Annotated in this window: 35 protein-coding genes and 1 pseudogene; 4 read left to right on the top strand and 32 right to left on the bottom strand. The window is 51.0% G+C overall.

Annotated elements, in window-relative coordinates; all coding sequences use genetic code 11:
- Window positions 1-50: 50 nt before the first annotated feature.
- The 7 genes from H6507_12395 to H6507_12365 form a co-directional block, all read right to left on the bottom strand.
- On the bottom strand, window positions 51-311 hold the full coding sequence (locus H6507_12395) for a hypothetical protein (GenBank protein ID MCB9369902.1): 261 nt from the start codon (window positions 309-311) through the stop codon (window positions 51-53).
- Between the two features lie 415 nt (window positions 312-726).
- Window positions 727-1287 (bottom strand): tetratricopeptide repeat protein, encoded by a 561-nt coding sequence (locus H6507_12390; protein ID MCB9369901.1) that lies wholly within the window; start codon window positions 1285-1287, stop codon window positions 727-729.
- Between the two features lie 66 nt (window positions 1288-1353).
- Window positions 1354-5574, bottom strand: a complete 4221-nt coding sequence (locus tag H6507_12385) for a hypothetical protein (protein ID MCB9369900.1) — start codon at window positions 5572-5574, stop codon at window positions 1354-1356.
- 750 nt (window positions 5575-6324) lie between these two features.
- Window positions 6325-9429: a hypothetical protein gene (locus H6507_12380; protein ID MCB9369899.1), complete on the bottom strand. Its 3105-nt coding sequence runs from the start codon at window positions 9427-9429 to the stop codon at window positions 6325-6327.
- A 30-nt stretch (window positions 9430-9459) separates the two neighbouring features.
- Window positions 9460-10254 (bottom strand): hypothetical protein, encoded by a 795-nt coding sequence (locus H6507_12375; protein ID MCB9369898.1) that lies wholly within the window; start codon window positions 10252-10254, stop codon window positions 9460-9462.
- A 144-nt stretch (window positions 10255-10398) separates the two neighbouring features.
- The gene (locus H6507_12370; GenBank protein ID MCB9369897.1) at window positions 10399-10956 is read right to left on the bottom strand and encodes a hypothetical protein; all 558 of its coding nucleotides are present in this window, start codon (window positions 10954-10956) and stop codon (window positions 10399-10401) included.
- A 122-nt stretch (window positions 10957-11078) separates the two neighbouring features.
- Window positions 11079-11927 (bottom strand): hypothetical protein, encoded by an 849-nt coding sequence (locus H6507_12365; GenBank protein ID MCB9369896.1) that lies wholly within the window; start codon window positions 11925-11927, stop codon window positions 11079-11081.
- A gap of 740 nt (window positions 11928-12667) precedes the next feature.
- Here H6507_12365 and H6507_12360 point away from each other — a divergent pair.
- From H6507_12360 to H6507_12350, 3 genes are all read left to right on the top strand, one after another.
- Window positions 12668-13369 (top strand): hypothetical protein, encoded by a 702-nt coding sequence (locus H6507_12360; protein MCB9369895.1) that lies wholly within the window; start codon window positions 12668-12670, stop codon window positions 13367-13369.
- Window positions 13362-14486: a hypothetical protein gene (locus H6507_12355; GenBank protein ID MCB9369894.1), complete on the top strand. Its 1125-nt coding sequence runs from the start codon at window positions 13362-13364 to the stop codon at window positions 14484-14486. Before H6507_12360 ends, H6507_12355 begins: the two co-directional genes overlap by 8 nt.
- 304 nt (window positions 14487-14790) lie before the next feature.
- Entirely contained in the window at window positions 14791-17991 is a 3201-nt protein-coding gene (locus H6507_12350) for a VWA domain-containing protein (protein ID MCB9369893.1), read from the top strand.
- A gap of 308 nt (window positions 17992-18299) precedes the next feature.
- On the opposite strand, the gene H6507_12345 is transcribed toward H6507_12350, so the two are convergent.
- From H6507_12345 to H6507_12320, 6 genes are all read right to left on the bottom strand, one after another.
- Window positions 18300-18770, bottom strand: coding sequence for a hypothetical protein (locus H6507_12345; GenBank protein ID MCB9369892.1), 471 nt, complete (start codon window positions 18768-18770; stop codon window positions 18300-18302).
- Window positions 18771-18780: 10 nt separating this feature from the next.
- Window positions 18781-20820, bottom strand: a complete 2040-nt coding sequence (locus tag H6507_12340; GenBank protein MCB9369891.1) for a tail fiber domain-containing protein — start codon at window positions 20818-20820, stop codon at window positions 18781-18783.
- 7 nt (window positions 20821-20827) lie between these two features.
- A complete protein-coding gene (locus H6507_12335) occupies window positions 20828-22645 on the bottom strand; it encodes a hypothetical protein (protein MCB9369890.1) in 1818 nt (605 codons plus the stop codon).
- A gap of 218 nt (window positions 22646-22863) precedes the next feature.
- A complete protein-coding gene (locus tag H6507_12330; protein ID MCB9369889.1) occupies window positions 22864-23052 on the bottom strand; it encodes a hypothetical protein in 189 nt (62 codons plus the stop codon).
- 285 nt (window positions 23053-23337) lie between these two features.
- The gene (locus tag H6507_12325) at window positions 23338-25323 is read right to left on the bottom strand and encodes a T9SS type A sorting domain-containing protein (GenBank protein ID MCB9369888.1); all 1986 of its coding nucleotides are present in this window, start codon (window positions 25321-25323) and stop codon (window positions 23338-23340) included.
- Window positions 25324-25518: 195 nt separating this feature from the next.
- Complete coding sequence (locus H6507_12320) at window positions 25519-28416, bottom strand: hypothetical protein (GenBank protein ID MCB9369887.1); 2898 nt, start codon at window positions 28414-28416, stop codon at window positions 25519-25521.
- Window positions 28417-28794: 378 nt separating this feature from the next.
- On the opposite strand from H6507_12320, the pseudogene H6507_12315 reads away from it, so the two are divergent.
- Window positions 28795-28944, top strand: a pseudogene (locus H6507_12315) (transposase).
- Window positions 28945-29071: 127 nt separating this feature from the next.
- Here H6507_12315 and H6507_12310 read toward each other — a convergent pair.
- From H6507_12310 to H6507_12220, 19 genes are all read right to left on the bottom strand, one after another.
- A complete protein-coding gene (locus H6507_12310; GenBank protein ID MCB9369886.1) occupies window positions 29072-33292 on the bottom strand; it encodes a hypothetical protein in 4221 nt (1406 codons plus the stop codon).
- Window positions 33293-34250: 958 nt separating this feature from the next.
- Entirely contained in the window at window positions 34251-37262 is a 3012-nt protein-coding gene (locus H6507_12305) for a hypothetical protein (GenBank protein MCB9369885.1), read from the bottom strand.
- A 127-nt stretch (window positions 37263-37389) separates the two neighbouring features.
- Window positions 37390-38934: an IPT/TIG domain-containing protein gene (locus H6507_12300; GenBank protein ID MCB9369884.1), complete on the bottom strand. Its 1545-nt coding sequence runs from the start codon at window positions 38932-38934 to the stop codon at window positions 37390-37392.
- A 105-nt stretch (window positions 38935-39039) separates the two neighbouring features.
- Complete coding sequence (locus tag H6507_12295) at window positions 39040-39603, bottom strand: hypothetical protein (GenBank protein MCB9369883.1); 564 nt, start codon at window positions 39601-39603, stop codon at window positions 39040-39042.
- 88 nt (window positions 39604-39691) lie between these two features.
- Window positions 39692-40327, bottom strand: coding sequence for a rubrerythrin (locus H6507_12290; GenBank protein ID MCB9369882.1), 636 nt, complete (start codon window positions 40325-40327; stop codon window positions 39692-39694).
- Between the two features lie 204 nt (window positions 40328-40531).
- The gene (locus tag H6507_12285; GenBank protein ID MCB9369881.1) at window positions 40532-41926 is read right to left on the bottom strand and encodes a sigma-54-dependent Fis family transcriptional regulator; all 1395 of its coding nucleotides are present in this window, start codon (window positions 41924-41926) and stop codon (window positions 40532-40534) included.
- 27 nt (window positions 41927-41953) lie between these two features.
- Window positions 41954-43258, bottom strand: coding sequence for a hypothetical protein (locus tag H6507_12280; GenBank protein ID MCB9369880.1), 1305 nt, complete (start codon window positions 43256-43258; stop codon window positions 41954-41956).
- A 792-nt stretch (window positions 43259-44050) separates the two neighbouring features.
- On the bottom strand, window positions 44051-44884 hold the full coding sequence (locus tag H6507_12275; protein ID MCB9369879.1) for a phosphatase PAP2 family protein: 834 nt from the start codon (window positions 44882-44884) through the stop codon (window positions 44051-44053).
- A gap of 38 nt (window positions 44885-44922) precedes the next feature.
- Window positions 44923-45570, bottom strand: a complete 648-nt coding sequence (locus H6507_12270) for a hypothetical protein (GenBank protein MCB9369878.1) — start codon at window positions 45568-45570, stop codon at window positions 44923-44925.
- A gap of 138 nt (window positions 45571-45708) precedes the next feature.
- Window positions 45709-46740 (bottom strand): phosphatase PAP2 family protein, encoded by a 1032-nt coding sequence (locus tag H6507_12265; protein MCB9369877.1) that lies wholly within the window; start codon window positions 46738-46740, stop codon window positions 45709-45711.
- 125 nt (window positions 46741-46865) lie between these two features.
- Window positions 46866-47813 (bottom strand): hypothetical protein, encoded by a 948-nt coding sequence (locus H6507_12260; protein ID MCB9369876.1) that lies wholly within the window; start codon window positions 47811-47813, stop codon window positions 46866-46868.
- A gap of 100 nt (window positions 47814-47913) precedes the next feature.
- Window positions 47914-50964, bottom strand: a complete 3051-nt coding sequence (locus H6507_12255) for an efflux RND transporter permease subunit (protein MCB9369875.1) — start codon at window positions 50962-50964, stop codon at window positions 47914-47916.
- Entirely contained in the window at window positions 50961-51956 is a 996-nt protein-coding gene (locus H6507_12250) for an efflux RND transporter periplasmic adaptor subunit (GenBank protein ID MCB9369874.1), read from the bottom strand. The genes H6507_12255 and H6507_12250 overlap by 4 nt, the downstream gene beginning before the upstream one ends.
- A complete protein-coding gene (locus H6507_12245; GenBank protein MCB9369873.1) occupies window positions 51953-53278 on the bottom strand; it encodes a TolC family protein in 1326 nt (441 codons plus the stop codon). The genes H6507_12250 and H6507_12245 overlap by 4 nt, the downstream gene beginning before the upstream one ends.
- A gap of 19 nt (window positions 53279-53297) precedes the next feature.
- Window positions 53298-54134 (bottom strand): transporter, encoded by an 837-nt coding sequence (locus tag H6507_12240; protein MCB9369872.1) that lies wholly within the window; start codon window positions 54132-54134, stop codon window positions 53298-53300.
- A complete protein-coding gene (locus H6507_12235; protein ID MCB9369871.1) occupies window positions 54124-54654 on the bottom strand; it encodes a PepSY-like domain-containing protein in 531 nt (176 codons plus the stop codon). The genes H6507_12240 and H6507_12235 overlap by 11 nt, the downstream gene beginning before the upstream one ends.
- 139 nt (window positions 54655-54793) lie before the next feature.
- A complete protein-coding gene (locus H6507_12230; protein ID MCB9369870.1) occupies window positions 54794-56200 on the bottom strand; it encodes a HAMP domain-containing histidine kinase in 1407 nt (468 codons plus the stop codon).
- Window positions 56197-56874, bottom strand: a complete 678-nt coding sequence (locus tag H6507_12225) for a response regulator transcription factor (GenBank protein ID MCB9369869.1) — start codon at window positions 56872-56874, stop codon at window positions 56197-56199. The genes H6507_12230 and H6507_12225 overlap by 4 nt, the downstream gene beginning before the upstream one ends.
- A 522-nt stretch (window positions 56875-57396) precedes the next feature.
- Window positions 57397-57671, bottom strand: a 275-nt coding sequence (locus tag H6507_12220; protein ID MCB9369868.1) for an efflux RND transporter permease subunit, incomplete at its 5' end; no start/stop codon positions are given.

The following is a 57671-nucleotide window of genomic DNA, read 5'->3' as shown; positions in this document are numbered from 1 at the left end:
TTTAGGTAAACGGAAAACGCCGTCCCGATATCAGGACGGTTATGATTGCCTTAAGACAAGTGCGATTTAGGAGGTCGTTCGAAAGGAAAGAGAGGCGGGAGGGGAAATCTGTGTGTGAAGTTTGTCGTTACAAATTCTGTCAAAAGGGCAGGACCCAAAATTTCGACGTGCGCGGTCATTCCTAATGCCTGACAATGGCAGTGACCGTCCATGGTCACACCCATTTCAGTGTGCATCTCGCCCTCATGGTCATCGTGGTGCGGGAATTCGGAGACGATTCCCAGCCCACCAACGAGCAGAATGAGGGTCACTGCTATGATCCGCGAAAACAGCATATAGGTTTAACAAACTACGCGGAACATGGTTCCACTGGGCACTCGAAAATTGATGTTGACTATTTTAATATGCTGATTTTTTTGTCCATTTTCAATATTCAAGGCAAATGGATTAGTCTTCGATGCAAGGCGAATGAGGTCCGAAAGGAGTTTTTATTCAGAGTTTCAACGTAAGATATTTATAATCAACAGGAAAGCCCCGTTTGGGGCTTTTCTCGTTTTGGAACTTTGGTTGTTTTTCGCTTCCCGGAATCCGCTCTCGATTGGAGAGACGGAGACGGGAGATTGTTGGGATTTGGGCAAAGAGGGTCTCTGCAGGTGGCCAACTGGATAACGAACTTACCCACAATGTCGTGTGACTCTACACGCTGCGCAGAGTGGGTAAACAGTTTCAGTGTGCCGAAGGATCGAAATCGTTTTTCAATTTGTGAAGAAGCTCTCTGGATTCCGTTGAATACACCTTGCCGTTGGCTGCTAACCCGTCAAGGAGTTTAACTGCTTCGGCCAAGTTTCCTTGCATCAGATAGCACTGTGACTCGAACCACTTCGCACTGCTCTTGGCAGGCTCTTCAGACAATTGTTCCGCAGACTGCAACGATGTAAGCGCGAGATCGGGCTTTCTCAGGAGGGCTTGAGACACGCCAAGAATCAGCCACCAATCACCTTTGTTCGGAGAAACGGAGACGGCTGTTTGGAAGTAGGTCTCGGCGGCACGATAGTTCGCTTTTGAGTATTCGTTAACCCCCTTGACATAGTCGCTAAGGCCAGCGATTGAAGAATCACTCCTCAAAATACTAACTTTGGGAGTTTCGATCGGCCTAATGCTTATGTACGGTCCAAAGGGATTGGCCGCCGACCCTATTCGGTTGCCGAAAGAATAGAAGAGTGAAATTGCGATCGCAAGGATCGACACAGCCCACACAATCGTCTTGATCCTTGATTCACCGATCATAATTCCATTTCAAAATTTGTGCTATTGGATTACAACAAAAATGGACTTTGACAAATGTCGGAACACCTACCGCCCAACCACACGGAAGAACGAACGATTGCCGCTCGCACCGATGAAATGGAAATAGGTTGGGGAGAAAACAGTTGCGATTCTCGTAAACTGCGCAATATTTTCATATGGCTCACTGGCCTGAAACACATCGTACTCTCCGCTCGCCGGAACCGGCGTCCATCTCAAGCGAATAAGGTCTTGGCTGTAGAGCTCTATCGTAAGGTCTCGTATTGTAAAGAAGATTTGTCCGCCAGCCTGTATTGACCCTCCCGGCAATTCTTGATACGAACTCGGCAATTGCAGAGTGGCTCCGGAGAAGATATCGAACAAGCCAGCATTTTGAACAATTGAATTCGTCATGGCAAGGGTATCCACCTCAATTGCCAGATAGCCTGTTGATTGGTTCACAAACTCCGTCGAGATGTTACTTAGGCCCGTGGTCCGCAGCAAGCCGTTTTGTCTGTAAATGTTTCCGTCATTCAACAGGATACCCGTTCCTGTAATCCCCGCATCACCAACAAGATAAAGTGTTCCGCTGAATTGATTGGTCAACGTATCGTGAATTGCAAGTGATGTACCTTCAGCCAAGTTAATGACTCCGAAATTTACAGAACTAATTGTCGATTCGAAATGTGTGTTTACGTTGGTGGAAATAGTCCCGTTGTTCCGCACTTTCTTGACTTTCGTTCGGCCCGATATGATGTCAATCGTGCCCGGTGTTCTCCCAAGAGGGTTGTTCCAAAGAAATAGATCGAGCTTGCACGTATCGGTCGGGGAATCAATTGTAATTTCGCCGTGATTATTAAGTGTGTCATTCGGAGCGCTAATCCATACGGAATCCCCCAACGACAACTGTCCAGTTGGTTGAATATTCATGGAAGCGCCGCTTGAAAGAGAAAATTGGCCGCTTCCATTAATAGACGCGGTTCCCGCGATGCTCAAATCTCGTGATATGAGGTTCTTTGAACCTGATCCGGACATGAGCAGAGCTGCACTGCTTCCAATATCAATGGTCGATCCTTGCTGACCTGAGTAGGTTCCATTTGTCCAAACAAAACTGTTTAGTATTGTCAAATCTGACTGCGTCGCCCCGCTATTCAAGATGAACGTATTGCAACTTATATCCGCATCTGAATTCAATGTTCCTGAAAGTTCTACTTCGACCGTATCGAACAGTGTCAACGCAGCGGGGCTAAACAAGAGATTGGCGCCCGAAACATTCAAGTTGCCAAAGAAGCCTAAACTGGCTTCGCATATTGAGGCTCCGCCGGTAAACTGCAGATTGCCTTCACCCGTAACGAGACTGGTTGACTGCAACATGGAGTTCTCCAAAACAAGGGTGCCGCCAACTTCAAGTATGATAACGGAACGAAGACCAGCGGAATCCGGGGCATGGATCGCCAGCGATCCGCCGTTGATCCAGATTGAAGTATCCGCGGAAGAACCTGTCTCGCGGTAATTCCCTGTGACGGTAGTGAGACCGCTGCCTTGCCGTACAATGCGGCCCGCGTTCACTAATGTACCGCCGTTCACATTCGTGTTATCCCTCAAATCGAGCAGACCCGAATTCACTTCAAGCGAGTTACTTGTCCCTTGTTGAACGGCCGCCGAGTTTTGAAGCCTGACCTGACCGCTGTCCGTGAGTACGATTCCAGTTCCTGCAAGCGCCAATGTCGCGCTGCTTCGCACACTCAAGTCTCCCTGCTCACGTACTACGCTGTTGCCGTAGACGGAAAGTTGACAACCCGTGCAATTGACATCGAGCGTTTGCGTCGTCGTGTCGCCCGGAATTCCGCTGCCGAGAATCAACTGACTCACTTCAGCGTCGGCCGGCACTGTTGCCGTATAGTTCCCCGTGTGCGTGATGAACACGGTGTCGTCTGCTGTAGGCACCTGTGCCGGATCCCAGTTGTTCCAGTCAAACCACGAACCACCTGTGGTATCAATCCACGATATTCGATAGGGCGATACTTCGGTTTGTGTTTTGATCAGCCAGAAATCCCGACCGCCATGGCCGGACGAGAGAGTGTAACCAGACATCACGTAACTGCCATCTGCTGCGCGAGCAATGCCATACAGTTCATCGGACGAGCCGCCGCCGTAGACTTGACTCCACAGGCTGTCGCCAGCAGCACTAATCCTGATTTGGATGCCGTTTTCGCTGCCCGAGGCTCCTTGAACCCCTGACAGCATGTATCCGCCGTACGGGTCGCAAGTGAGTCCCCAGCAGAAATCTTCTGTCCCACTATCGATCGATCTGCTCCACTGAGAAGTCCCGAGGCTGTCCGTCTTCACTAACCAGATGTTTCTGTTTACGCCGCCAGTGCCCGCCGCATGACCCGCAAGGAGATATCCTCCATCGGGTGTCATCACAACCTGACGAGCGTTTTCATAGTTGATCCCGCCGTAAGTTTGGCTCCACAAGCTGTCGCCTGATGCATTTGTCTTGACCATCCAGAAGTCCCGCCATCCGGCCCCAAATGAATCTGTGACGCCTGCCAAAATGTATCCACCGTCAGGGGTTTGAACAATCTGACCGATATCGTCTGCGGCAGCACCTCCGTATCTGCGGCTCCAAAGGCTGTCGCCGTTTGCGTTGGTCTTGACGACCCAGAAATCGGCATCGCCCGCGCCAAACGAGTAGGTGAATCCGGCCAAGGCGAAACCACCGTCACTGGTCTGGATTAAAGAGACACAATCGTCGTTATTCAGCCCTCCGAACCTTCTGGTCCAAAGTGTGTCCCCGGTTGAGTTGGTCTTGACCAGCCACATGTCGGTCCCGCCCGCAGTAAACGAAGACGTATTGCCACCGAGTGCGAAACCACCATCATCGGTTTCAATGGCGGAATTACACCAATCGCTGTTGCCTCCACCGTAGCTGTGACTCCATAAGCTATCGCCGTTCACATTTGTCTTCACGAGCCAGAAGTCGTTACCACCAGCACCAAAAGAAGCTGTCACTCCGGCTACGGCGACGCCACCATCGCTGGTCGAAACAACCGCCACTGCGGTTTCATCGCCGCCACCACCGTAAGTATGAATCCAGTCTGTGCCGGGCGGGACTTGAGGCGGGGTTGGCGCAATCTCGGGCCCGGTCTTTATCAGCCAGATGTTTGGAGTGCCGCTTCCGAATGAGTTGGTATACCCAAGCAGGGCAAATCCCCGGTCCGTTGTTTGGAGCCCGCATTGTGCCGCATCTGCGGCTCCGCCACCAAACGTTTTACTCCACAAGAACGTCCCTTGCTCGCTGAATTTTGCCAGCAAGAAGTCGTAGGTACCCGCACCGAAAGAATTTGTATAGCCCATGGCGACGAAGCCGCCATCAACCGCCTCCTGCACGACGTGAGCGTCCTCGTCAAATCCGCCCCCCATGCGATTTGTCCAAACCGTATCTCCGTTCGCGTCGGTCTTGATGACATACAAGTCTGCCCCACCTGCACCGTAGGAATTAGTCCATCCCCCCAGAACAAAGCCTCCATCTGAAGTCTGCGCGACTGATCTTCCCTCTTCGAAGTTCGATCCGCCATAAAGCTGACTCCACTCGAAATTCCCTGCACTGTCCGTCTTTACAAGATAGACTTGCCGTCCTAACCCGAATGATTCGCTGTAGCCGACAAGTGCGAAGCCGTCGTCGTCCGTTTGCTGCACACTGTTTGCAATATCGTCGCTGCCACCACCAAATGTCTTAAACCACTCTTGATTGCCGTTCGCATCCACTTTTACCAAATACATGTCATGCAGACCGGCACCAAATGAGTTTCCTCTTCCGGCAAGGATGAACCCACCATCCCTCGTCAAATTCACAAAGTTTGCGATATCGTTGCCCGATCCACCGTACGTCCGCGTCCAGAGCGTATCTCCGACAGCGTTCGTTCGAATCACGTAGATGTTCGCATCACCGACCGGGAATGAATTCGTGTACCCGGCAAGGACGTAGCCACCGTCGCTCGTCTGTTTCACGGAATACGCGTGATCAATATTCCCACCTCCATATGTACGTTGCCACAACATATCCCCATTCGCGTTGGTCTTTACCAGAAAGGCATCCTCCATGCCGGCACCTGAGGAACTTGTAATGCCGGCGATGGCAAAACCGCCGTCCGCAGTTTGTACCAGTGCCAAGCCATCCTCTCCTCCGCTCCCCCCATATGTGCGGCTCCAAAGGCTGTCCGGCGGCAACGCGAGCGAATGACTTGCGGCGGCAAGCACGACAAAGATGAATAATAATCTCTGCATCGGAGACAAGACCTCTACTTTGGAGACTGGTTACAACGACCGGAATGGCGCGCAGAGAAAGACCTGCGCGGAACATACTACTTGCTGTGGGCTTGCGACACGTGCGTTTTAATGAAGGCGAGAGATGGGTGATAGGTCGCACCAAAATTCATTGAGGACAATTTACCAAGGGAAAAACGTCAAAGCAATGAGTAATGAACGGAATGCAAGGCGTCTGCTTAGTGGGTCAGTAGGTCCACAATTGCCCAAGTGGTTGTTTATCTTTCGAGAGGAAGCAGAAGGTTTTTCTGGAATTCAAAGCGTACCCATTGAGTCATATTTCTGTTGCCTCGAGTCTGGTGCATATTAGTTGCCACAGAAGTTTTGGCCAACTGCGTAGTTTTTTTCACGTTCGGACGTGGTTGGTAAAGGGCGCTACCACTCCGCCTTCAGGCGGTAGAACTGCTCTTCATTTGCTTTGAGATTTTCAACTGTTTTCCGTCAGCGCCTTTGGCATCAACGGACCAGCTAACAAGGCCTATTCGTTCAACCCGTTCTTGGAACAGTCCGGCATCTACCACATTTATTCTGCGCGCTACCATCCGCAGACGCCGCAAACGGCTCCGAACCCAAACAAAAAAGACCTGTCGCCAGGTCAATACAATAACACAACCAAACTCTCAGAAGCTATGTAACTTACACACCCAACCTACACCTTAAATCCAAAGCGCATCCTGTGCCATTTGGTCTGAAGGCTTACAATTCAGAAACCTATCGGGAAACTCTTGACTTCGCAGTTGCTATAATTGTAAGACCTGATATGTCGATTCTGTTTCCCTCAAGACGGACAGTTTGACCGTAAGCCCCCGACTCAATTCTGTCAGGCAGAGACGATTCTCTTAGTTCGACACCATATTCTCCCGGCAGGAGGTCGCCGAGAAAATATGACCCGTCGGTGTAGGTGACAGATTCCTGAACGATCTTACCTTTGCTGTCGCGGGCCATCACGACCACACCGCCGAGCGGTCTTGTTTGTTGTTCGGCGGAGGAATCGAGTACCATAACCGTGCCGGAAATTGAACCGAGCTCAGAGACTCCGAGATATACCGGCGTCATCAGTCCCGGCTCGATGTTGCACCACTGGGCTCCGTTGGTGGGAGTGTAGATCGCGGAGAGTGTCCGGGTGTCTATTGCGACACGCGCACGTCTGCGCTGCTGCATCGCACCGAGTAGAAATTGTCCGGACTGGTCGGTCGTGACGTGGCGACCGCCGTCGGTTACGACGTTTATGTTGTCAAGACCATGCTCGCCCGATTCTCGCTTGCCGTTACCATTCGCATCGAGAAACACGATGCCGCGAATTCCTCCGCGAGAGGGAGTGATTTGTGAATACGGGACAACAAACGGACGGCCACCCGTAAAACTGAAGACGGGCTGAAGCTGTAAAGAAACGGAGAACAGCCATTCTCCGACTTGATAGCGCGCGAGCGCGGAAAGTCTACTTGTTCCTGTTCTGTCAAAGTAGTAGCCCGGCTCTACTTGTCCGAACCAATCTTCCTGTTTCCAGTCGTATCCGAATTCAGATCGGGTCTGCCAATGATTGTTCGACGTGGCACGCAACGTATGCGACATGTACGTGCGGTCGCGAAATTCCGATCGGCTGTGTCCGACGCGATATTGACCAAGTGATGCCGTGTTGCGAAGAAGTTCCGCCCGCCAACCGGGACGGGATAGTGACGGAGAGTACGGAAGCGAAATTCCCGTCAACAAATTCGGTTCATTGTGCTCGAACAACCGATTGCCAGCGGAAATATCCGCTTCAAACTCGAGTGAGCGTGTAACACTTGAGAAGATGGATAGACCACCAAGGTAGCGACTCTGAGTTTGCGGACGTGCTTGGTCTGAATTCTCATTCCGCTTGCCGTCGTATTCCAAGCGATCTCCGTCAACTTGAATTCGCGTGCGGGGAACAATCGTTGGAACCGTGAAATTTACGTGCTGCCATTGCTGAACACTCGTCCAAAGCGAGTCATGCTCGAGGTTGTCCGCTACAGAACCGTGCGCAATTGTCACCTGAAAAGTACGTGAAAACTGAAGTCTGCTGTCGACTGCGTAGCCTTGTCGATCCGTGACTTTCGTACCGGCGCCATTGTAGTAGGCTGGTGAAAATTTGAAAACTTGCGGCGAAATTTTGAGCAGACTTGAGATATGGACATTCAACTGAGCGCGGGACGCTGTTCCGTCCGAGCCGGATTCAGACCACGGAACGCTCAACGTATCCTCTATGCTCAGGCCCGCGCGTTCCGGTTCCAAAACGGAATGCGACGCCGCCGATTCTAAAATCAACGTATGTTTGTTGGCGAAACGGAAGCGCAATTCGCCGCCCAAGTGTCGACTGGTGGTAGGCAAAGTGCTTTCGCTGCTGCGGCTTATGGTCCCGACATCGGATACTTCGTAGGGAATTGAGAATTGATCTTGAGTTGCGGCAACTGCGCCCATACTCAGAAAATTGGTCACTCCAAAAGCTACTCTTGCTCCGCCGAAAAGTCCCTGCTGTTTCCACACTTGGTCACTCACCGTGAAACGACGGCCGCCGACACCTCCTCTAACAAGAAGCTGCCCGGGCTGAAGCAAGGCTCCAGTACCTACCCGGGTTTCGGTTCGATACGTGACCTCACCGTCCGGCTCAACGATTTCTATTCTTAGTTCACTTGCGCGATCTTGCAGCAGATCAACGTTTTCGAAGCGATACACGCCATCGCCGGGATCAGCCCACTCTTGCTGCTCGACGGTTTGTTCATCCAAATAGTGATCATTAATGAAGAGCGCGACTTTGCTTCCCATTGGAGCCGTGCCAACTATGTCGCTGCTGGCAAGGAAATCATCGCGTCTTCCGAAATCCGTGCGATCTTTGTCGCGCAGTTCATCACGCACACCGTACATGCCATTCATTTCAAAGCCTGACAGAGCAACCGTGGGAAAGACAAGATTTGAGAGACCGAAGGCCGCATCGCCAAGTGTGGTTTCGGTGTTGCCGAGACGATGGGTTATGCGCGCACTGGAGACGGAAACTCTTGATTGGAAATCTTCTTCAGGCTGCTGGATGTAGAGGTTGTAGCGTCCTCCCGCAAGTCTGCCCCAGAGATTCAGCGACTTTGAGAGCATTGAGCGATCGTGATTGTTGCGACTGAAACGAAGTCCCGGCTGGATGAAATGCAGGGAAGGATCGCCGTAGCGAGAAGGACCGGTTGCCGCGAAGAGTTCGGGCATGTTGGCCGTTGGATCGGGTCGACGGCTGCGTCTTGCGCCGCGTTTTCTATCCGACAATGTGCGTTTCCAAACCGGATACGAGTATTCCGTGGCAACGACATAGCCGTAGACGGATTCGTTCCAGATTAGATCAAATCCGCATAGCGATCCGATCTGTTCTTCGGGTACGAAGAGGTCGACTTTCCCAGTGACGTCGGACTGACCGTAATACAGGATTGTTTCTTTCCAAGTCGTGTCGATCCCTATTTTGTTCTCGGAACACAGAAGGCAGACCTCTTCCCCACGCGGATTTGTGAACCTTAGCGAATCACCGGGCTCGTCAAAAGGGATTTGCAGCGCATCGAGCAGCCTTTTGACCGGCACAAAGCGCACGGAGTCCGTATCAATGAACTCAAAGTCTTTCATCACGAGCTTTTCGAAAGGCTTCTTTCCTTTCAGTTCGAAGCCTGCTATGGAGGTTTCGAGATCGTCAGCGGAGCATATTCCTCCGGCAAACGGACCAGCGGCGAGCAGCATCAACAAAACAAAAGCCCCCCGCCTTCTCCAGCGGGCGAACCCGCTTGAAAGAAGCGTGGGGACTTGTTTGGATACTCGACTGGTTTCCATGCCGCGACTTGGACTCAAGACCGCACGAAACTACTTCCGAGCGAGGGGGATGCTGATATGCGCGGCGTTGGTCAGCACTTGCTTTGACCGATCCGACGACACGGCGACGTGAATATCATATGTACCCTCTTTCAATTCAGAGGGAAGTGGCGCGCCGAAATCCCGCACAGATCTTGGGAACACATTCATGCGCGGCGTGGAACCGGAATCAATCAGCGAACCCACTTGATCGAAGAGTTCGTAGTGCAAGGAGCACGGAATGCGCGATGCTCCGCGATTCAAGACCGGAACGGAAACAAAATGGCGTCCGTTTTCGAGCTGGGTATTCAGCGAGTCGCCATCAATGCTCCAGTCGCAGGACGGAGTGCCTTTGTCCGCGAGCACCGGAACGAGAATTCCACTAATGGCTACAAAGCGCGAATGCGCGGTCGCACTGTCTTCCGCGGAGGGCAACGGCTGAAACTGAACCGAACACCAATATGATCCTTCCGGCAGAGTATCGGGAGCAATCACGGCGTAACGAATTTGCCGTACTGCGTTCGGCGCAATCGTAAACTCGCGCGGATTCAGTTTCAACCAATTGGCCAGTGACGTAGGGACGAGCGGCACGGTGTTCAGGTTGCCCATGCGGTCGAGCATGAAATGAGCGGGAGTTACCCGGACGCGCACCTCTTGATCTGTGATGTTTGTAACATCAAACGCGCCCGAGGCTTTCCCCCGCTCAAGTTCGAGTTCGACCAGAGCCGGTTTTACATTCAATTGTCCAAAAGCGCAGACGGGCATCAGGGACAGCAACAAAAGCAGAACGTGAGTTTTCGGCAGCATATGAATCTCACTAGAATTATTAGGCAATTTCTCGCGACCAAAAAACAGAAAGAGAAATTCACCGGCATCGTTCGGCACGGAGTGATTTTCAGCGGCCAAGTCTTGCCGCATGCGACGGAGGTTGTCGGATGCGGCCTAATTCATCTATAGCACAACGTGTGACCACATCGCAACGAAACCAGAATACTCACCTTGAGTCAGCTCGGGATCCGCTTGAATCCAACTGACCGTAACATAAACATCCTGCGAGAAGAATCCGAGTTGGCTGGACTCATACTGACGGAATTCCGTCATATTGCCCAGGAAGCCTTCGTAGTCCCACGGACCAGTGTATGCGAGAATGGGGCTGCCGCCTTGAATCGGATTGGCATCCGTGGGTTCAACCAACGCTCCGTCTTCGAGAAGCACGGGGATGGGAGTCGCAAACGGGTCAGTCGGGTCGTCGCCCTTGTAGAGCATGGACGTGCTGACCGAGATCGCAACGCGTTCCACGTTTGCATCAATGCGGTAAATGATCTGGCCAGAGAACGGGCCAGTCTGAATGGTATTGAGATCCACGTTCGGAGTGATTGCTCCGCACGAAATATTCGGATCTACCTGAACATAAACATGGGCAACAGCGTGCCCTTCGGTATCGGCCAACGCAACGCCGCCGAACGTAAGCAGCAGCGCGGCAATCAGCATAATGAAGCGAGCCAGCATAAGACCTCCAATAGAGATTGTTTGTATTTTGCTCCTATTCTATCCTTGGCCTCTGTTAATCCGTGCCGAACGAATGCAAGAGGTGAATTTGTATCGATTGGCGAATATAAAAACGGCGAGCGCTATCTTGCGCCCGCCGAAACGAAAATATCAAATGCGAGATCGGTCGTGTAGATTCCGCTGTATTGAATGCCAGCCGCCTCGACTTGAATTTGCAGTGGAATCTCGGCATCAAAAACGGAAAATGGCTGGGGTGCGGGAGCGAACGCCGCGCGAAATTGTGACGGTGTGACTTGCTCAAAAGTTTGGACGTAAGATTCCCAGTCGTAGCCCGCCCAAAGCAGCCAATACAATTGACTCATCGGAATTATTCGCGACTCTTCGACGTCGCTGAGATCACTCAAGCATGTTAGCGACAACTCCCACGCGCTATTCGAGCGCACGTGAACTGGATAGGGATCGCTCGGGATGCCGCCGCCATCGGATACGAGGCATTGCAGCGGATCATTCGGAAGTGACATCTGCACCCACGGTAAGATCTCGAACTCCGCGGTGAGTTGAACCGGTGGGGCTAGCCTTTGACCGTCACGCTGATGCAGAGCGAACTCGAGCCGTGTTTGATAGAGTCCGGGCGGATCACTCTCCTCGAGAAACAATTCGATTCTCTGTTGCAGAAGCAGCCACTCGTGGCTAAACTCCTGAAGCCCTTCAGCTCCCGGACCGTAGTCGAAGCGCACGGGAGAATAGTTCGCAAAGTCAGGTGGAAGATCAGGGAACAATTGGAGCGCACGTGAAACGGGAAGCTCCAATCCGTCGGGAATACGCGCGATTGGCTGCTGCAATGTGACTATTAAGTCCCATGCATCCGGGGAATTCAGCGTAACAACAAGTTCACCCGGATAGAGATTGCTTTGTGCAATATCAATTGCCGAGAATTGTCCGAGATGAATGGACTCAGTGTTCAGAGACAAGTTGTATTGACACAGAACGGACCGAGGAAAGAGGAGCGCGCAACAGAACACGGCAACCGCGCACAATTTGCGAGCGAAGAGGAGAGTCAGGCAGGAATACTTTGATTCGAAGGATTTGCGTGCCATGGTCGTTGAATCCAATTCAACACAAACAACGGACCACGCTCCGAATCAGTAAGCGTTTATCAGTGGCCGGATTTACGATCCGGAGCGCGAGGCAGACTTGCGGGCTTGAATGTATTAATTCTTCGACAATATATTTCTTCTCATAGAATGTGTCAACTCGCAAACACAATTACGACATGACATAAATGTTTTGGATTGTTAGCCTCTGCAAAAGAAACGAATGCTCTTTTGTAACGTAATCACTTTAAACACTCGAATATTGTTGTTTTCGATTTTTCACTCCGAGGCTTTTCGATTAGCATTGTTCTTCACCGTTTCGCGAGAGGCAAAAAGAATCCCGGACATTTCTGTCCGGGATTCGAACGCTGGCTCGCTTCAAAAGCTCAGCGCGCGTTGCCGAAGCAACGCTATCTAATAGTACGCTGTAGCGTACAAAACAGTTTCACCCTTTACCTTTGAGCAATCCGTTTCATGTCGATTGAAACATTGATGCAAAGTCAACGCCATTGTCATCTTCTCTGATTAAAGTTGTTGACACTCGTAAAAGCGCGTCGTATATTTTGATTCAGACCTCTCAAACAAGCTCGTTATCGCGACTCTTGTCGAGAATGTCAGTGACAATGATACACATTCGGGAGATACCACGTTTCTTCACAATACTGACCCTTGTCGCCACTTTGCAAGGAGTCACAAGTGCGCAAGGTGAAGAAACTCTGGAGATTTTTGTTCCTGAAGGTTCTGAAACAATTCCCAGCGTTACTCCGTTTGCGATGTCCTACTATCCGTCATTCGATGGTATGGCGAACGACAGCGTAAGAGTGTTATTCGCAGGACAGCTCGTTTCGGGAACAAGCCAAACGGCGGATCGGATTGTCGATACGCGTTCAGGAGCCTATGCATATCAGAGCGCGCCCGACACTTGGGCGGGAACTTTGCTGCGCCTTCTCTATGGGCGCGGCTTTTTATTTTTTAACCGACACGACGCGCGATTACTTTTATTGACCGGAATCCCGGCCGATTCGGCGACGTACATGTTTCCATTTCCAGCAGGAAGTTTCCGAGTTGGAGCTCCAAGAATGTCGCGCAGTCACGGCTTGGACGAAGTTGGATTGTCGACGAGCGGATTCCATTGGTCCGAGAACATGCGGCTCGGAGGTGACATTGCGATTGACATGAACTCTCGCGCTATCGCGCGCCGCGATTCAAGCGAGGGATGGATCGGCACGCTGGACTCACTGCGACTCGGGCAACCCTTGATCATTCAGGTCAATCATCCGCTCACCTTCGACTGGACGTATCTTCCGGGTCATGAGTAACTTTACTTTGCAATGCTTGTGCTCAATGCGCATCCGCTTTTTCGCAAGCGCGCTTGCCGGAGTTATGGTGATCCACGGGGCCGAAGCGCAGACGCAGACTTACATGCTGCTGCATAACCTCGGTTGCCGGCAAACGAACCACACGTACAACGGGTACATTTACTTCAACGAGTTTGATGAGGGTGATCTCGTGGAAGTAGTGTTGGCCGGAGCGAACAGTGCTATTGATTCACCGCTTGCAGACGGGTCACCGGGGGGTGACGACGTTCAAGCTCGGAATCCGGGTTTGCCGTTCGCGATGAATCCAGAATCATTCACGCACTATCACGACACGTTCTATTCGCCGAATGCGATTCTGATTCAAGATTCGGGAGCAATCGTGGAGCCAGCGCTGAGGGCGGGAACATCATTTTATGTTCGGGCGTGGAATGGCCCAACTTATGCGCAATCCACACGGTACTTCAACTCAGCTACATTAACTCGTGATTTTCCGCAGGGTATTGAGACGTGTCCATATCCAGCGGCCGTGCGAACTCTTCCATTGCAACTTCAGGTGCCGAATCTTATCAGCTACGCGGTGACTTTCGATTCGGGGCACGAATTTTCGCCGCCGTCATCCGTATTTGTTGTCCGTCCAAATGAACGGGAAACGCTTTTCGCGGATTCCATTTTGAACATCACTTGGGAACAGACACCAAGCAATGTACCCATTGACGTTCTGCTCAGTCGGAACAATGGAGTTTCGTGGGAAACGTTGTTCGCGGATACGTCAACCGCAGGCGACATAGTGTGGACGGTTACCGGCCCTTCGTGCGATTCATGCTTGCTGCGCGTGCAGTTTGCGCAAGACACTGCGATATTTGATGTTTCCGATGATAGCTTCAGTATCGTTGCAATTGTTCACGTTGCGCGACCTGAAGTCACGATCTTTATCAATGACGGAAGTGCAATATTGCAATGGGAGTCCATCGCGGGTGCAAATCAGTATCTTTTGGAACAAAGTTACACTCAGATCGAGTGGACTACTCTCTCTGTGCAACCGGACACGGTGTTCACGGTTGCGCTGGACGCACGGTCTGACACTGTGTCGCACTTTCGAGTGACTTGCGTGCCTTAGAGTTCTGGAATCTCAAACGTTATGCGATTGCAGCTCCGAGTGTCATTTGCCTGTCGGAAATTTTCGACTCTTTATTCCGTTCATGCCTTTTGAGGCTAACAAACGCAGCTCGGGTATTGGCATTGTCACGGGAATAGCTTGACATTTGAAACGAAAACAGATATGATATTGGCAAGTGAATAAGAGTATGCCGCTTTCAAACAACTTCACTGCAACGCAAAGAGGATAATTGCTATCGTAAAAAACAAGTAATGTTTTGGCACACGGGCGCAGGCTTCGTGTGCGGCAACTTAGGAGAAATGAAATGAAACGAAGGTTCATGCTTCACCGAAGCATGCCGGCACGAATCGTCTGGCCGGCGCTTCTGGGAATCTTCTTGGTGTTCACGACGATTCGAGCGGACTCGCCGATAGTGGTCAGCTCAGCGAACATCAATGACATCGCGCAACATTCGGCGATAGGTCCGGCTCAGATGCGATATTACGCCGAGCCGGGAACTTCGATCATCCGAATACTCGACCAGAGCCTGCATGAAACAGGCTTTTTACATGTTGTCAACGAACGTGGCCAGGAAATTCCGATTTTCAAGATCGCGTTCGAGGACGAATTGTTGATACAGAGTTCCCAAAGCGCCGACGCTCCAGTTTACGCGGTGGATATTGCAACTGGAATCGCGACATACCGTTACTTGTCGAGGACCGTTCTTGACAACGACGGAAAATCCGCAAAGGTCGCCATTAGCTCTTCACGAGCGGCGGTTGATCCTGCTTACGCAGCGTGGAAATCGGAACGCACTCCGAGTCATTCACTTGACGCCGTGGTTACGTCACTTTGTAATTCGGTGGTCTGCGTGCAGATCGACGAAGACGGCGATTTCAATTTTGGCACTGCGGCGGGACAGACGCTGCTGTATGCGTATCCGGGCGATCCGATAACCAGCGACATTCGTATTTCGGTCGACAACGCGGTGTGGAACTTGACACCAGAGGCCGGCACCTCGTGCGACGGCACGGCGGCGTTTGTCTCGTGGAACAACGACGGCACAAGTATTCATTGCTTCTACACTATCGGCCCCCTTGAGATAGAAGTCGTGCATACACCGGTTGAGTTCAGCGCAGGCGTCGGGGCTATCTTGACCGAGACGTTTGTGACGAACAACTACTCGGCGCCGCTCGAAGTCGGCATTCTGTACCAGTACGACACGATGGTCGACACGGACGATGCGGCGGTACTTTTCTACGGCGCGACACAGGAGCTTGTGGAGGCTTGCTACACCGCTCCGTTCAGCACGAGTACCTGGGACGCCGTCCCTAACACCGGCACGATTGTCGGTCGAGGGACATTCTCGGGCGGTGCGGCGGTGACGCCGGACTTCCTGGCATTCGGCGCATGGCCAGAATACTGGGGGACTTGTTGGTACCCGGTGTGCGACGGAAATCCCTATGGGGACTCAGCGGTTTTGTACCGCTGGAACTCTGTGCCGGTGATTCCTGGGACGGTGCGCCGGGTGGCAACCTATTACGGAGTAGGAGAAATTACGACTGCTCCGGGAGAATTGCAACTGAGTGTAGTGCAGCCAAATCTTTCCTGCGAGGAATTCGGAGTCCTGCCTAATCCCTTCCCATTGAACATCACAGTGACGAATACAGGTGATTCTCCGTGCACTGGAGTTTCAGTTTCGCTTGAGGCGACAGCCGGTCCGGGAGGCAGTGCGGTGGTACTCGGGACCAATCCCGTCGTTGTGGGAACTTTGAGTCCGAGTGAGAATGCCGGAGTCAGCTTTGATATACAATTGATCGCCAACAACGCCGGTGGATGCGTTTATTTTAATGTCTTGGCGGGATCGGACGATTGCGACCAAAATCTTATCGAAGAGTATTGCGTCCAAATTCCGCCCTGTGACATAGAACCGGGCATGTGCTGCCTCGACATCGTATTTGCAGTGGATACGACGGGTTCGATGAACTCCGCAATCAACAATATCCGGAATGAATTGCCGAACATCATTGCCGCAGCAAATGCCGCATCAAACGGGGACGTGCGACTCGGACTTGTGACATTTGGGGATGGCGTCGACGTGCATCACAATCTAACTTATGATCAAGCGGCCGTGTCCGCCAGCATCAATGCGCTCTCCTCAGGTTTTGGTTCAGAGGAGCCGGAATCCTCGGACGAAGCTCTGCGGGAGATTATCACTCACGACGGTTTGTGTACGGTGATGGGAGATTTTGATTCCGAGTTTCGGACGTCTTGCGAACGCGAAGGTCAACATCTCGTCAAACTCATCTTCCTGATTACCGACGCGCGTCCCGCCGGATGCGACGACGATTACACGCCGGGAGTTGACGACGTGAATGCGCACGCACGCGCTTTGGACGCACTTGTACAGGGAATAATGATCACGCCGATCTACGTCCCAACATTCCCGGATTTTGAGTCGACGATTGAACCGATCATGTTGGATTACGCGGCGACAACCGGCGGCAGCTATGCGCGCGTGAACAGCGACGGATCGGGCACAGGACAAGCCATTGCGGACATCATTGAGAATTGCGGCGAGCCACCGATCGTGGACGAATGCGGAGGACCAAATTGCAATGGAACTCCGATACATATGGGCTATGCTTTCGGAGACGAACCGATTGAAGACGCCGTTATTTGTGTGACACCGACGGGTCAACTCAGAATTCACTGGGAACCTGTGGCTAATGCGAACTTCTACCAAGTGTTCTGGGGCTTTGATCTCGACAATCCGCAGAACTGGATGCCGATGGGATCGCCGATTTGCGACACGACTTGTCAATTCACGTCGGCGATCGGTGAATTCGACCAATCGGTGTATTTCCACGTGCGCAGTCTTCCTGCTTACACGACTTTGTTGGGTCAGGATATTGCGTGCTGGCCGCTTGATGAAGGGAGCGGGTCGACAACCGCGGACGCAACAGGCGGAAACAATGGCACAATCGTCGGAGCGGATTGGATCACTGGTGAGTCAGGCACACCCGCGCTGCATTTTGGCGTCGGGGACTATGTGTCCCTCAACAATGACATTCAGTTCTACGGTCAACCACTGCAAGTTGAAGCATGTGTGTCCATCGAGCAATATCCGACTATATCTACCGGTTCGTATTATATCTTTTCATGTCATCGGTATGCAGGCTGGTTTGAGGGCTTCGGGTTGAGAATCGACGTGAACGGCAGGATGCTTTCGGAAGTTTGGGATCAGTCAATCAATAACTGGCGAACGCTTTGGGCACCGAATCTGGATGCACTGCGCGTGCCGCTGGGTGAACCGTTCCTTGTAACTGCCGTGATTAACGGACCCGCATCGATGATACTGGTCAACAGTGAGGTTGTGGCGATCGGAAATCAGCCGTACAACAGTGTTACTAACGGTTTCGGTATGACAATCGGAGCGCACAACTACAATTCAAATCGGTATCAATATCATATGCGCGGAGATATTCACTGGCTGAAAGTTTCTGAAATCGGAATGACAGAATAGCCGTTGCTGGGATACCAAAAGAAGAGCCCCTGCACACATTAGTGCAGGGGCTTGTTTTTAACTTTCGGCCTTATGTCGATTTAGGACGTATTTGGTACACTTGGGGCGCCCGCGACGAAGCAGCACAACATGGGATCGATGGCCTTGTCTCCACGGCTTGGGAAAGCTGATGTGTGTCACGACCGCGCTCACACTCATCTACATAAATAGGATGTGGTGGAGAATGGACGAGCTTGTCTCACAAGTGACCGCGAGAGTCCGAAGATTGACTCGGAACGAACTATTGCTTGCAACTGGATCATGGAAAACTATGGTGCGTTCACAACAATGATGTAGTATTGCTGGAGTTCAGGTCCACCAAGTACGTTTGAGTCTACGTATTCTGTTCCGGGTGCTGGTATCACCGCGAGCAGATTGCCTGGCCCAGGTACGAACTCTACGGCGGTGTCCCGGTAGATGGAGTAGCTTCCTGCGCCGGGTATTGCCGTCCAGCGCAAGATTGCGTCGATGCCAGAGTCTTTGATGGTCAAATCCTGAACCGGTGACAGAGGCGATACGCCCAGTGACGGGGTTAAAAACCCCGCATACAAAGTGAAGTTCTCGCTGGATTGCACACCGATCGGAGTCAGCTGACCGAATGACGACACGAGTCCAAAAGTTTCTGATGACGATGTGCCGCCGCCTGCGTCAAGCACACTCTTCGTTATTGTGAAATGTTCGCTGGAAGACTGGGCAAAAAGCAGCGCTGGAAGAAATAACAAAATCAACGTCTTTTTCATCGCGGCATCCTCATTGCTTATTCGAATTTTTCAAGTTTCCAAACTGAAGAATGGTTTCTTCAAGCTGTTTTACACGGGCATCCAGAGCAGAAATCTGTTTATCCTTCGCTTCGTTCTGCTTGACAAGTTCCTGTATCGCAGCAAGTGCGATTCCGTTGGGATCCACAGACGAAATGCTCAGACTGTCGTCACCTACGTGGAATTGATTCCAGAAGTCTTGCGCCATGGGGCCGATATGTTCGATACCTTCGTCCTGTGATTTGTAGCTCCATTGTTTGATAGGCAATGTGCTCACCTTTTCCAGAATGCTCTTGGTGTCAACTTGACGGATGTTTCTTTTCTTGGTCGAATCTGAAACTGAATTCCACGTACCTGAACCAGATGCGAGATAGGAGCCAGTGGTCATCGTAGCGTTTGTGTAGAAGTAAACTCCGCCTGATGAACGGGCAACCCAACGATTGTCAACAGCCACATAAACAGAGTCGTCATGATCATCCGCCCAAACAAAGCTGCCGCCGTGTATCGCTTTGGCACCGTGCCCCGCGGCAAAGGAGTAGCTTCCTGCCGCTCTGTTGGACCCGCCGCCCGGTATAGCGGCCGCATATCCGCTGGCAACATTGTTTGAACCGCCTGCAATCGCAGACGAGCTGCCGGTTGCGTCATTGGAATAGCCGCCGCCAACAGATGCATATATGTCGGTTGCGGTATTGGAGGAACCTCCGCAAATTGAAGCTGAAGTGCCTAAAACCACATTGGAGGTGCCGCCGCCTATCACGGAACTTCTTGCGCCAGCCTCATTCTGTCTTCCACCCCCGACTGTTGCGTAAGACGAATCGGCAATATTTGATAGGCCGCCTCCAACAAAGGTGCAGTAACCTGATGCATCGTTGTTCCATCCACCACCGGCAGTTGCAAAGGACGTATCAGCCGTATTGGCAGCGCCACCGCCAATAGTCGAACCGTATCCAGTAGCGTTATTGCTGCGCCCGCCGCCAATGGTTGAGTATAAAGTGTCAGCGACGTTATTGTATCCGCCGCATACCACTGCTCCGACACCCAGAGCACGGTTGTAGTATCCACCTGCAACTACCGTGAAGCTGTCGGAAGACGCGTTCCTTCTTCCGCCGCCCACAGCGGAATATTGGCCGCCGGCAAAGTTACTGTCAATACTACTGCTGCCGCCGCCGCCCGAAATTACTGAGTAATCTCCGCGAGCCTTGTTGTAGCGGCCTCCCCCAAGAAACGAGTAGTCGCCGGAAGCAAGGTTTGTTTGTCCACCGCACAGCGTGGCGTAGTCCGTTGCCACGTTGTTTCCTGAACCTCCCAACAAAGCGGCGTGGCCACCCGTGACATAATTGCTCTGACCTCCTCCGAGAACGCTATGATTTCCTTCGATGCCGTTCGATTGACCGCCTGCAACCAATGAGTAGTTGCCGTCCGTATAGTTCCCGAAACCGCTTCCAATCAGCGCGTAGTCTCCGGCTAGATCGTTGTTGCTGCCGCCGGCCACAGAACTTGCGATTCCGTACGAAGAGTTTCCGAGCCCAGAGATAAATGAGTAGTCTAATGAGGTTTGGTTATTTTGTCCAATAATAAACGAACCTATTCCACCGTTCGTGTGTCCTGCGCCGAATGTTGCCTTGCCGGAAAGAGCGAGATTTCCCGTCACGTTTCCACCGGTTGCCCCGTCGATAGTTCCCACGCGGTAGGAATGTGCAACCGAAACAATTCGCTCGCGCGGCGACATCTGCGCGTCGCTTCCAATCGTGATTCCCAGCCAACGGTCTCCCGCAAACACGTCAGACAGTGTGGTCACTGAACCAAGCAAAACATTGAATAGTCCATCCGTAACAGTGACGGATGCGTGAGACTCTGACCAAAGAACGTTGCCGCCACTTTCTTGTGCGTAGATTGCAAACCCCATGCTGACGGTCGTATCGAGAGGTATTCCACTTGGAGATGAAAGGAAGCCCTGATAGTTGGTGATAATCGGGATGGCGAAACAAATATCCACAGTCGTGAGAATGAGCAGAATGATCAGCCTCTTCATGTATGCCTTACTTTCTTAGCTCAGTCTGCTCGTTTTCGGCGAGCAGAGACTGAATCTGTTTTTGCAATTGCATATTTCTACTTTCAAGTTGTTCACATTTCTTGGCAAGTTCCTGAACTGCAGCGAAGAGCACACCGTCCGGATCAAGCGATGAAATCGTTTCTTCGTTTTCACCGACACCGAACGCGGCATAAAAGTCCTGTGCCATCGGGCCGATATGCTGAATACTCTCGTCTTGAGATTTGTAGCTCCAACGTTCAATCGGAAGAGCTACGACTTTGGCAAGTATGTCTTGAGTGTCCACCTGTCCATACCGATGCTTTGCGGTGGAATCGGAAAGCGATGACCAAGTACCGCTCCCTGCAGCGAGGGAAACACCGACATTCGTGGCAGACGTTGTTGTGTAAAACCTGACACCGCCGGGCGTTCGAGCTGTGAAACTATTCGTGGCAAAAGACCGCGTTGTATCACCTCCCGAACTCCAAACGAAGCTGCCATTTTGAGCGGCAATGGCATACTCTCCAGCGGCAAAGCAGACCTGACCGGAGGCGGTATTTGACTGCCCGCCGGGAACCGTAGAGTACGAACTCGCTGCATAATTGCGATAGCCCCCGCCAATCGTACAGTGGCTTCCCAACGCGCTGTTCTGATAGCCTCCACCAATCGTAGTCCAATTTGCGAAACTGTAGTTGCGAGATCCTCCGCTTATGACCGAATAGTTTGAAGAACTGTTGGAGTCGGAAAGTGCGGGACCGCCACCTCCCGCGATAACAGCCCAGTCTCCTCTTGCGAAGTTGTTCTGTCCGCCTCCTACAAACGAATAGTAACCTGTGGTTGCGTTTCTTGTGCCGCCGCAGACCGTGGAGTAGTCGCCGACTGCACTGTTCGAGTCAACAGGAATGAGACCGCCGCCGCCGCACACGACTGAATATTGACCACGAGCCATGTTGTATCTTCCTCCGCCTACGGTCGATGATGTCTGTTGAGTAGAATTGTTGTATCCACCGGAAATTGTAGATCCCGTGCCGTTTGCAGTGTTTCCTGATCCGCCTGAAATGCAGGATTCGCCTGCATTGGCGAAGTTGTTCGTGCCGCCTCCCACGGCGGACGTTGTTCCCACCGCTTGATTTTCTGAACCTCCGCAAACTACCGCATAGCTGCCAATGACATTGTTGTTGTCTCCGCCCCCCACAAACCCGCGACTGCCGGACACAACGTTAAATTGACCTCCGCCGACTACGCCAAAATATCCAGTTGCCTCGTTCTCCTGTCCGGAGCCTATGAATGCGCCATCAGCGCCTGTAGAGTTGCCTGTTCCTCCAGTGATAGAGGAATTGTCTCCGTTTGTGGTATTGTTCTGACCCGCAACAAAGGACTGGTCGCCGATATTGCTGTTGCCGTTGCCGATGTTGCATTGTCCCATAATTCTCACGTCACCGATGATAACGCCGCCCGTAGCCGAATCCACGGTGCCAACGCGAAACGCACTTGTGACAGAATTGAATAACACGCGCGGCACCATTTCATCGTCGTTTTCGACGACAATTCCTAAGCAACATTCATCGTTTGCAAACATTTCAACCGGAATAGGAATAGATGCTCCGAGGGTTGCCTGGTAGAGACCGCCTGCTACGACGACCGTGTGAAGCTCATTCCAGTCAAACACCGGATCTGAGAGTGATTCGTACAGCCGAAACTCAATGTCGACCGTCGTATCCAGCGGGGTGCCTGCAGAATCTGTCAGGAAGCCTTGAAAATTAACCCGACTTGGCACAGCAAACACGATGTTTGCCACCGAAAAGAAAACAATGAAAAGTGTCCTCATGCGTCACCCGAAAACTTTGGATAAATATATATAGAGACAGACCTCGTTTGATAGTTCTAATTTACTCTCACTATGTATTACAACAAAGAGCAAACACTCTATTAGTGGAGTAACGTGATAGATGTCACTATTCATATTCTTTCGTGAACTCTGATGATGGGTCCGCAGCATAAAACAAGCCCGGCAAATTGGATTGCCGAGCTTTCATTTTCAAACTGTTAGGTTAACGACTGCGGAGCGTTCACAATGACGATGTAGTATTGTTGAACTTCCGGACCTGCGAGGACATTTGCGTCGGTGAAGGCCGTATAGGTCGTCGTGCCGATAAGGTTGCTTGGACCAAGCGTGAAGTTCAATCCGAGATCGGGAAAGACTGAGTAACCGCCCGCGCCGGAAACAGAAAACAATTACTTCCGTCTCCGCTAAGCTGCGTCGGAAGTAAGCATGACTAATCCTACAACTTGTACAGAAAATGGGGGCAGACCAATGATCCCGGAGATTCTCTGAAGGTTAGGCTAACAGAAACATTTAGTTCTATTTCAAGACCACGCCCTCGTGCTCTCAAATGTCTGGACCCTACATTAGCTTCTCAAAGTTCCGTCTGGTGACGTTTGATTCTGGCTTGAGGTAAACACTGTTCTATACTGGGCTATTCGCGACTCTCCATTATTGAAGGGCTGGGGTGCAAGGACTTACTTTAGCAGAATGACTTTGGTGGTCACTGCGCGGTTCTCGTTTGCCAGTTTCACGAAATACAAACCTGATGATAAATCACTCGCGTCAAACCGGATTTCGTGACTTCCGACGGTTCGCATTCCGTTCGCCAGTTGCTGCACCAGTTGACCGGTAATCGAGTAAACGGAAAGGTCAATGTTTGCGGCTTGTGGGATATTGAAGTGGAGTGTCGTGCTTGAGTTAAAGGGGTTCGGATACGAAGACAATGTAAATTGATCCGGAATGAACGGCGATATTCCAGCTTCAAGCAACAAAACAAAAACCGGGATTTCCAGTGTATCGCGCGGACATGAGTTCGAATAAAGAATCAATCTCCCTGTGAGGTCTAAATTCCCCGACGCCTGGTTTTCAGACGAGATTTGCACCATAACCGTAAGAGAATCACCAGCAGCAATGACGGCGGATTCGGGTGTAACAGACAGCCAGTCGCCTTCCGGTGAAATCGAAACAGTGGTGATTTCGATTTCAAGATAGCCATCTGCGGGATTTGATATTGTCAACGGTACGGCGATTGTCTCTTGATTAGGTACGAAAACGTTGATTGAACTGAGGGATGTCGCCAAGCCCGGAGAGAGCAATGAGACATTGATATCGCGTATCTCGTCTGGCGCGATATTTATGCTTTCAAGCGTATCTTTTGAGAAACAGTGTCTCTCGATAAACACATCGTGAATTCCGTTTGAAGCTGCGAGTATGAACCTGCCCTCAGAATCCGTGGTTGTAAAAATGTTTTGCTCCGAAGTCGAAACCTTTGCGCCTTCGACGGGAGTCCCGTCCGAATTGTCAATTACAAGTCCCGTTAGCTTTGAGAGAAAAATTCTTGCCGCGTATGCGCGTCGCGAATTTCCAATGACCAGTTGACCAAAGGCAAGATATCCGCCGGCCGGCACGTCGGTTATTCCATAAAAGCCACTCCCTGGCGTTCCATGTAACCAATTCCAGTCAACAGTTCCATCACTTTCGATTGCAACAAGCCAGCATTGACGTGTGTTCCAGCTTGCTCCTGACCATCCCGCTGCGATAAGATTGCCAGAACGGGAAACTGTGACGCCACGCAATTGAACTTCCGCGGACGATTCGGCAAATTCGCGCGTCCAAAGAGTGTCGAATTGCTCGGTAGTACTTATTGCAAAACCGAGATTTTGACCGGCTACTGTTGTTTTTCCGCATAGGATAGTACCGGATTCGACTTGAACATTGGAGTACGCAGCGTCCGCTCCTGTGTGTTGAATCACAGAATAAGAGACTTCTCCACCACTTGAGTCCAGCTCAAGCAGCCAGATATTTCCATCTACACTGCCAAATCCGGTTGTGGTCCCAGCAACAATCATGTCTCCATCCGGTTTTAGCGAGATCGTCAAGCCTGATTCAGAGGCATCACTACCATAAGTCCGGACAATAAGTGAGTCAACAGTGGGATCATAGATCGCGAGCAAGACGTCAGAGTGAATGCCGTCATTTCCGATCCCCGTGCCGACCGCTGCGATTGTGCCGTCACTCCGCACGACGAGATCATTTAAGCAGGTTGCACCGCCGCTGGTGAATGAGCGACTCCATAGACTGTCTCCGTTGGAAGCGAGTCCTATCAGAATCAGGTTGTTCGTATTGCGGCACCCCACGGAAACCAATGTTCCGTCATGAAGCTCTCCGATTGCATTGGCGGCGTCGATACCGGCAGGACCGTAACTTCTCGTCCAAAGAACATCTCCTTCTTCTGAAATTCTGGAGAAAAGCATGTTCGAATTGTTAAACCCAGGATTGGTTTCACCTGACAGGACGAATTCGCCCGTTGACAAAGCCACTGCATCGTAGAACACAGGATTGCCTGTCTCTTGGATTTGTGCAGTCCAGAGAGTATCCGGCTGGGCAAATACGGCACCGCACACGATTAGAACAACGAGAATAACGCTCGTCGCGAAATTGGGAGTGTTGTAAATTGACACTACTTTCCCTGCAATCCGAAGTTTTTTTATGTGTGCGGCGGCAGCGACGACAATTCGTTGTGCGATTATGACCTGATCGGAAACGAACAAAGAGAGCGCGGCGGCCAGAGTATTGTAACTCTAACCGCCGTCACTCTCTGTGTCATTTCGTCACGAGGACATTCTTAAGATTGCACTCGTTCCGAAGCGAGCATGTCAGCGCGCTGGAGGCTCAACACATTGGCCGACTACAATGTAGAAGAGCTTTTGACTCGTTAGACCGGACGTTGGAGCAACATAGTAAAGATGGTCGCTTTCGGCGACGGGAATGATGTTGTTTTCAACAAGCGTCCATGTTTGGATGTCAAACGTGCCGAAAACGGTACTTGACCACAATTGGTACACGCCTCTCGTGGCCGATTCCGGGTCCGTTGTCCACCGGATTTCGATATTGTCATCGTTGGCAGTCAGCGTCAGATCTTCGGGAGGATTCGGCGGAATGCAACTGCACGGACCGTTGTCGTAAATCGTCAAGTTGTAGTAACCAACTTGCCCGCCGTACTTAGCGACGCGAATAATGTACAAGCCAGCGTCAAGTTCCGCAGCGATGTAAGATTGAGAACCACCGGGATGCTGCCATGGAACATCCCATTCCGGCAAAGGCGCAAAATTCTCGTCATCGTCGTTGCAGAGAAATGCCGGCGAGGTGCAGCACATTTCAGTACCTTGATAAACAGATAAGTGCATGTCGCTTGTGCCAAGCGCCATGGCAATCTTGTGGCAATACGGCAGGTTGAGCGAGTAGAAAACATCGCCGCCGCTGGAACTGTAATTGAAGCCTCCTTCAGCGCAAACATCCGTACAGCTTGCCGTGGCATTCATGGTTGTGCCGTCCACGGTCACGGAACCATTCGGCACCAAAGTAATCCCCTCGGCGGTTGCGCACTCGTCATTCGCCGGAGGCAGGTTTGTCACCGCATTGACATGAATCGTGTAGTCACCGATGCTGTTCGGATTGTACATCACGACCGAAATGTAGTACGTTCCCGGCGGAATATCCCGCCAGAGTCCGGTCATTGCCGTAATCGGCGAGCAGAAGCCCCAATCGACAGCTTCAAGCACATAGCGATCGTCGCACGGGCACCCTTGGTAGATATTCGGGTTGAAGCTATGGAAGTCAAGAGTTCCGCAATAGTCAATCTGAATGTCGGACAGCTCGGTCGTCGTGAATACGTGCCATACTTGTGGATCTCCTTCTTGCGGACAGTCATTTGTCGCGTTTACGTTGTTCCCCGTAAACGTTGCGGGCAGCATTGCAGGCACACCGGCGTTTTCGCAGAAGTCATTAGGAGGATAGACCGGGCACTCCGTTTCGCAGGTTAATCCCACATCCCAGTACCCGAATAGATCGTCACATTCCGGTTCGGTCAGCATAGCACAGGTGCTCGCGTAGCAGCAGCGGCCTGAAGGCAGTGTGCAAGGCGTCGCGTCAAATGTAACGCGATAATCAAAAGGCGTGGCATCCGGGCCTGAAATCGCGCCGCCCTTTGAGATGCGTACATAGTACTCACCGACTCCGAGGCAGTTCGTTGTGAACGATCTGGAACCGCAAGGCGTGGTTTGGATTCCGTATACTCTAGGTAATCCGGGACAAGGCGGATCCAGGAATGCCGCGAGCAGTTCGCACTCGCCTTGATAGGTGCATGTGAGTGCGACGGGAGTCGTAACAACGAAACGATACCAGTCGAAATCGACCTTAGTGCTTCCGGTAATCGAGTCCGTATAGGCGAAGGTCCGGCCAAAGACGGTCTCGCCCGCGTTCACGGATTGATACTGCGGTAAGAATGGATCGTCGTTGTTGCAGCCGCCATTCGGATCGTTGATGGAGAATGTGCCCGGCAACGGGAACGTCTCGGCTACTTCCGGCACGTCACCTCCTTGGCTCACGATATCGCAAGGTCCGCATGGTTGGACCAACAAATCGTATGTAAAACATGGATGGAACCAAGTTCCGTTGTCAACCATGATCCAATAAGTTCCGGGGGACAGCGAGGTACAGGGAATCACAATTGGAATATACTCGGTAACCGTCCACGAGCTGGCACTCGCAATGCAGCTCCAATCCGGCGGGCAGTGATCACTGAGCAAAATTCCCGGCATAACCCAACTTTCATTGGGCGGTTCGGCATAGTAAGCTGTGAGAATGATCTCGACCGACGTGGTCGTCGTCAGCGTAAACGAATAAATCACGTCGGGACCTTCGTCTTGAGAACTTAGGCATGTCGTTCCCGTGAAATCATTTGAGTAGGAGCAAGAAGAGACTCCATTGTCACTGAATGGCAGGCTCGTTATCAATACGGGATCACTGCAGTCGTCGCCCGGAGGTGTCGGCTGAAGTTCTTCGAGAAAGAATGTGTAGTCGCCAAAATCGCCGTTCCAGCCGTCAATTACAAAGTAGTAGTCGATCCCGCCGGTCAGCGTAATTCTTGGAATATCCGATCCGGGCCAGCAAGCGCCGTCGTCGTTGCAGGCTATGGGTGCTCCGGCGCAGTTATTCGCATAGACTGCAATCTTTGTATCGAAGGCTGAGCCACACAGGCTTACGTGAAAATCGGCTGTTTGCGGCGGAGTGTAGAAATACACAACATCGGGTCCGGTGCCCGATCCTTCGCATTCAGGATAGTTGTCAGCATATCCAGTGGTAGTCCCGAAGTCGGTATACGGTGTGAACGGTATTGCCGTAGCGCTTGCACAGTCGTCGCCGCCCTGGTCGAGATTTCCGTTTCCACGGCGTGTGTTGCTTGTCTGTCCAATCCGCTCCAGCAGAATCTCTTCCGGTACGGTTCCCCGGTCTTTCGCAGCGCGAAAAGCCTTTAGTCTTGCGGCATCAGCCTGCCGTTCCTCGATAATTCGGCTGACCATTGGGTCAAGCCCGAGGCCATCGCCCGTTTCGCTCTTCGTCGGCGCCGCTGCAAGATGGGTGGTTGCCCCATCTTGGATCGTTCCCCCTTGTGTCGTCGGCGAAGGCAGTCGTCCCGAGACCGATGCAACCGCGAGCGCGGCGGCAAAGGTCGCTATCCCAAGTCCCACAAATACGGTCTTTGGCATTTTCATGTCTGACTCCTTCTCCATGAGGTCCATTTGTTGTCGCCCGGCCAATTTTCCGTGCATAGCGAGAATGTAGATTGTGCCGTGCTAAATGTCAATAGCTTCCACAGAAACAAATCCGATAGCATCAGAAGATTAAAGGTTCATCTGCGTTCAAGTTAGTACAAGGGAAATCTAACTGTATTCCCGAAAGCATCTGATTTGGAGGAAAGAGCGTCCACAAGACATTTGTTGATAACAGTTGTCCAATTCGAGAGGGGAAGTGCAGCATGGAGAGATTCACGTTGACGAGTTTCGATCTCGGTCAAGGAACCAACGAAATCGGAGAATTGGTCAGCAATTTGGCAAAGATGGCACCGGTTTCTTGCGTGGCCGTCTGCTTGTTTCAATTTGATCGAGGTGATCGAGCAGTGGCGGGTGCATTACAATACGGTCAGGCCGCATATATCGTTGGGCTACAAGCCACCCGCCCCGGAAGCAGAAAAACAATTACTTCTGTCTCCGCTACGCTGCGACGAAAGTAAGCATGTCTAATCCTACAACTGGTACAGAAAATGGGGGTAGACCAAGATCCGCGACAAAAGAGGGTTTGCCTATTTGGCAAACCCTCCACGAGTCTAATGTCCAAGTTTGATCGCGAGAATCTTATCCCTTGACGACTTTATTGCTTCGGTTCGGCTTTCGGCAACGAAACATTCGGTGAATTGAATTCAGTATAGGCCGGAATATAGAAATTCACAGTACGCAATGTTTCGTCGGCAGGCACAATCTTCTTCTCAAAATAACGCCCTTCCGGTAAAGGCAGAGTCATGTTCACAAAGATTATATTCTCGGTATCGATTGAAGGTCCTCGTTTGGAAACCTCGCCGGCATAGTTGATTCGCGAGCTTGTGTTGGGATTCAAGTATGGAACAAAGTCCACATATGACAATGAGCCTTGCAAGTCCTTCGGTGTCGAGTTTTCCGGATCTTTGACTGACCCCATTTCACTCACGATGTCCGGCTCGATGCCGCTATTAACATCTTGCGGTTCCATTCCTGCAACCAAGCCTGCCGCCGGCAAAGCGGTAATCAAATAGAAACTCGCCGACTGACTATTGATTACTCCGGCGTCGACGAACGAGTTTGTGGCAACGTTTGCTAAGAAGTCTGCCGGAATTGGCGAGACATCGGCCGTAGCCTTACGATACACCTGATAAGACGCTGCGCCTGGGACCACGGGCCAACTAAGTTGGACATTTACTCCGCTTGCTTGAATAACCAGTGAATCCGGGCTCTCTTGTATCGGACACGGTGAACTTGTCACGCGCAGCACAAACGGACCCGCACTCACACCATATCCGTCAACAATGATGAAGTATGTTGTCGCGGGCTGAGCAACAAATGACAGAGTACTTTGCGTTACAATGCCGCCGCCGCAACTGTTATCATCATTGCAGGCTACTTCTGTTGTTCCCGGGCATCCTCCGCCGGTGCGGACCAGCAGACCGGTGTCAAAGCCTGATCCGCACAGCGACGCCGTGATCGTCTGACAATTGTCAACGGATAAATTGTATATCACGTCCGGTGATGCTGAACTGAACATGCAACTTCCGGTAAAGTTATCCGTTGCACATCGTGTGTCTCCGAAGTCCACAAACGGAAAAGATGTAATTGCGGTTCCCGGACAAGTGTTATTTTCAGGTATGAATTGCTCGCCGGTAATTGAAAGTGCATAGGATCCGGCAGAACCCCAATACCCATCGACCAGTATGTAATATGTCACACCGGCAAGTGCCACGAATTGTAATTGACTCTGCAAATCGCAGAAATCGTCGTTGCAATCAATAAACGTTGTGCCGGGACATGCCCCGCCTGTACGAACTTCTAATCCGGTGTCATAGCCGGATCCGCAAAGTGAAACCGTTACTGTTTCGCAACTTGGACGAGTCAGACTGTACATCACGTCAGGCGATTCGGGATTCCCCTCGCTTTGACAACTGAAATGATAGTCGTCACTAGCACAACGCGTGTTTCCCGTATCAAAATAGGGAAGCGACGTAACAACCGTTCCCGGGCAAACATCGTTCGGTGAAACATAGGGGATCCCGGTCGCATTGAGGACGTATGCGCCTGTGAAGGTGGAATAGCCGTCTACGATAATGTAATAAGTCACGCCAGCTTGAGCTATAAATGTCGCGGTGCTCTGAAGCGTAGGACTTGAGTTACAACTGTAATCATCATTGCATATCACCTGTGTCGATCCAGGACATGGCCCGCCAGCGCGAATCTCCAGTCCCGTGTCGTAGCTCGATCCGCACAACGATATCGTAACTGTCTGACAAGTGCTCAATGTCATATTGTAGAATACGTCTGCAGGGTCACCCGAAACGCAATCTACGTTGAAATCATTTGTGGCGCAGGTTGTGCTTCCAGTATCCGAGTAGGGCAAAGATGCTATAGTTGTTCCCGGGCAAGTGTCGTTTTCGGGGGCGAACGGCACACCCGTAACATTCAGGACATAGTTTCCTGTGAACGTCGAGTAACCGTCAATGATAATGTAATACGTTACTCCGGCTTGAGCGACAAAAGACGCGGTACTTTGAAATACAATACTCGAACCGCAGTAATTGTCGTCGTTGCAAACAACCTGGGTGCTTCCGGGGCAAGTTCCGCCGGCGCGAATTTCCAGACCCGTGTCGTAGCTCGATCCGCACAGTGAAACGGTCACGGTCTGGCAACTGCTCAGCGTCATATTGTAAAACACGTCTGCTGGGTCACCAGAAACGCAAGCTACATCGAAATTATTCGTGGCGCAGGTCGTGCTGCCCGTATCTGAATAGGGCAAAGACGTAATCGCTGTTCCCGGGCACGTGTCATTTGACGGCACAAGATTGATCTTTGACACACTCAGCGAGTAAGATCCGGAGTAATTGCCGTAGCCGTGGACAATGACATAATAGGTTGTATTGCGATTAGCATTGAAAGTCACCTGACTGTGTACGCTTGTCGCGCATGTCCCGTCATCATTGCACGCAACTTGCGTAGTTCCCGGACAAGAACCTCCTGTGTAGACACTCAATCCTGTGTCATAACCCGATCCGCACAAGGAAACAGTTACGCTTGCGTCACAGGGCAAGGCCGACGATGAAATCGTGTAGATAACATCAGGCGACAAGTTGTTCAAACAGTTCGAATAGTTGTGATCGGCGTTCGCGGTTGAGCCCGTGGTCGTGTAGGGAAGACTTGTAATAGTTGTTCCCGGGCATGTGTCATTTGAGGGGCGAGTCAGCAGACCGCGGGGAACGCAGGCATCCGAGATTGCCCAGCGGTTCCAGCCACCGTTGGACATTCCGTCGTAGGTCATAAGCGCTTGCGCGGCCGTCGGCATCGTCGCGCTGGTGCCGAGTAGGAAATGATGTCCGAGTACGATCCTATCCATTGTGATGCGACTGGTAAGAAGCATCGCGTCATAACAGGCCTGACTCCAAATCTGACCTGCGTTGTGAACTCCACCATTGTTGTTCTCAGGATAGTGGTAATTTGCATTTAAGATTCGGCCATTCCAGAATGTGTTATGGCCGTCCCAATTGAACACCCACGTGTCGTGGAAGTTGTAGAGCGCATGCGAATATGACGCGGCCCAGTAATCGCCGAACCCTTCGCCCATTGACCCCTCGTCGCCGCCGCCCCAACCGGGAACGGAGCCAGACTGAATCGCATGTCCGTATTCGTGCCAAATGACATCAGCGTCTTCGGCGTCATCAACGCCGCCCTCGCCCCACGCAAGTCGGTTGGTTGAGGGGATGTAGTGCGAATTATCGTCGCCGTTCAAACCATGGGGATCGCATCCTATCGACAAATTCTGAATATTATTGAATCCCAAGCTCTGTATCCAACGTTGACTTGCGTCAATGTGGTAGTACACGTTCACGTCCTCGAATCCCTGTGCATCACGTGTATATATGAAGTTATCAGGATTTACATTCGTTACGGGCGTGCTGGTTGGACTTTCAAAATCGATCAACGTGCAATAAGGTCCTTGCAGGCGGTAAACCCCGCCGGAGAAAGTAAGATCTCTTAACGTCTGATAAGAGCGTTGACCTTGCAGCTGGGTCGTATTGGCGTCGCTGCCGTCAACAAATCCTGCGTCTCCATAGTTTGCACTTGCTGAAGTCAGCGGATCCGGGACGTAGGTATAACCGTGTCCATCGGTATAACAGGCGCGATCTGCTACGCGGCGGATAGCCGTCGTATTCGCGTCAACGAGAAGCTCCCAGTCGCCCATCGGGTCTTCAACGAATTGCCTAACCCGCCAAGCCGGAACAAAATCCCGGTTGTCACCAGCCCAGATAACAAATTCTACTTGAACACTATCTCTCGGCTCCACCTTCGGGTTCAAATAGTCCATTGCAATTCGGACTGCTTGATCTGCGCTCACGGATGCAGTTGTTGAGGGATTATCTTTGAAAGTGAACAGACTCGAAAAATAGAACCGAACGATATTGTTTTTGGTCATGGTTACGACAGCATCACCGGGATAAACCGGAACGCCGTTTATCACGCGTACAAATGTCACATGGTAGCCGTCCGGAGATTCGACGGTTCTTTCAACCTTTAGTGTTGCATCCGGATCCAGCAAAAGCCAATCTTGATGAAGTCGGAGAAATGTCCATGCGGCGTCTTCTGGAGTACCTTGAAATGGCCCTTCGTCTAAGTCTGATACGCACTGTATCCGACCGTCAAGTGTGTTGACAACGCGATTGTATTCAATCTTCCAGTTACCGGGGTCGTCACAGAATGTCGGAGGCGTTGACAATGAATTCGTCGGCTTAGGCTTGGCCGCAAAGGCGGTCGATCCGACTGCGATGGTTATCAGCAGCCCAATTGTCAGGATCTTCATTAGTTTCATAAGTGCTGGCTCAACTAAGTAGTATTTGAATAATTCTTGTTTTCTGAACGTAAAATATGCTCTCAGATCTAACGGCAAGCCTTAAACAAGAATTTTCTTAGTTGCCGTCAGAAACCCAGGATCCACACATATTAGCTTCATTCGCATCGATGTGCAATAAAAAGCGATGAAAAAAACAAATAAAATAGAAATGCTATTGTTTATAAAATGATACCCTTAGAACATGCCAAATTTTATCCACATTTCAATTTGCGAACATTGCGAGGCAAATCAGATAAACCTGACCCAGTTGTGACAGCCTGTATTTTGGGGATATAACGGATTTCAGGTACGCGAGTGCGCTTCGCTACATCGAGAAGAGTTGTCTGACAGGTCATGCAGTCCGACAAGCACTGCTCAGACCAAAATCTCGGTTTAACTGGAGTTCATTGTTCCCAACTTGTCCCAAGGCAAGTGGCCACTCGTTGGTATCCTCGAATGTCACTCACCATATCTTCCTAATGTCCCTAGGATGTTTCCGGAATGTCACTTATGATTTGTCATGAAATGTCTGCAATCGAATTAAGAGTCCGATTTTTGATGAGTCTTCTAACAGAAAAAGAAACAGCCCCTTAAAAGGGGCTGTCTTCCTTTAGACTTTCTACGTAAGTTCAATATTTGTCACCGAGGCTCGCGGTGACTTAGCACATTTCTAGCACACCTTCTTCACGCGCCAAATGGCCAAATTGATCTTCAAACAGACTTCGCCAGTAGTACGAGTCTTAAGTCGGCTGCATCATCTTTTGGCTTGCCCCCTCAGTGTCACGCAAGCGCCACCAAACGACACCAGGTGACGGCCAATGATGTGACCTAAGTTTCGAACTCCGCTGCAGCCCGGTCAAAAGTCCACCCGAGATTTCGGTGAATTGTTGCTATAGATCACAAAGAAGTTGAGAAGTGCTTGTAAAGACTACGGCAGGGACAGCCTGAATGTAGCTTGGTCTTCGGACATCGGAACAACTACCTGATATTCAGCACCTACTATCACGACGGGATCAAGAACCAACGACCAGTTCATACCGAGGGGATCAATTGACTTCTCAAGCGCATATCCGGCGGTAGGAGCGATCCAATGCAGAATAACGTCGTTCGGATTTGTACTTGAGTCGTACGAAATCACAAGATTCGGAGTTTCCCGAACAGTGATGTTGTCAATCACAAAATCCGTAACGCCGCTCGGTTGGGCGGGCATTTCCACACGGATTCTTTGTATGCCGTTTGCAGTGAGTCCCAGTGTTCCAGTAGGTATTATGTCCGTAACTTTGATTGTACCGACGGCCGTTGTTTGACCGGCGAGAGTCGTTCCCGCTGTGTCACTCCACGCGGTGAGCTGCACAACACTCGGCGTAATCAGCAACTGGAAATCAAAGGTCGCGAATGACAGCCAGACGTTGTCTACCGGTCTGTCAAAGACCACATCGAACCCGGAAGGCCCGGCTACCGGGAACAGGAAGTGACCGGACACACGAGACAGCGGCCAGCCAAGGCTGGCTTCGGATTGCACGCTGAATAAACCAGACGAAGCCAAGAACTCCGCTTGCCAGCCTTCTGACGACTGACTAAACGGAGTCTGATCATTGCTGTTGAGCAAGGGCAGTCCGGTGTCAAAATCAAAAGTTGCCGATAATGTATCCGGTGCAAACACGGCGGACAATGTGCGCGAAACCGCTGCAACAAATGGATAGTTTGGCGAAGTGCTTTGAGTAACGCCGCCTTCCATCCATTTGACAAACGCCATACCTGTTACAGGAACGGCACGGAGTTCAACAGGTTGGCCGATCGCATATTCTCCATCGCCGAAGACTGAGCCCGTACCACTTCCTACCGCCAGTTGAATCGAGACGGCTTGCGCAAACAAAGCGGTTAGCACCCGGTTCGAATCCATGTAGACTGCGTCGCTTTGCCAAGTGCTGTACGGCGCTCCGTTTTGATCCCATTCTTTGAAGACGTAGCCGGCGTTCGGCTCGGCCCAAATTGACGCCCAAGTGTCAAGGGGATAAGAACCGTCTCCAAAAGCGGTGCCTGCACCCGCAGGTTCAACCATTGTCGTTAAGGTTACGCCCTGAGCAAAATTGGCTATCAAGTTCCGATCTACGTTCGCAAAGAACTCGTAGAGCGCGTCCGTCGACACTGTAATATCACCTTCCGTCCAGCCTGCGAATGAATAGCCAGGATTGGGCGACGCAGTCAGGGTAACGCGCGAGCCGAATTCGTATGAACCGGTTCCTGTTACAACCCCGCCTTCAGGCGGAGAGACGACGGCGCTTATGTTAATATTTTGCGGTGCGACTCGCTGCGCAATGATATTGTCGATCCAAAGAAGATTACTTATCGGATAACCTTGGCCGGGCGGAATATCAATGACGACTATGTCAAACGGGGTTGCGGAAGCGAACGTGACACCGCCCTCCGGATATGCGCCAGTGATCCACGCACCACGATCACTTGCACTGCCGACCGGTGGATTGGATGTGCTTCCAGAATATCCCGTAATTCTCACCAGTGACGCAATGTCGAAGTCCGCCATGTTTTCCGCCGTTACAAACTGAATTCCAAGGCTGCTTAAGGGTACGTCAAAGGAGATTTGCAAGCTGCCGTACGGACTTGAAGGATACAAGAAGTTGCCCGAGAAATTATTGGGAACCCATCCGTATAGAAAACTGTTCTGTATCGACCAAGCACCGAGTCCGAGAGGAGTGAAACTTGCCGTTAGTCCTGAGCTTAGTTGTGTCGCAGGCATCGTTTGTCCGGGAGCCACAGCGGGAAATCCGGTGTCGAAATCAAAGAGTGCAGTTGTAGCCAGCTGCTCGAATACCGCGGTGAGATAGCTTGTATGAGTTACTTGGAAGGTATAGCTACTCGAATTGCTGACGGGGTTGCCGCCGTCCAGCCACATCGAAAACACATAGCCCGAGCTGGCGACCGCATCTACTGTGACGGACTGTCCTTCATTATAAGTGCCATCACCGGACGTCGTACCGCCGGCCTGAGGTTGCGACGACGTCGTAACCGCGTACGCCACCGTGAAGTTTGCCACCAACGTTCGATTCACGGTTGCCGTGAAATTGTACGTCGGGTTATTACTCACGACATTTCCGTTTTCCGTCCAGTTGACAAAACCGTAGCCCGCTGCCGGCACAGCAGTCAGGGACGCCGTACTTCCCACCGGATAAGATCCGGCGCCTTGAACGGTGCCCCAACTAACCGGGTTTGCGGAAGCGGCAATGTTCACAGTCGGTGCATCCGACTTTTCAAGTGAGAATGCGACATCACCTGTGACCGTTTGGTAGTAATTGTCCCCACCAAGCGCAATAGATCGAAAATGCGTTCCAGTGCCGCCGTTTGCAAATCCCCAAGTGGGAAGAACACTCTGACGCGCGACGATGTAGATCCAGTAGTAAGCTCCCGCGCTCGCCTGAAATGGCGAAGGGAGTGTGTAATGATAATCGTACATTGCCACTCCGCCAAACGTGCCGACGTACGTTTGGCCGGCCGTTCCGTTCACATTGTAAGAAACAAGCGGTCCGGGATAGAGATACCCAAGGTCCGGCTGCGACCCGCCAGCTAACGATGCGTAGATGGCAACATCAAACCCTACAATAGATGCCACTCCGCCGCCGCCACGCCAATTGACTGCAGTGACGGCCTCGCTTGTCGCGAGCGAGAATCTATCCCATATGAGTTGATCCCAATCGCTTCCGTCCGGATCCCATCGTGAAGATTGGTGAAGTGTGGCTGAACCGTCATGAGGCTGGCTAAAAATGACTGAGGCGGATGCAGATGCAGACAGAGCCAGAAGCAGCAACGACACACTGAGCAGGCGCAGTATCCGGCTTGGCGCGCCCGGCCATGCAATGCGATTCGTATCGCAGCTAACCCGCGGCAGGCCGGCTGCCGCCACACTTTTTTCACGATGATTCATACTTCACCTGCTTCTATGGCTTGTTTCGAAACTAACGAATGCCCACGGGAAAACCGCAGGCAGTCGCTGCACGAAGTGTGTCGCTTCGTGTCCAAGAAATTCTTGTGCTGATGTCTTATTAGGCAAATTACGGAATGTAGGCGCGCACGATGTAGAAATACGACTGAGCTGCTTCGTTCAGCACATTGTGGTCTGTGAACGTCGTAGCGTTGACATCTCCAACCATGTTTGTGAAGAGTCCGTCAGGCGAACTGTCTCTGTAGATTCGATACTCCGCGCCAGCCTCCGGTGACGGCTGCCAGTTTAAGACGATATCGTTTGCGCTGGCATGGACGACAAGATCGGTAGGAGACGCCGGAATCTTCACTTGAAAACAACCGGTGCACTGATCATACTGTCCATCCGGATTTGTCACTCTGACCGCGTGAAAACCGATCCCCAGCGTTCCTGGCGTGACACATGTGATCCTTTCGGCTGTTTCGATGACAAGATCGGTGGGAATGAGTCCCCCAATAGTCACGGTTGCACCGGGATCGAAGTTCTGTCCTTCGATTGTAACAGGAGTTGGAATCCCCGGATATGCCCAATCCGGCGCCAAGAACGAAATGGTCGGCCCGCCGACTTCAGTGATTTCGAAGCACTCCGAGCAAACGTCAAATTGCCCGTCCGGGTTGGTCAACATAACATCGTAAACGCCGTCAGGAAGATCGGGTACTATAAAATGGGCAGACGAACTTGACAGCACAGCAGAAGTCGCCACAATACCGCCGCACGAGATTTCCGCGCCACTCACGAAATTTTCTCCGTATACGAAAATGAGATCTCCAATTTGACCTGCACCGGGGGAGACGTCGGTAATGACCGGACCTAAATTTGAGCCGGCTCCTTCTACGAGAATATCATCAATGAACCACCCACGGAAACCATTATAAAGTTGATCAACCGTGTCGAACCTGAACCGTATCCAGCAGACGTTGCCGCAAAAGGGCGCCAGTGAAAAACTCTGATGCACCCATACCGGAGGAAGACCTACACCGCCCGAACTGTACCCGACGTTTGGATTTGCATTGACATCGTCCAAGGGATTAAGCTGACCGCTTCCGACTGGATTCCAATTTGCTCCACCGTCCGTTGAAGCTTCAATATACATGACGTCGTACCATGGAACGTCCACACCTTCAACTTCCCACACCGTCCAGAAAGTTAGATTGGCGTCGGACAAAGTGGTCAAATCAAGATCGGGTGTAATCGCCCAACCGGTATTGGGCACTGTTGACGTACCGCCGGAAAGCGGCGGTTGATTCTGGTCGAAGTCCGATCCGACAAAGGTACCGGTTGATTGCTCTCCGTACCACAAAGAGTGAATTCCACCGTGCGCCGCTGGAAGCGTTCCGGCGTCGGGCAGCGTCACTAAATTAGGATTAATCGTGGGGTGCATAACCGTGATGGTCTGCGGATCCGGAATTACGTTGAAAAATCCGTCGAAGGTCCACCCCGGGGCGCCGGATTCAAAGTTCTCACTCCACGGGAGCGTCGTTCTGCTGTCCCGGCTCGCGCCGAGGGCGACCGCGGGCGGTGTTGTGCGCTCTGGAAGTGGGCGACTGGGTGCGGCGAGACTGTAACCCACAAAGATCAACAAACTCATTGCCAACACTCGACAAGACATTTTCATCACTGTTCTCCGAGGGTCTGTGACCCAAAATATATGGTGATTGTGGTTGACCAATAGTTGCAAGCGCACAGTTGCCGTTCACTTTTTCAAAATTCTCGTGTCCTGTCAGTCCTTGCCGCAAAACTCCGTGATTCTCGAAGAGGCGGGGTCTGATAGTTGTTTTGCGGGGATTTCCGTTACAGACGGTTGCATGAGCGCCCGTACTCCGAGTTCGTGAACTAATCTACCCCCTTGATGCGCTGTGTTCGCGAGAATTGTTGTTCCGCCAACATAAAACAAAAGAAACGCGAGCGTCACAACGGTTGATAAGCCGGGCGAAAGTTCTTTGCGAAACAACTTTGGTCCGAAAATGAAGGCCGCGAACATCACAGTTAAGAGTGCGAAGACCGTGCGCGTGAGTTCGGCGAGTTCTTCGTGTTTCTCAATGACCATGTTGACCGTTTCATTCCGGTCGGCAAATTCTCCCGCGGCCTCGCCGGTGGAAATTGCGACAAAAGAGGAAAGCGTTCCGATTAGCATCAACAGAAATGCCGCGACGTACAAGCCATGCCGCTGCCTCTTCAAAATCATTCCAGCGAGAATAAGTAACGGCGAGGTAATCAGAAGCGCTATAGGGAAATGGATGATCAGCGGGTGGAGACTATCCCAGTCTGGAATAGGAGGGAGCATGTTTTTTTCTATAAGTTTGGAATATGATCAATCATGAGGCTGCCCAACCCGGGGAGAGGAAGCTGGACAGCCCACGCCGCATCGTATATCAGCTCACCTTTTCATACTTGTCCGCACCATTAAAACAGACAGGGCACTTCTCAAATCCTACGGACTTCACGGTATTGCCGCAAATCGCGCAGACATAGAAATCAATATTATCGCCTTTCCAATTTTCCAGATCAGCCAGAGCTTCGGAATAGAGTTTTGCGTGTTCCGCTTCGGCCGTTTTCGCGTAGTTAAATGATTTTAGCGCGTCTTTGTTGTTGTCAGTTCGGGCGACGGCGATGAATGCCGGATACATCGTGTCGCGTTCGTAGGACTCTCCGGCAATCGCTGCCTCAAGATTCTCTTTAGTCGTCTTTACTTCCGGCGCCACGATGTCAGCGGTTGGTGTTGCCCCGAGTTTCTTGATCGCTTCGGCGTGGTTGTTCGCGTGAATTTCTTCAGCGTGTGCAGCAGCACGGAAAAGACTTGCTACTTTGCCGTACCCTTCTTCGTCCGCTTTGGTGGCAAAGAGCAAGTATTTTGTATGTGCATTGCTTTCACCGTTGAACGCGGCCTGCAGATTTTCGAGTGTCGTGCCCGCTTTGCCATCTTCACAACGTGCGGTGTTTGTGCTGGAAGTCAGCACCATGAGAATCGCGGTGAGTGCAACCGCTAGTTTCAAGTAGTTCTTAGGCATAATTATGGGGTTCTTTGTTCTGTCACTTCTCGCATTGTATTATGCGATCTGTTATGTATAGGACAAGTATTATGCCATGATTGTAAATTTCGAAATAATATGTATATATAAGAGTCACTTGAGCATAAAAAACCGTTCGTAGTCAGAGAATTTGTACGAACGGGCTGCGCTTTGTCAAAAATTTTGTACAGGATGCCGATTACCTCATGAGATGATCCCGTATTTCTTCAGCTTGTATTGAATGTCGCTGCGGGAAATCCCGAGGTTTCTTGCCGCAACTGCTTGGACACCACCGGCTTCGTCGAGTGCCTTGCAGAGAATACTTTTCTCTACTTCTTGCATTGTATCATTGAGGTTGACACCGTCTTGAGTGTCTATCCACTCTTTGGCAGACAACGGGTGCCGCACATTCGGCTTTCCGGTAAGACCAGACTCTTGAAGCGACACAGGGAATAGACTTTTGTCTATTTCTCTACCTGAAGCCAAAATACTTGCGCGCTCGACAAGGTTTCTCAATTCGCGAACATTGCCCGGGAAATCATAAGCCGTCAAGGCCGCGATTGCATCGTCCGCCAATCGTAACTGGGGAAGTTTCGCGTCGGCAATCACATGCCGCAAGAAATGTTCGGCAAGCGGAGCAATATCTTCACTGCGATCACGCAACGGCGGGACTTGAATTGGAACAACCGCAAGCCGATAGTATAAGTCTTCGCGAAACGTTCCGTCTTTTGTTTTGGCCAGTAGATCGCGATGCGTGGCGACTACGATGCGGACATCTACCGTTCGAACAGCCGTGGAGCCCACGCGTGTAATTTGGCCGTCGGTGAGCACGCGAAGCAGTCTCGCCTGCAAGGGCAGCGACATTTCGCCCGCTTCATCGAGAAACAGCGTACCTGTGTGGGCCGCTTCAAAGAGTCCAGGCCTTGTTTTATCCGCACCAGTGAATGCGCCTTTTTCATGACCGAATAGCTGGCTTTCAAGCAGCTGCTCTGGGAAAGCGCTGCAGTTCACCGCGACAAACGGACGATGATTTCTACTGCTCTCGTCGTGAATTTGCCGTGCGACGAGTTCTTTTCCTGTACCGGTCTCGCCCGTAATAAGAATGGTCGCATTTGTGTACGCCACTTTTGCAATTAGGCGCTTCAATTCTGTGATGGCAGCACTGTTTCCGACGATGCGACCCGACCGTTCCTGGCGTCCAATCTCCCGTTTCAACAACAGGTTCTCGCGAATAAGTTCCTTTCGCTCGACGGCTCTGTGTATTACACTGCGAACAACATCCGGCGTGAACGGCTTGGTCATGAAGTCAAACGCGCCTTGCCGCATTGCTTTTACCGCAATCTCCACAGAAGCAAATGCTGTCAACATGACAACAGGGATTTCCGAATCAAATTCGCGGCATTTGGTGAGCAGAGTTAGACCGTCTCCGTCCGACATCCTGTGGTCCGTGATCACCAGATCAAAGGGCCGTGACTGAAACACGTCGTACGCTTCGTTCACTCCTCCCGCTTCCTGAACAGTGTGACCGTCTTCTTCTAAGATCACGCCTAAAACTTTGCGGGAACTTGCTTCATCGTCGACTACAAGAATTCGTGCCAAGGTTAATTTCTCAATTATGACGTGTTGTTATTCGAGCGGTAATGTAAGTTCAAACCGTATAAGCTCAGGGTTGTTTACTGCCAACCGCAGATTTCCGCCGTGAGCGGATGCAATTTTGTGTGAGATTGCGAGACCGAGACCTGTTCCTTGCGGTTTTGTAGTGAAGAATGGTTCAAAGAGTCGCTCAATTGACGAAGCGGGTATGGCTTCTCCGGAATTTTCGACTCCGAGTACGGCCATATCGTCGCGCACGCCGCCTGTTAGTGTCACCACACAGTTTCTGTCACTCGCTTCGATGGCGTTTATCGTCAGATTGATAAGTGCTTGGTAAATCTGGTAGGGGTCACATATGACTGAATGATCCTTTTCAACTTTGACAACAACGGATACAGCCAAATCTGCTGCGCGCCCTTGAACGACATCGCGGACATACTCCAGCGCAGTCAATATTTGAGTTTCTTTCTTATCCGGCTGCTGCTGACGCGCGTACGAGAGGAAGTCGGTAGTCAAAACTTCCATCCTTTTGGCTTCCTCACGCGCGATGCTCAGCATCATTTTTCGAGATTGTGTGCCGGAAGTTTCGGACAAGGCGGTTTCGAGCGAGCTTGAAATCACGGATACCGGATTTCGTATCTCATGCGCAATGGAGCTGGCCAATCTTCCTACTGCCGCGAGTTTTTCTTCGTTCACAAGTTTGTCGCGCGTCACAGCAAGCTCGTCAATCGTGTGTTCGAGAGACGCTTCACGCTGCCTCAGGATATCCACAAGTAGATGCACAACCAAAGCAACAACAACATAGATCAGCGCTACCGTGGATGCTTCATAGTATTCGGTCAGCTGCGGGCGGCGCTCATAGTAATACCAGACTTGAAAGATTGTCAGAAAGGCACAGACCGCCACAGTAGACACAGTATATGCGAGCGAGAGTTCACTGGCGGCAGCAACGATAATCGGCAGTACCATCAGCGCGGCGTAGTGTGATTCCTGGACATTGCTGAGCATTGACGCCGCGAACGCAAAGGCTACACCGGTAACAACACTGAATGCCGCGTATTTTAGTTTTGCTTTCTCGCTAAAGTGTCCCTTGTAGTTCTGGAGCCATGCGAGTTCACCGATTTGCTCGATGAACCTTGCGGCAAACAGAATGAGAAGCCCAACGCTCGGATAGCCCATGACCTGAACGAACGCCATGTGGACCGTGATCAGGGCTGCCATCGCCAACATGCTCAACAGAAGCCACACGTAGGCCTGTCTGCGAAACGAGTCAAAGCGGGACGATTGGGTCTCGGTTTGAATAGGAAACGGGGCAATCGCCGCGAGGGGATCGGTCATAGCAGCGTTTATCAGTGACTATCGTTAAGTATTAGATGCAAGACACGTGAAGATAGGTCTTGACGCCTGAAATTAGCAAGATTGGAAGACAAAAGCGATAGAATCACGGTCTGTGCCATTTTCTTTGCCGTGCATCTCGTGCCAGGCAGCTTTTACTACATACGTTGCACTACAACGGACTCCTTTTTCTTTCGCTCTGCAGTTGGCCCCCACGAATTGAGCATAATCACACGAACATTGGCAAAGCGTCTAAGCTGGTCAGAACAAACAACAGCAAATCTCACTGTTGTGGAGTTAGTCATTGACGGAAAGTACGTTTCCCGCGTCCTTCCACTTGAACATACCTCGTAAACCGAATAAAAACGCGACCCGTGTTGGCCTTGCATAGATCAAATTTTCGGAATGTCCTGTATTTGTCCTGTAATCATTTGCAACTGGTTGATACCAGATAGCAAAACAACCTTGCTAAGTTCATACTAAACAAGGGTGCAATTGTGGAGACGGCAGGAATCGAAAGAGCTGTCATTGTTCAGACCTCACTTATAAGACAAACATAATCAACGAGAAAGCCCGTTTGGGGCTTTTCTCGTTTTACTGCTAAGTCTATGTTTTTAGCATTGACGACAACCCTTTACAGGACAAAAACAAGACGGTAGGTAGCGAGGTTGTCAGTGCCGAACATTGTGGAGTCACAAATACTGTTTCTAAGCTGATTTACTGAAAGGCTACTCTACAAATACATACAGCTGGCAGGGCGTTCTATCGCGAAATCGGACTTGAGCAAGTAGCTCGTTAGAATCCGTACGAGAACTGAATTGAATTTGTCGAGAATCCCAACGAAGATCCTTTTAGCTTGGAGGAGCGGTTCAAATGGACTACGCCCAAGCCAACCGCGCTTCCCCAAATAGCCGCCGCGACCGTGTCCGACAACCAGTGTTTGTCTGCATAAAGCCGTTGGAAGGCTGTTGATGTTGCCAGCCCGTAGAGAACGATTGCTAACGGCACGGACTTCAGTTCAGCGGACAATACTGAAGCCTGAACGAATGCCACGCTCGCGTCGCCGGAGAAGAATGAGTGATGCGCATTCTGAAGACTTGGTCCTCTGAAGTTCGTCGGCCCTGTGTTCAAATAGGGACGATCGCGGCCCACGATATTTTTGGTGAGCTGCGTTCCAATCCCGCAGATGAGTTGCGCTTCCATCAACTCCAAACCGCACCTTCTGAGTCCCGGCTTTCCGATCAACGCACCAAGCAGATAACACCCGCCCATTGAGCCAAAAAGGACCGGGACACTTTGAAACGCGTGGCCAACGTTTGCGACCTCAAACGCCCAGCCGGAACTAATCCGGGTTGTATGATGACGGGCAGGAATATCTCCGAGCGAACTGACAAAGACTGTTGTGAACGCACACGCAACAGGCAACAGCGCTGCACGTTTCATGCAAAATGGTGCCTTCAGCATATGAAAAGTGGCTGACTTGAAATCGGACGCATCAGAGTGAAGCATCCTTTCACGAGACTGTCCGTTGCTTTCGGTCGCAGACGCAACAGAACAACAGATGGCCACCAACAGCAGAAACACTGCTATGGACTCAGTTACCGGCGTTGCGAAGAAACGTACTTTCATAGCGGAGGAAGCAATTCTAAACGGCCAACTTCTAATATTCAATCTTGCTTTCTAACTGCATGTGCGGTTTCGTTTCGAAGCCCTTCAATCACCTTGGGAAGGGTCTTTGCTACTCCAACTCCAAGAATTGATCTTGGCAACAAGAGTCCAGGGTCCGAATAGGTTGTATACAGCACGACCGTTTTCAGGGCATCATCCTCAAATGGCTTCAACTCCCACGACCCGTGATTTGTATTCAGATTTCCGGCTACCATTGACCATTTGACTAGATATTGTTCGTGATTCAAAATGATTTTCAATAAGTACCAACGACGAGCGAAGGGGAACGGCATTTTCACGTCATAGCAAACGTACACGGTATCACTATACAGACTGTCACTGAAGTAGTGTCCAACCATTTCTTGAAAAGATTTCCGATCCCATTTCTCCTGACTTTCCAATTCCTTCAGTATAGCGTCGGTTACGATGTGCGTAGCCTCTATGTTCGGCATCCATTCAGCTTTGTTATTAAAGTCGATGACTGCAGCCCAGACATCTTCAATTGGTGCGGCGACTACTCCCATGGCCCGAGCACCGATCTCATGCACCTGCACTCCGTCAGGTCGGTCAATTAGGATCTTCCCATTGCGAAGATCTTGGTTTATCTGTTCTGATGAGCCGTCAAACCCGATACTAATTTCGGTCATCACTAATATCAATCCGAATACAAAAAAGAGTGATAATAGGAGCGAACAGCGTCTCATTGTGACGTTTGCTTTTGCAAGTCTTTCGCTTCCTGATATTCTTTTTGTGTTTCGCATCTCCATATCAGATATAGAGTGCTGTCAGAATTCGTAGCCCAATCTCAGTCCCATTGAATTGTTGCCAAGATATGGCAACAGGGAAATGTGGTCACGCTTTGACACCTTGCCATTTACTTCTTCACTGCCTTTGCCGCTCAAAATCGTCCGTGCGCGACCATCGCAAATCTTCGCGAACGTATAGCCGATGGATATTCCCAATGGGTAGTCGCTCGCCCAGTGTACGCCGTTATTAAGCATTGCATACATCAAAATTCCCATGAGCGAATAGCCCATCGGTCTGATCCACTTCTTGTCCGGGTAATTGTCGGCGATAACCGTTACCGTCGCCATCGCTGTCGCTATATGACCACTGGGCATCGCATCATAATTTGGAACATGATTCTGATAGTCCGACGGATTGGGAAATAAACGCCATTTGCCGCCGTCGACAGTCCGGGCATTGGGACTTTCCCGACCGAAGCTATGCTTAAGAATCTGGATCATCGTTCCGGTGGCTACGATCGCTTCAATGCACTGAGTGCCCGTCTGCAACGCACGCTTGTCTCCCGACAGTTGACCGTAACCCCAAAAGCCGACTGCAATCGAACTATGCACAATGCCGTCACCAAGGAAGTACATACCTGTTTCCAGGTCTTGCGGCACATTGAGCGGCGTACCTATCGTTTTGCCGCCAACCTTGACACCCCAGTTTGTCAGCGGCTTTTGTTTGCTTGTATGATTGAGTCCGACTTCATCTCCAATATGCTGCGCTCCATCGATAATATCCTGGTCGAAATAGACTAGCAGTCCGGTTCCAACCACCATCGCTCCGATGTAGGGGAGATTGGGTCTATTGAATGTTGTACGAAAGTAGCTGCCGAAATCCTTGTATAGAAAATTGTAGTAGCGGGAGTTCGGTGGACGAATATAGGCGTAGTCCACTCCGGGCTTAACATGGTAGACCTTCATGGTGCCTCCGCACGCTTTCATGCCGTTTTGCGGGTTGTCGAACAGTTCCGGACATTTTAGAGCGGTGCTTGCAACTGCAGTGCTAACCAGTATTGAGAGTGACACGATTATTAAGTGCATTGACCAGGACTTTTGTGGATTTGAATGCAATTTGTTTCTTCGTAATTAGAAGGAGTTGCTTTTGCAACAAGAGTGGAAGCTCTCGTTCCAAAAGTTCGTTCCTTTCGCTCTCAGAGCTGCCTTGAAACAGGATGCTGAAATCCGCGCGAAAGCTGTTGTTCAACCAACACGAATTGCCTTACAGACTCCAGCGAGAACTTAATTGGGGTTCGCCCGGCCAATTCGCCGTCGCATTGAACAAACTCGGGCGGATTGGCATCTATGGTAATTTCCTTGGCTTCTCCACATCGGGCTGTTTTCATCCGCGCAAGAGTTCCGAACACCAATCCAAAGAGATGCTTTAGATGGCTCCAGCGAGAACTGCCCGTCAATATCATGTAGTGCAGCTTTTCGTTTCCGGGCTGCAATCCAGAAAAGACCCTGTATCGTCCGGCATAGTGTTCACCACGATTGACAATAATGCAGTTGATCTTTTCCGAGATATCTTCACCATCAATGTTGACTGCAAAGACCGGTTGTCGCCACGTGAAAACAGCGACGAGAAGCGATATTGCGAACGCGGTTTTGTTTAGCGTGTGCCTTAGACGACCCGGCACACGCGAGACCACATAGGCATCGAAGCCGACTGAGGCCGTGCTATGAAATTGCAGATCATTGCAACGCCCGTTTCGCGCCGAAATTACCTTCCCAGTGTGTAACATATTTATCCAACGCTTGGGGCTATCGGGGATACGGAGATTGAGTGCGAAGAGATTGACCGAGCCGCCGGGAAAGAATGCAACGGGAACGTATGTCGGTAAGCTTTGGATAGACTCGTTCAATGTCCCGTCCCCACCAACTACCACAAGAGCGCGTACTCCCTGAGGACCCCGTTTCTTGATAATCTCCGTAGCGTGTCCAGGTTTTTGCGTTTGTGTAACTTTATATCCGTCTCGCTCCAAGAGTGCGATAGTCTGACGGGCTCTTACCCTTGATCTGCGGGTGCCTGAGGCTGGATTCCAGATGACGAGCGTACTTTCCGGCGGGAAAAACGGGGATTTTGTTGACTGTTCAGTCATACACTTTAGAAAGCGGTGTTTCGACAAGACTCTTTTGGTCGTTTCGAAGGAGTACGGATCTTGTAGGATCGGTATTCGACCGCAATGACCTGAGCGGCTGCTACTTACCTCTCCATAATCTGTATAACATCGGTAATCCGAAGAACAATAACAAGCTTGAAATGGAGAAACCGCCGATTACTGCAATGGCCAAAGGCTGCTGCATTCTTGAACCTCCGCCAAGTCCGAGTGCCAGCGGAGATAAGGCCAGGACCGCTGCCAGCGTGGTCATCAGAATCGGGCGAGTGCGGATCAAACTTGCTGTGACAATTGCCGTATCCAAAGAGTCGCCGGCTGCAATGCGCGTCCTAATCGTATGCATGACGAAGACGGCATTTTCCGCGACAATGCCAATGATCATGATCACGCCGACAAAACTGGATATGTTAAACGTCACTCCAGACAGCCAAAGCGCCGCAAATGATCCCAAGAGTGCGAGCAATGCTATCGGCAATATGGAAAGCGGAACCGCAAATTCGCCAAATTCGAAAAGAAGTACCAGAAAGACGAGTATGATTGCGCCAATTGCGACCAGCAGCAGGCCTCTGAATGATTCCTGCTGTGTCTGGTAAACTCCGCCATATTCCAAGGCAACACCTTTCGGCAACACCAGGTTGTTCCGCAGCTTCAATTGGATATCGTGGATCGCGCTGCCCAGATCCCTTCCCGAGACTCGCGCTGTCACCGCAACCAACTGTCGCAAGTCCTCGCGGTTCAGCTCGGCTTGTCCTCCTGTCATTTCAATAGTCGCAATATTCTTTAGGGGCACGGAAATTCCCTGGTCATTCAAGACAGAAAGCTGTTCAATCGCCTGCAAATCAGAGCGATATGAATCCGGATAGCGCACATGGATACCGACGAGTTTTTCCCCTTTTTGGATATTGCTGCCCACGCGTCCGCGCATGATATTCTCGATTTGACCGGCTAAGTCAGCTGTATTTAATCCATCGCGCGCTGCTTTCACCGGGTCCACGTTTACTATCATGGACGGCCCGGAGATGACTATTCCGTCAAAGGCATCCACTATACCCGGGACAGTTTCAATCAATGAAGCGATCTGCTTGGCCGTCTTCTGCATGACCTCCGGGCTGTCCCCAAAGACTTTTATTTCTACGGGTGACGGGCTATTCGTCAAGTCTCCGATGACATCTCCCATCAACTGAAAGATGTCTATTTGGAGCGCGGGTTGAGACTCTTCAATCCGAGTTCTTACTTCATCCATGACGTTGTCAATATTGCGGTTTCGCCGCTGTTTCAATTTGACGAGAAAGTCACCATTGTTTGGCTCCGTAATGAAGAATCCAAGCTGCGTTCCGGTTCGACGCGAATAGGAGTCCACTTCGGGTATGCTCATCAAGACATTTTCCACTCCAACCAGCATCCTATTCGTTTCGTCCAACGACGTTCCCGGAGGCGACATGTAATCCAGAACGAATGATCCCTCGTCCATATGGGGCAAAAAGTCGCTGCCGATTTGCTTGTATATCAAGAATGTGAGCACGAAGACGACTCCCGTTCCTAAAACAACAAGGCCGCGCAAATGAAGCAGCTTTCGCAGAACGCGTTCATACCATTTCGCAAGTCGACTGGTGTGCTTTTCGATGGACAGTTCATGCGCGATGTCCTTTCCTCTCAGGAATAGGGAGGCAAAGAGCGGAGCCACGGATATGGAAAAAAGGAAGGAGACCGCTAACGCAGTTACCATCGTGACGGACAACGATTTGAAAAACGCGCCTGTTATGCCGCTCAGGAAAGCAAGCGGAATAAAGATAACAATTGTGCAGGACGTTGATCCAATGATCGCCGGAAGAAACTCGCGAATGGCCGGCCCAATCGTCTCGCGGAATACCTGACGCAAATTGCTTGCTTGAATCCCCCGGGGGCACTGGGCGAAGGCATGCTCGATGACTACGATCGCGTCGTCAATAATCAACCCGACTGCCGCCGCAATTCCACCCAAGGTCATAATGTTGACGGTTTCGCCAAACAAGTACAGCAGAGCCAGCGTCGCGGCTATAACTGACGGCACGAAGAGCACAATAACCAACATAACGCGGCTGCTGCGCAAGAACACGAACATTACCGCCATTGCGAGCAGAATACCGATCAAGATCGCGTCGCGCGTGCTGAGTATGGATCTGTTGATGAAATCACTTTGATCGTAGAAATTCTCAAAGTGAACACCCTGCGGCAAGTCAATTGTGCTAAGAACCCGCGTGACATCCTTACCAATCTGCACCGTGCTGCCCGTCGGTTGCTTAATGATATTGATAAGTACTGCGTCGTGCCCGTGTGCGGTCGTGCGAATGTAGTTGTCTTCCACTCCCGGCTTCACATCCGCAACGTCGCGAACGAAGACCGGCACGTCATTCTTGACAGTTACCACCACGCCTGCAATGTCTTCTACGGATTTCAGAAGTCCGGAGACCAGTGATAGGTACAGCAGATGGTTGTCCGCCAGAAGACCCGAGGAGGCAACGGTATTGGATTTGTCGATTGCGTCCGTTACCTGCGTCGCATCAATATAATAGCTTGCGAGTTTGTCCGGATCGAGTATTACCGTGAATTCCCTGGTGTCCCCGCCTGTGACTTCCACTCTGGCGACGCCGTTCACTCTCATCAGCGCAGGCCGAATTTGATACAAAGCAAGATCGCGCAGTTCCACCAGACTTTGCGTGTCGGATGTCAGGCTGTAGCCCTGAATCGGGAAGACCGCAATGCTCATCTGTTCGGCTTGAATTGACGCCGTAGCGGGGAGTTCGTTGCGGATATTCGAGATTCTTCCCTGTAACAGTTCCAAAGTCTGCAACACGTCTGTGTTCCAGTCCAGGAGGATTGATATTTCGCTCGATCCTCGACTCGTAATGGAACGCACGACATTAACGCCTTGCAGCGAACTCGCGACCTCTTCCAACGGTTTGGTGACTTCCACCATCATGCGATCGGCGGGTTCTTCTCCATTGTCGGCAAGGATCACGATGCGGGGAAACGTAATGTCCGGAAACAGCGAAACCGGCATCTTGAGCATCATCGCGATCCCGGCGACCGCGATCGCAACCACTGAAAAGAGCACCGCTTTGGTGTGCTTTTGAGCGTAGTGGAATGGACTCATTGCATTCCTTGCGGTGTTGCACTAACTTTCGTAGAATCCACAAGAGCATATTGCCCTTCGACGATCACCTGCATACCGGGCTTGAGCTGCTGACTCGCGACTTCCGCCGTCGAGTCAGTCTGAACGCCCATTTCGACTTGTACCGTGTGCGATAACGAGTCCGGACCAACAATAACCACGGAGTGCCGAAGTGTTTCATCATTTCGCAGCACTGCGGATTTAGGGACCAATAGAGCATCAGGATGAGTGTCAATAACGATGTCCGCAGTCCCTGTCATTCCGGACTTCAGAACGGGGGCGACAGATTCGAGAAATGTGAGTCGCACTTCAACCGCCTGGCTTTCGGGATTGCTTTGCGGGTTGATAGCGTCAACGGTCGTTTCAAATGTTGTATCCGGCAGTGCCGATAAGTGGACGCTCGATTTCTGGCCGATTCTTATTTGAGAAAGTTCGCCTTCCTGAACGTCCGCCATGAAGACCAGAGTATTTAGATCCACCACAGTCAGCAGCGAAGTTCCTTCGGACAACACTTGCCCTTCCGTTGCTTGCCGCACTGAGATAACTCCGTTGAAGGGTGCGGTGATTTCTACCCGTGTCCGAGTGGATTCGGCCAAGGCAACCGCCCGTTCCGCACTTATGCGATCAGACACACTCTTTGCGCGAGACAGAAGTATTCGTGCACCATCAAGGGCCGCTTTTGACTCACGAGTCTCGATGGAAGCGATCACTTCTCCGGATCGAACGGACTCCCCTTCAAGGACCTTTATTGACGTCACTCTTCCGGTAATAGGAGAAAGTACGTCTTGAGTACGCAACGCCTCCAACCGCCCGATGGCATGAAGTTCGACGTTTGCCGTGCCGAGCGCAATGGGAACTGTCTTGACCGCGACCACAACTTGGGGCGCTCCTTCTTCACTGGTGCCGCCGTCTTGTTTGCACGCGGCCACGGTCAATGCGGCGAGCAATGGCAGTAATATGATACAGCGTTTCACAATCGTCCTTCCGATACGGGAGTTATCGCTTGCTCTAATTGAATCTGAAGATCAATAGAGTTCGCCTTGGCATCAATATTGGCAGTTTGAGCATCGAGAAGCGCCTGCTTCGCATTTAATACGTCCGTGACGTTTGCGCTGCCACCTGCGTACATGGCGCGCGTGAGTTCAAACGTTAGATCCGCGGTTTCGATATTCTGCGAAGCCATTTCAAGCGCGTTCTCTTGATCTTTGATTTGAAGACGAAGATTGCTCACCTGCCCTGCTATTTCATTGACTAAGTTCACGCGCTGCGTTTCGAGCGACCGTGTCGCCAGTTTTGCTTGCTGAACATGCACTGCCGTCGCGCCCCCATCGTAAAGCGAAAACTGCATGGAGACTCCGATTGATGCGCCAAACCCGCTGTACATTTCTGCCGGAGGCAGCCTAAGGTTTGACCTCGTAGATAGATACCCCGCGTCGGCCGTGAAATCAATTGTGGGGCGTTTTTCATGGAGCGCAAGGTCTTCGTCGAGTTTACTTCTGGCAATGTCCTGATTGAGACTCTGAAACTCGTGCGTGCTTTCCAGGTAATCCGATGGAATTAGCGAAAGCCGATTGATTTGAAGTGACAACAAAGTATCCAATGATCCGACGATGCTGAAGTTCGGATCAGGGGCCATTCGCATAGTCGTCGTTAGTGCAATTGCCGCGCTGCCACGAGCGGTTCTCGCCGTCCGAAGTTCTGCTTGCGCTTTGGTGAGGTCTAATTGAGTTCTTAGAACGTCCGTATACGGGACGGTTCCACCTGCGTTCATGCTTCGCACTATGTCGAAGTAGTCCGAGATCTGTTGAATGTTTTCTGACAGAACGGTCATCAGCTGATCTGATTTCAGAAGTTCCATGAATTGTTTCGTAACAATCCAAACAAGTTCCCGATCAAGTCTTACACTGTCGGCGCGCAATCTTTTTTTGTCAACGTCTAACTGCCGCATTTTCAGCGCACGAATCCCGCCATCGTAGATATTTTGTTCGACGACAATTTGTCCATTCATCTGGCCGCCGTCCGTGATGACGGGATCATAGCCAAAATTTCGAGAGTCCGGCGCGTACGAAGCCCCTCCGGTAGCCATCACTTGCGGTCTTGATCCCGACTTGAGTTCTTGTTGAGTCAGTTCAACGTAACGAAGACTATCCTCGACAATACTTGCGTTCAGACTGTTCAGTCTCGCCATCGCAAGCGCTTCCTCCAAAGTCATTGGGGCAGGCGCTTGAGCATAGAGCGTTTGTGCCAGAATCCAAACGCAGAGGATTGCAGTAGTCTTTAACTTTCTGTTAGCCATTCAACGAACCTTAGCGAGTCTATTTCGTGTGAAACTCAAGTCCAGGCGCGAATAGCCACGCGTTGGAATTGTCGTGGCTAACACCGAACGAGAGATGAACGTTTGGACTGATTAGATAGCGCAAACCCAGCATCTCAACTAATTCGCCGCCCGATGCTTCCGGCGTCACCGCACTTTCGCCAGTCCCTTGAATTGGATCGGCCGTTTCTTTCAAGGCCGACGTATTGCCGAATACTTCGGAGACTATATCCCACTTTTGGGCGGCGTGGTATTCAATCGCGGCGGCATAACCGAGCAAGTTGTTGAGCTGCTGGCCGGCGGGTTGACCGACAATAGTATAGCTCAAGTTCGCGTGGGTATCCCAGCGGCCAAGCTCCTTGCTAGCTACTACGTAGCTTGCAAGGTCTGCTTTCCCGGTTCCGATTTGTACGCTGTGTGCCGTCGGAATCTTGATTTCGCCAGCAAGTGCGATTGCAGGCCGATTGGGTCGCTCGTGTAATGCAAGCCAGGTCAGAGTTGTTTCAAGATCACCGAGACCAGTTGTATGCGGACCAGTTTTGGGTGTGATCGCGGTATAGAATACGGGTTCAACCAGCAGTTCGAGTCGATCGGCGAGACCATATTCAAGCGCAAACGGAGCGGCCTTTTCGGTTCCCTCGTGAGACGTCTGGAATTCAAACGCGCCGGCAACCGTCAGCGATTTTCGCATCGGCAGTCTCGCCGTTTCGGTTTCAAGAGGAAGTCCCGCAAACGCGGGAATAGCGCCCAGGATCAGCGCGAGGCCTAAGACTAATTTCACCGCTCTTGCGAGTGAGTCATTCAGGTACGCGCTGAAGGTCGCGGTGTTACTCTGCATCTTCAGACTCCTCGTCTTCATCTTCACCCTTTGGCGCAAGTTTTTCTGACTTGACAATCTGTCCCGAATCATCGAGCACAATCTCCATCCGGACATCATTGTTTTCCATCAGGACTTCGTATTGCGCAACTCCGGCTCGGGTCACTTTTTCAATTCTTTGGATTTCGCCTGTTGGGAATTCTTTGCGAAGGTTTGCCGTAGCTGATGCCGGAAGTTCCGACTTTAACACGCTTTCTTCGATTTCTTGTACCGTGCCGTCAGGCAAATAGAGTACGTCCCGTGTGGTCTTCCCTTGTTTGCTTTCGATTTCGAAGAATGTCTGGCCGTCTTTGACCTCTTGGTTTGTGCCCGTGATCTTCGCTTCCGGATACTGTGATTCGAATGCCGCGAGAACCGCTGCCGGCACTTCGCCGAGAGATATGGACTTTTCGGAATCGGGCTCGGCGGCTGTTGCCGCGCTTAGGCCTCCTGCGCACAGCAAAATTGCCATAGTAATGATTATGTTGATGTTGCGAAACATTTGTGTCATCTCCTTGTTGGGTTTTGATCCTGCGAATTGCAGTTTCGTAGAACAAAATAGTCTGGCAAGATGAAATGAACATGAAAAACCCGGAAGACAGTATCTTCCGGGTCGTTTCGTTGTGCAGAATCCGAATCGTCTACGCCGTGCTGTCCTCGCTCAGGCTAATGGTGAAAGTTGAACCTTTGCCGTCATGGCTTTCGATAGTTAGTGCGCCACCGTGCAATTCAATGACTCGCATTGCAATGGCCAATCCCAGTCCGCTGCCGTTACCTTCGCCGCGTTGGCTGGTCGCACGGTAAAATCGCCCAAAGACCTTTTGTTGTTCATCCTCCGGTATTCCAGGGCCATTGTCGCTGATGGTCACTTGAAACTTGTGTTCGTCGCGAACTCGTGCCAGGGACACTTGAACGGAGCTTTCCGACGGGCAGTACTTTATCGCGTTTTCAATAATATTGTCAAATACGCTCTTTAGCTTCTCACTATCGCCAAGATACTCAATCGCTTCTTCAATATATAATTCCAAAGAAATGTTCTTTGATTCCGCAAACGCTTTCAATCTCCGAACACATTCAGCAAGAAGTTCGTCAATTCGCACCGATTCACGCTCGTTAGATTGCGAAGCGGAATCCAATCTGGCCAAAAGCAGCAACTGCCCTGCCATTTTGGACAAACGATCGATTTCCGTAAGTGCAGATTGGATATCTGCGCGAACTAAACTGTCGCTAGTGTTACCTAATGCATGTTCCAACTCCACACGCATTACTGCGAGAGGCGTGCGTATTTCATGTGATGCGTCGGCCACAAACTGCCTTTGGCTACGAAACGACGAATCCAATCGTTCCAAGAGCCCGTTAAGAGTCTCTCCCAAGAGCCGAACTTCATCCTGAGTCTTTGGCAGATCCAATCGTTCATTCAAATTGTGGACAGAAATATTACGTGACGCGTTGGTCATATTGACAATCGGACGAAACGATGCCTGCGTAATTCCGTACGCCGCCATTCCCGTTATCAATAAAATGGCGGGCACCAATATCCAAAAGAGCAGCCGAAGCTGTTCCATGTCATCCAACATGTCTTGCATCGGCATTGCAAGTTCAAGAACATAGAGCACGGTTCCGTCGATCTCCACCGGTTGCCACAAGACCCTGTAGTCACCTGTGCCGAGTTTTAGATTAACGTGTTGTGCTGACTTAAAAGAGTACTTCGATGGCCAGTCGGCAATTGCCGTTTGCAGTAGGCTGTCCTTCACGATCGCGGCGCCCGTCACCGTGAGGAGCTGTAAGTGAGCGTCATTGAGATCTTCTGTAGTCAAACCCGACAGCCAGTCGTCCTCTATGTCTTCTTGATCTCCCATGTCCTCATCAATTTCCATAAGGAGTTTGCCAGCATGTGAATCGAGTTCAGCGTCAAGTCGCGCCATTCTGGAATCGCCGATACTTCGATACGTCACAACTGCGAATGATCCAATAAGAATTCCAAAAATCGTCGTATACGCAAGGACGAGTTTAGTCTTAATCGTAAGATTTGAAAAGAACTTTGTCACTGTTCGTGCTCCGAAAACATGTAGCCACTTCCTCGCACAGTTAGAATCAGCGGTTTGTCAAATCCTTTATCAATCTTTTGACGAAGGTATTTCACGGATGCCTCAATAACATTGCTTCTCGGCTCGAAATTCATATCCCAAACATGCTCGGAAATCTGTTCGCGCGAGAGTACCGTTTCTGGATTTAACATAAAATACTCTAAGAGCGCATACTCTTTTGCAGTAAGACGAATTTCCCGCCCTTCGCGGCGAGCGGAGCGAGTCTTCTGATCAAGGCTAAGACCATAGAGATCGATCTGCGTAGATTTTGACACGCTGTTTCTTCGGATCAATGATCTTAATCGCGCGATCAGTTCGTCAATATTAAAAGGCTTGGTTAAGTAGTCATCGGCACCAAAATCGAGTCCCTTAATCTTGTCCTGAACATCATCGAGCGCTGTCAGCATAAGGATCGGAGTCTGTACCCCTGATTTCCTGAGATTACGGCACGTTTGCCAACCATCTTGGCGCGGCATGATTACATCGAGAATGATAACATCATAATCATTGCTAAATGCTGTCTCTTCACCTGACATGCCATCTGCGGCAGCATCCACGGCGAAGCTCGCAGCCCGCAGGCTCTTGAGCAAAGCAGCAGAGAACTTTCGATCGTCTTCAATTAATAGGACTCTCATACTGCCAGCAAGATAGTGTTCCGCACCTATCAAATCAAGTTGTTTGTTCTTTGGCAAGTTGGCCGACGATCTAGGACCAGGACTCGGAATCAATTTTTTCACCTTCGGACTCGCGTCTGTCAATCCAGCACTATTGCTTGAAAAGCATGAGATTCCCGACCAGTAGCGCCGCCTATCTATAACATACGAATTAACAAATGCTTGCCTTTTTTAGTTGATGGCCAAAATCCGTGGGCCATCAGGTTTCCAGTAGCTATTTGCTATTTCCGGTTTACTTAAGTAAAAGCACCCTTGCTAAGTCTATACTTAACAAGGGTGCAATTGTGGAGACGGCGGGAATCGAAAGAGCGGTCTATGTTTAAACCGCCCTTGTAAGGCAAGCATAATTAACAAGAAAGCCCCGTTTGGGGCTTTTCTCGTTTTACTGCTAAGTCTATATTTTTACCTTCGGCACCAACCGAAAACAGGACAAAAACAGGACATCGGGTGGGGCGGCTGGAAGTTAAGTGAATGCATTTGAATTTAGGCTTCTTCCATTTCGGTAATCGGCCTTCCAAATTGAGTGTACAGCACCGGCAAAACAATCAGTGTGAGCATGGTGGATGTAACAATTCCGCCGACGACCACTGTTGCAAGTGGGCGTTGGACTTCAGCGCCGACTCCGAGCGAAATCATCATAGGAATGAAACCGAACGCAGCGACCAGCGCAGTCATCAGGACGGGTCGCATACGCAATGAGCCGCTGGTGCGAATGGCATCTTTGAAATCCACCCCCTCCTGCTGAAGATTGCGGATCG

The sequence above is a fragment of the Calditrichota bacterium genome, from assembly GCA_020637445.1.
Lineage (GTDB): Bacteria > Electryoneota > RPQS01 > RPQS01 > RPQS01 > JABWCQ01.
Note: the sequence above shows the minus strand (reverse complement) of the source record. Positions and strands in the feature narration are given on the sequence as shown.

What these genes read in the sequence shown, in the direction of transcription:
- H6507_12390 (MCB9369901.1), bottom strand. Translation starts at nt 1,287, where the DNA reads ATGATCGGTGAATCAAGGATCAAGACGATTGTGTGGGCTGTGTCGATC.
- H6507_12385 (MCB9369900.1), bottom strand. Translation starts at nt 5,574, where the DNA reads ATGCAGAGATTATTATTCATCTTTGTCGTGCTTGCCGCCGCAAGTCAT.
- H6507_12380 (MCB9369899.1), bottom strand. Translation starts at nt 9,429, where the DNA reads ATGGAAACCAGTCGAGTATCCAAACAAGTCCCCACGCTTCTTTCAAGC.
- H6507_12375 (MCB9369898.1), bottom strand. Translation starts at nt 10,254, where the DNA reads ATGCTGCCGAAAACTCACGTTCTGCTTTTGTTGCTGTCCCTGATGCCC.
- H6507_12370 (MCB9369897.1), bottom strand. Translation starts at nt 10,956, where the DNA reads ATGCTGGCTCGCTTCATTATGCTGATTGCCGCGCTGCTGCTTACGTTC.
- H6507_12355 (MCB9369894.1), top strand. Translation starts at nt 13,362, where the DNA reads ATGAGTAACTTTACTTTGCAATGCTTGTGCTCAATGCGCATCCGCTTT.
- H6507_12350 (MCB9369893.1), top strand. Translation starts at nt 14,791, where the DNA reads ATGAAACGAAGGTTCATGCTTCACCGAAGCATGCCGGCACGAATCGTC.
- H6507_12345 (MCB9369892.1), bottom strand. Translation starts at nt 18,770, where the DNA reads ATGAAAAAGACGTTGATTTTGTTATTTCTTCCAGCGCTGCTTTTTGCC.
- H6507_12340 (MCB9369891.1), bottom strand. Translation starts at nt 20,820, where the DNA reads ATGAAGAGGCTGATCATTCTGCTCATTCTCACGACTGTGGATATTTGT.
- H6507_12335 (MCB9369890.1), bottom strand. Translation starts at nt 22,645, where the DNA reads ATGAGGACACTTTTCATTGTTTTCTTTTCGGTGGCAAACATCGTGTTT.
- H6507_12320 (MCB9369887.1), bottom strand. Translation starts at nt 28,416, where the DNA reads ATGAAAATGCCAAAGACCGTATTTGTGGGACTTGGGATAGCGACCTTT.
- H6507_12310 (MCB9369886.1), bottom strand. Translation starts at nt 33,292, where the DNA reads ATGAAGATCCTGACAATTGGGCTGCTGATAACCATCGCAGTCGGATCG.
- H6507_12305 (MCB9369885.1), bottom strand. Translation starts at nt 37,262, where the DNA reads ATGAATCATCGTGAAAAAAGTGTGGCGGCAGCCGGCCTGCCGCGGGTT.
- H6507_12300 (MCB9369884.1), bottom strand. Translation starts at nt 38,934, where the DNA reads ATGAAAATGTCTTGTCGAGTGTTGGCAATGAGTTTGTTGATCTTTGTG.
- H6507_12295 (MCB9369883.1), bottom strand. Translation starts at nt 39,603, where the DNA reads ATGCTCCCTCCTATTCCAGACTGGGATAGTCTCCACCCGCTGATCATC.
- H6507_12290 (MCB9369882.1), bottom strand. Translation starts at nt 40,327, where the DNA reads ATGCCTAAGAACTACTTGAAACTAGCGGTTGCACTCACCGCGATTCTC.
- H6507_12280 (MCB9369880.1), bottom strand. Translation starts at nt 43,258, where the DNA reads ATGACCGATCCCCTCGCGGCGATTGCCCCGTTTCCTATTCAAACCGAG.
- H6507_12275 (MCB9369879.1), bottom strand. Translation starts at nt 44,884, where the DNA reads ATGAAAGTACGTTTCTTCGCAACGCCGGTAACTGAGTCCATAGCAGTG.
- H6507_12270 (MCB9369878.1), bottom strand. Translation starts at nt 45,570, where the DNA reads ATGACCGAAATTAGTATCGGGTTTGACGGCTCATCAGAACAGATAAAC.
- H6507_12260 (MCB9369876.1), bottom strand. Translation starts at nt 47,813, where the DNA reads ATGACTGAACAGTCAACAAAATCCCCGTTTTTCCCGCCGGAAAGTACG.
- H6507_12255 (MCB9369875.1), bottom strand. Translation starts at nt 50,964, where the DNA reads ATGAGTCCATTCCACTACGCTCAAAAGCACACCAAAGCGGTGCTCTTT.
- H6507_12245 (MCB9369873.1), bottom strand. Translation starts at nt 53,278, where the DNA reads ATGGCTAACAGAAAGTTAAAGACTACTGCAATCCTCTGCGTTTGGATT.
- H6507_12240 (MCB9369872.1), bottom strand. Translation starts at nt 54,134, where the DNA reads ATGCAGAGTAACACCGCGACCTTCAGCGCGTACCTGAATGACTCACTC.
- H6507_12235 (MCB9369871.1), bottom strand. Translation starts at nt 54,654, where the DNA reads ATGTTTCGCAACATCAACATAATCATTACTATGGCAATTTTGCTGTGC.
- H6507_12225 (MCB9369869.1), bottom strand. Translation starts at nt 56,874, where the DNA reads ATGAGAGTCCTATTAATTGAAGACGATCGAAAGTTCTCTGCTGCTTTG.